This window comes from Pseudomonas sp. ANT_H4 (genome assembly GCF_008369295.1).
Lineage (GTDB): Bacteria > Pseudomonadota > Gammaproteobacteria > Pseudomonadales > Pseudomonadaceae > Aquipseudomonas.
The window spans coordinates 1-57,671 of the sequence record NZ_VOBG01000024.1 but is presented as its reverse complement, the minus strand read 5'-3'; the positions used below and the strand labels follow the sequence as shown (position 1 = coordinate 57,671).

Here is a 57,671-nt window from a genome sequence, read left to right as displayed (position 1 = left end):
CACAGGGCTACCGCGTGCGCCTCAATGGAACGCAGTCATGGGAGCATCGTGGCTATTTCGTCGAGCGTATGACCGAACTGCTTCAGCAGAATGTAGTTTTACTGCAAGAGCCCGCACGAGAAAAGCAGGTAATAAAGTTCACCTCAGAAGCCGCTGACCGCTGGCATAAACTTTTTAATGACATTGAGCAGGCAATTCGTCCAGGTGGCCAATTTGAAGGTGCGGGTGATCACGCGTCAAAGCTGGCCGACAACATCGCCAGAGTAGCCGCCTTGCTTCATTGCTTCGAGAAACTCGACGGAGATATCGCATTAAACACGCTGGATACCGCTATTGATTTTTGTCGTTCGAGTTCGAATGATTTTCTCAAACTTTTCATGCCTCCTCCGCAAGAGTGCTTGGATGCAGATGAGTTGGATAACTGGTTGGACCGTGTCCGGAACACCGGTGAACGTTTAGTCCGTAAAAACTATATTCGTCAGCACTGTCCGAATAAACTGCGTGAGAAGAATCGCTTAGATCGTGCTTTGGAGGTTCTTTGCAGAAATGGGCGCATTTCATTCTGTGACGTCGGGCGTTCTGCATGTGTGGATGTGATGCCATGGTTTCTGCACCACCAGCCACTACCAAATATGCCGCAATATAATAAGATTTAGTCTTGAATGTTCGTTGATGTTTTTGACTACTAACTTATTTTAAATGTAACGGTGTGTTTTGCGGAATTTTGTGGTCAATCCTGGCGTTATAGATTGTTTTTCAAATTGGTTAGTTATGTAGTCTTATTTAATTATAAAGAGAGATAGATTGTAAGGGCTGTTATTGAGTGAAAGGTTGGTGGGCTACAATACAGGATTATAGGTAGGGTTGCGAAAGTGGATATGGTTGTCTTGATAGTACTTAACTATCACTGTGTTTTCGGTAAATCTGTTGGAGGCACTGGGTTGCAATAGGTGTGACTTTATCTTGCTGTTGGTAGTAGCTGAGGTTAGGGTGATGTATTCGGATGACTTAGATGATTACTCTCCAGACTCATCTGGAGAGATTGTATACGAGGTGTTGACAGAGGAGCAAACCTTACTCGAAAAGCTAAAGCAGATTGAGCCAGTTGTAGTACAAGTGCTGAGTAGTAGAGAACAACTATTCTCTTCTGTTGTGCATAAGCGCAGTGGTCTTGCGTTCCAGGCAACACCTTTGGGTAAGCAGTTGTTGATGGCTTTAAAAAATGGGTCAGGGGAGTTTCATTGTTATTTTCCTCTGTGTGACCTGAATCCTTATGTGGCAATACTATTTGAGTGTGCTGAAAAATTCGATAGTCTGTTACTACTTTCATCTACCGCTAAGATTTCACCTTCGGAGGTTCCGAAGGAGGTGTCAGTTATGAACTGCTTGGTCGAAGACCTTAGGAAGGAGGCTGCCGGTAGTGAGTTTAAAAAAATAGTAAAGAAATTTGTTAACGCTGAAAATAAACGAGCTAGGAGTATTGAACAGTATATTGACGCTTTGTTTGCAAAGCATTCTAGGATGGTGGTTATCCGCTTGGATCTGTGGTACGAGACTGGGTTTTTTAGAGAGCGTAAAGATTTGAAGAAGTATCTGACTCAGGTAAGGGAGGACTGGGCCAAGCTACAGGGGGACTTGCACAAAGGTAGTCCGATAAAGGGAATGCTGGGGTTTGCTTGTAAGCTGGAGTACGGGCACCTCAAGGGGTTTCACTTCCATCTGTTAGTTTTTTATAACGGAGCAGATTATCGCGAGGACATCATTTTAGCCAAGTTGATTGGAGAACATTGGCGGCAGGAAATAACGAAAGGGAAAGGGCGATATTTCAATTGCAATAATAAGAAAGGGTCGTACCGGTTTCTAGGGATAGGGGTGATGAACTGGTTTGATAAAAATCTTGTTTCAAATTTGAAAGCTGTGGTTGTAATGTATCTGGTGAAGACTGATTATTGGTTGAGGTTTTCGTCAGGTTGTGGCAGGTCTTTCTTTAGAGGGAATATGCCAAAAGCTAAGGGCGTGAAGCGAGGGAGGCCAAGAAGTGTAGTCGTGTAGGGACAAGACTTAACTAGGTTGGACGTCCATTATCCTCAAGATATTTTCTACATGGCCCCGGTCTGGGGCTCTCATTTCTCTTTGTCGGGCCGAATTATTGTTGCTGCGGCATTAGCGAGCTTGACTGAAAATTTCCAATCATCCTTAAGTTCGTCCTTGATGGTATTTCTCTTTGGATATTTCTTATGTGCGCTTGATTGCTTTATTTGCCAGCACGTTTCGGCTTTTTCATTGATGAGTATTAGGGCTGTGGACGCATAGCGGTTGTATTTGAGCTTCACGAGCTCGCTGACTGTATCTCGATGTGGTGAGTGCTTGTAGAGGCTGTCAGGCAATATGACGTTCACGGCTTGATCTAATAAATCATCGCCTCCTTTCGGCCATTTATGAACAAACCATTTTCTGATTTCATCACGTAGTTTTGATTTCTCAACGTTGCTCAATTCACCTGATATGAAATGAGTGGACGCTTTGTTCAGTTGCGCCAACATTGTTGATATCCAGTCCTCTGTCTCGAGCTTTTCGAAAGAAGGTGGTTTGTTGTTCAATTCTTTCAAAATTGCTTGGAAATTTTCGGTGCTGATAAATATGTCGTCAAACCTAATGATGATTGATTTTTCCGGTGCGGGCGATGCTTGGTTGCTAGCGTTAGTTACGTTCTGTGGAATGCGTGTGAAAAAAGAACCAAGAAGGTAGGGAGTGACCTCTTTGGCCATCAAATACTGCTGTGCATAACTAATTGAGCTTAAGTGGATAACGCCCGCGTTCTTATTGAACCTAGCGACACCTAAAAATTCCTTTTTTCGAAGTGCTCCTGTTTGAAGGATTGAGTCGCAATCAGATGCTGTAAGGCACAGCAACTCTATCTCTGGGCTGATTATTACAGACTCGTCATTAGCTCGGGGGAAGCTGCATTTCGTTGGTCCGAGGAAATCGGCCGCTAGGCGCCTTGGTTTAGGCCAAGTCAGATGGACTTCTGTGTTGTCGGGGATCTCTATTAAGAAGATGCATTTCAGCTTCGAGGCAAGATCAACCAAGGTCTGTGGGGCAATGCCAAGTTCATCGACGACCTGTGCGGCAGAGTGAATTTTTCGGTTGTTATCGTTAATGGTTTTCATGCGAAAGGTCGGCTCGTTCTGTTCTATTACTTTCCGTAATTGGATGCTGCGAGGCATTTTTCTGCAGCTCACCACGGCCAATAGAGAAGTGATCTAGCCCAGCTCACGGGCGGTTCATTGGCTTATCCCCCGGTCTGGACGGCAAGCTCGCGCCACTCGTAGCCATTGTACTTTTCCCACACACACCCATTCTCGAAGTGCAGATACACCCTCCATTCCTCTGCATCAACCAGGATCTCGCCCCCAATACGCGCGTGACTACCGATCCGTGCACGCAGATGCGATTCAAGTTGCGAGAAAAAACCATCAGGTAGTTTCGAACTACCAGCCAGGTAGCATGAATTCCCGTTATTGTACAACGCGCAAGGTTGAACGCTCGACCAAAGCGTAGCGGTATCCTGCTGCGGATGGGCCGCGCTCCAATTATGTGCAAACTCATGGATAAGGCCGTGCCAATTCCCATCGGCATATTCCCCCTCGATCCCCCACATATCGATGGCTAAAAACAGGGATGGTTTTTTTGACCGTTTTGCAGTTGGGTAGAAAGAATTGTCCATATGTCTGTATCTCCTTAATGAGCCAAAGGGCCTGCAGCCCTCTCGATAGGTCTAGATGATGGCATTTGGCTTCTGCCTCGTAAACTGTCAACAAAGCGCACGTAACGGTTGCCATTTTCCGTGTCTGGCGCACCTTTTTCAGGTTTTATCATCTTTACCTGCTCCAAAACTTGACCTGTACATCCGCCCACTATTCCCATGTCGTATTTAGCGACATATCGTCTGCCAATACGCACATATGGCCTTTCCTGTAGGACGCCCTGTATCAAGATTTTGATTCAGACAGGCCATTGCCGTTGGTCATCGCTACGCGTCGTTTCGGCGCATCAACCAGCGTGCGCCCAACAGCGGGATTTGGGCAAGTTCAGGTTCTGAAGTCACAGATCACGACGCTGTTATCCCTGAAGTATTCGACTTACAGTACTGGCATTTTGGCATTCAGCGCCTTTGGCGCGGCATTTCTAAATTTGAAGGAGTGATTTCATGCAGGACGCTGACGTGTTGAAACCCGGCTTCATGATTATCCACAGTAACCGACTTGATGATTTGCGTGCCCTAGCCGTGAGCTGGATGCAACGTTATCCACTGGCTCCCCTGGAAAACGAGGTGGTGCTGGTACATAGCAACGGCATCGCGCAATGGCTCAAGCTGGCCTTAGCCGAAGACACTCAAGCGGGCGGTTGCGGAATTGCCGCTGCGCTGGATGTGCAGTTGCCGGCAAGCTTTTTGTGGCAAGCCTATCGTTCAGTGCTGGGCGCTGATTCCACACCCGAGAACTCTCCGCTCGACAAGACACCGCTGAATTGGCGTCTGATGCGGTTGCTGCCTGATCTGCTAGCCAAGCCAAACTTCCAAAGCCTGCAGCGTTTCCTGGAGCAGGACGATGACCTGCGCAAGCGTCATCAACTGGCGGAGCGTCTGGCCGATCTGTTCGATCAATACCAGGTCTACCGCGCCGACTGGTTGGAGGACTGGGCGGCCGGTCGTGATCAGCTCCGGCAGATCAATGGTGCGCCACGCCCTCTGAATACCGACAACCTCTGGCAGGCCGAACTATGGCGGGAGTTACTGGCTGACGTGGGCGAGGGGGCTCTCGAACAAAGCCGCGCGGGAGTGCACAAACGCTTTATTTCCCGTTCGCAGGTCGTTGGGCAAGCCCCTGTGGGATTACCGCGTAGGGTAGTGATATTCGGTATTTCGTCGATGCCCGCACAAGTCCTTGAAGCCTTGGCCATGCTCTCGCGCTTCAGCCAGGTCTTGCTCTGCGTCCACAACCCTTGTCGTCATCACTGGATCGATATCGTCGCGGACAAGGACTTGTTAGTTCACCAGTACAAGCGTCAGCAGCACAAGGTCTCCGGCTCTGTCTCGGGTACCGATCCGCTTCATCAGCAGAGTCAGCCTTTATTGGCGGCCTGGGGCAAGCAGGGGCGTGACTACATTAACCTGCTCGACAGCTACGATGACCCCTCCAGCTACAGGCACCTGTTTGACGATGTTAACGGTGGGCGAATCGATCTGTTCAGTGAAGAGGAAGCGCCCACTCTGCTGGCGCAGCTGCAAGACGATATTCTCGAGCTTCGTTCCCTCGGTGAATCCCGGGAGAATTGGGCACAGGTGCTGCCCGAAACCGATCGCTCCATCCGGTTCCATGTCGCCCACAGCGCTCAGCGTGAAGTGGAAATTCTCCATGATCAGCTCCTCGCGCGCTTCAGTGCCAACCCAGAGCTCAGCCCGCGTGACGTGATTATCATGGTGCCGGACATCAATGCCTATGCACCGCATATCGAAGCGGTCTTTGGCCAGATGCCGTACCAGGATCCACGCTATATTCCGTTCACGTTAGCCGACCAGGGGCAGCGCGGTCGCGAGCCATTGCTGATCGCCTTGGAGCATCTGCTCAAGCTGCCGCAAAGCCGTTTTGCCGTCAGCGATATTCTCGATTTGCTGGATGTCCCGGCGCTTCGGGCTCGTTTCGGGGTGGCCGAGGCTGATCTGCCGATTCTGCATCGCTGGATTGAAGGCTCCGGCATCCGCTGGGGATTGGACGGCGCTCAGCGCGAAAGTCTGGACATGCCCGCTGGGCTTGAACAGAACACCTGGCGTTTCGGCCTGCGGCGCATGCTGCTGGGCTATGCGGCTGGCAAAGGTCCTGCTCTCGATGGGATCGAACCCTATGACGAGGTCTCCGGTCTGGAGGCAGCACTGGCAGGGCCGCTGCTGACACTGCTCGATCATCTGGAAATTGCCCGGATCGACCTGCAACAGCCCGCCCCGCCCAAGCTCTGGGTCGAGCGGCTGCAATCGCTACTCAAGGTTTTCTTTCTGCCTGTGGATGAGGCGGACGAATTGCTCGTCAATCAGTTGTTGAGGTTGCTCGAGGACTGGTTGAAAACCTGTGATCAGGCTCAGTTCGATGAGCCAGTGCCGCTGAGTGTCGTCCACGAAACCTGGTTGGTGGGCATGGATCAAGGCGGCCTGTCCCAGCGCTTTCTGGCAGGTGCCGTGAATTTTTGCACGTTGATGCCTATGCGGGCGATCCCCTTCAAGGTGGTCTGCCTGTTGGGTATGAACGACGGTGATTACCCCCGCCAACAGTCGCATGTCGACTTCGACTTGATGCGTCACGATTATCGTCCCGGCGACCGCTCACGACGGGAGGATGATCGCTACCTGTTGCTAGAGGCTGTGTTGTCGGCCAGAGAGCAGCTGTACGTCAGCTGGGTGGGGCGCAATATTCGCGATAACAGCGAGCGGGTGCCATCGGTGCTGATCGGGCAGTTGCGTGATCATCTGTCTGCTGGCTGGAGGTTGAACGGCAACCCGGATGATTCGCGAGCGTTGAACAAAGCCTTAACGCTGGACCACCCGCTGCAGCCGTTCAGCCCTTCTTACTTCGCCCACTTACCTGGCCCTGACGGCCTATTTACCTATTCTCACGAGTGGCGCGAGGTTCATGCCGTCGCTGATGACGCTCAGGCGACGATCGAGCTTACGCCGTTGCAGCAGGACATTGCGCTGAGCCTGCGACAGTTGTCAGGTTTCCTGCGTGATCCGGTAGCGGCCTTCTTCCAGCAGCGCCTTAAAGTGCACTTCGATAGTGATGAACTGACGAGCCGTGACGAAGAACCGTTCGAGCTCGATGCGCTGGAAAACTGGCAGCATCAGGATGCATTGAGCCAGGCGCTTAAGCGTTGGGTGGAAGAAAAGTACCAGCCTGAGCAGACGATCACTGAACTGGATCATCACGTTCAACGCCTGCAGCGGGAGGGTAAGTTACCTCTGGCAGGATTCGGATCGCTGAGCGCGGCCAAACTGTCCGACCCGCTTCCAGACCTGCTCGCTCGTTACCACGCTAGGCTCCAGGAGTGGAGTCAGTTAGAGCCTGGGCAAGTCGAGATGAAGTGCGAGCCGACGGACACGTCTCCGGGGTTTACCGACTGGCTGGGTGGCATGCGCCGAAACGCTCAAGGACAGCTGGCGTATGTGCAACTGGATAGCAAAAAGCTGTGCACTGATGACAGTTATCGATGGCACAACCTTGTTCGACCGTGGGTACGGCACTTGGCTTTGCAGCTGGGCGCTGAGCCTTGCACCACGATTCTGGTCAGTCTCAACGGTGATGTTGTTTTTCCCGCGCTGGAAAAGTCCACAGCTCAAGAGCATTTGCAGACCTTACTGCAGCTGTGGGGCGAAGGTATGTGCCAACCCTTGCCGGTAGGTTGCAAGACCGCTTTCGCCTGGTTAACCAAAGCGAACGGTGACGAGGCTAAAGCCTTGGAAGAGGCTCGCGGAGCCTTCGAGGGCGGCTATATGAGCACTGGTGAGGTGGAGAGTTCCGCGGCCTTGCGTCGTGCTTATTCGGACTTCGATGCACTGTCCGCCGACGGGCGATTCACTGTTTTTGCCGAGCGGCTCTATGGCCCGCTGTTCAGACACCTTCCATCTTCTAACGCAGGGAGCGACCAATGACCCCGTTAAACCTTGAAGCCCTGACCTTCCCTCTGCATGGTAGCCGACTGATTGAAGCCAGTGCCGGTACCGGCAAGACGTTCACCATCGCTTTGTTATATGTGCGCCTGGTGCTGGGGCACGGTGGCGAGAGCGCATTCCAGCGCCCGCTCAATCCGCCGGAAATTCTGGTGGTGACCTTCACTGATGCCGCTACGCAAGAGCTGCGCGATCGTATTCGGTTGCGCCTCAGCGAGGCGGCGCACTGCTTCGGCGAACCGCTGAAAAAGCACGATTCATTGCTTGAACTATTGCGGGCTGACTATCCGGCGGATCAATGGCCGGAGTGCGCTCGTCGCTTGCAACTCGCCGGTGAGTGGATGGACGAAGCTGCTGTTTCGACCATCCATGGCTGGTGTTATCGGATGTTGCGTGAGCATGCGTTCGACAGCGGAAGCCTATTCACCCAGACCCTGGAAACCAATCAGAGCGAATTGTTGGCCGAGGTAGTGAGGGACTATTGGCGGCGACATTTCTACGGCTTATCGATCAGCGAGGCGAAGGTCATCGCGGAGTATTTCAAAGGGCCGAAGACGCTGGGTGAGGCGCTGTCATCCTTGCTGGCGCGGCGCGATGCGAACTTTATGCATGGTGGTAAAGATCTACCAGCTCCGGGAGCCTTGGGAGTTCTTCTCAAGGCCCCTGCCGACTGGAATGCTAGCGCTAGTACCCTGGAGCATGCGGCTCGCAGTGCCTGGCGCAAGGATCGGCAGGCGATCGAAACGCTGTTGCAGGGTATGCGAGGTAAGTTCAATGGGAACAGTTACCGTAAGGTCAAAGAAGATCCAGTGTTCAATGGCTGGCTGGCGGCTCTCGAGCACTGGAGCTTGGGGCAGGAGGCACCGAAAAATCTGAGCAAGTTCGGCCAGACCCGCTTCGTGCTGACAGGCGGAGCACAACCTTCTCAGCATGAAGCGTTTCAGGCAATCGACGCTCTGATCGACCACCAGGCGGCCAAGCAGAACATCCGTGCCCAATTGCTGCTGCACGCGTTGGCTGAAATCAGCGAGCGCTTCGATACCGAAAAACTACGCCGTGCCGAAATAGGATTCGATGACCTTCTCAACAGGCTTGACGCGGCTCTTCAGGGCCCTTCGGGTGAGCGTCTAGCGACGATCATTCGCGAGCAGTACCCGATTGCACTGATCGACGAATTCCAAGATACCGACCCAGTTCAGTACCGGATTTTTGAGACCGTCTACCGCATCTCTGAAAGTGCTGAAGACAGTGGATTGTTCATGATCGGTGATCCGAAACAGGCGATTTATGCGTTTCGTGGTGCGGACATCTACACCTATCTGCGCGCTCGCGAAGCGACCTCCGGACGTCATTACACTCTGGGTACCAACTACCGTTCCACCGAGGCGATGGTTACGGCAACCAACCGTTGCTTCGAGTTTGCTGAGGGGCATGAGCGCGCAGCTTTCCGCTTCGCAAAAAAGGGCCTATCGAATCCTGTGCCGTTTCATCGCGTAGATGCCAAAGGTCGAGAAGACTATCTGGAAGTCGGCGAACAACGGCAAACGGCATTGACGCTGTGGAGCCTGGCGGGTGAGGGCGATATGGTCAATGCCGACACCTATCGCCGCGGGATGGCCGACGCCGCTGCCTCGGCAATTCAAGCCTGGCTTGAGCCGAGCGGTCCGCAGCAGGCAGGATTGCGTCAGTCCGATGGTCGTTTCACGTCATTGCGCCCTGCCGATATTGCCATCCTGGTGCGCAACCGAACCGAAGCCGAAGTCATCCGCAAGTCGCTGGCCCAGCGTAATTTGGCCAGCGTATATCTATCTGATCGCGACTCGGTGTTCGACAGCGAGGAAGCGCGCGACCTGCTCTACGTTTTACGTGCTTGCGCGGAACCTTCGGTTGATCGCTTGCTGCGTGCCGCGTTGGCGACGCGCAGCATAGGCCTGGATTGGCAAGCCCTGGAGCAGCTCAATCACAATGAGCTGCACTGGGAAGAGCAAGTACAGAGTTTTCGTGAGTATCGCCAGCTTTGGCAACAACAAGGTGTGCTGCCGATGCTTCGCAGGCTGTTGGCGGACTTCAAGGTTCCAGCACGTCTGCTGCGGGAAACCGGTGGTGAGCGCAGCCTGACTAACTTGCTGCACTTGGCTGAATGGCTACAACGCAGCGCCACTGAGTTGGACGGTGAGAACGCACTTATCCGTCATTTGGCCGAGCAACTGCAAGCGTCCAATGAAGAAGAGATCCTGCGCCTTGAAAGCGATGCTGATCTTATCAAGGTCGTCACTGTGCACAAGTCCAAAGGCCTGGAGTACCCACTGGTGTTGCTGCCCTTCATCTGCAGTGCGACGGAACTCAGTGGTCGCAGCAAGTCGCCGCCGATGTTTCACGCTGAGGATGACGGCGAGCTGTGCATCGACCTGGGTAAATCCGATGTGGCCGAGGAGGCCTATGAAAAGGCGAACGACGAGCGTCTGAGTGAAGAAATGCGCTTGCTTTACGTCGCATTGACTCGGGCCCGATATGCCACCTGGCTGGGGATCGCCCCTTTGGGGCGGTCAAATGGTAAGAAGACTGATCTCTCCAAGGGAGGGCTCGGCTATCTGCTGTCCGGTGGAGATGAAATCACCGCCGCGCAATTGGATTCACTGTTGCAAGCCCTCAAAGGCACTTGCGAACACATCGTCTGCGAAGGCTCACCCGAAGTGACTATGGCGTGCTACCAACCGCCGCAAAAACCAGATCTCGGCCCAGCGCTGCAGCCTCTCCACAAACCGGCCTCAAACTGGTGGATCGCTAGTTACTCGGCCTTGTCCATTGCGGATGGCAACCAGTTGATGGGCGCGGAATCGGGGCCGTGGCTAGAACCCGCCACAGCAATCGAAGCTAATCTCAAGGAAGAGGGGCAGGCCATCAACGATTCAATCGATGTCTTACCGGCGGGCCCTGGTATTCACGGCTTTCCTCGTGGCGCCGGCCCCGGCACATTCCTTCATGGGCTGTTTGAATGGGCCGGCAAGGAAGGCTTCGCCAAGGTCTTGAACAAACCCGAAACGATCCAAAGCACCGTCGCTCGCCGCTGCAATTTGCGCGACTGGGAAATCTGGATCGAGCCGCTTTCAGGGTGGCTTACTTCCTACTTGCAGACACCACTGCGCTTTGACGGCAATACCGTTAGCCTCGCGGAATTGAGCACCTATCAGGTGGAGATGGAGTTCTGGTTTTCCAGCCAGTTGGTCAATGTCCGGCAACTCGACAAGTTGGTGTGCGAGTACACATTAAATGGTCAGCCGCGACCTGTACTGGCGCCGGGGCAACTGAACGGTATGTTCAAAGGCTTTATCGACCTGACTTTCGAACATCAGGGTCGCTACTACGTAGCTGACTACAAATCCAACTGGTTGGGCCGCAGCGATGAAAACTACAACCCCGACTCAATGGTCGAGACCATGCTTGGCAAACGTTACGACTTGCAGTCATGTCTCTATCTGCTGGCGCTGCACCGCCAACTCAAACTACGTTTGCGTGGCTATGACTACGACCGACATATGGGCGGTGCGGTTTACCTGTTCGTCCGCGGGCATCAGTCCGAGACCCAGGGCGTGCACTTCGAACGGCCTCCGCGCGAACTGATCGAGCAGATGGACCAACTTTTCATGGGCCAGCACACGGAGGTGGCAGTATGAGCGTGACCCTCAAACAACTCAGCGACAGCCAGCGCGGTACTGACGCACCTGCCATTAGTGTGGTGCAGGCCAGTAGCAGTGATCTGCTGCGACAATTGGAATCATGGGTCGGCCGCGGCTGGCTGCGAGCCCTGGACCGCTCATTCGCGGCCTTCGTGCTGGAGCAGGATCCACAGGCTCAACCCAGTGTTTTGCTGGCCGCCGCCATGACCAGCCATCAGCTGGGACGGGGACACTCCTGCCTCGATTTGGTAGCCACACTGCAAGCGCCGGATTTCGTTCTGTCGCTGCCGCCGGAGGGTGAGGAGGGCGGCCAGTTACCCTCGCAGTGGCTGAGCGGCATTGATGCCACCCATTGGCGTGCGGCCTTGGCGGGTAGCGCGTTGGTGGAAGATCGCGACACTTCGTTGCGTTATCCCGAGCGTCCTCTGGTGCTGGCCGGTCAGCGTCTGTACCTGCGCCGCTATTGGAACTACGAACAACATATCGCCAAAGCCCTTTGCCTTCGTTTAACTCAGGCGCCAATCACTCCTGACAACTTGTCCAAACGGCTCGACGAGTTGTTTCCACAGCCCTTCGAGATCAACGGCAAGCGTTTTACTGACTGGCAAAAACTGGCCTGTGCTCTGGCCGCCCGCGGTAATTTCAGTGTGATCACTGGCGGTCCCGGTACCGGCAAGACCACTTCGGTGGTACGTCTTTTGGGGCTGCTACAAACCCCGGCTGTTCATGCAGGCAAGCCCTTGCGTATCCGACTGGCCGCGCCTACAGGCAAGGCTGCTGCGCGTTTGTCAGAGTCGATCGGCAAGGCCGTTATCGAGCTGCAGGTGACCGATGACGTGCGTCAGGCGATTCCCATCGAAGTGTCTACGTTGCATCGCCTGCTGGGCAGCCGGCCCGACTCGCGTAACTTCATTCATCACCAGGACAATCTCCTGGCGCTGGACGTGCTGGTGGTCGATGAAGCCTCGATGATCGATCTGGAAATGATGGCGTGCCTGCTCGACGCACTACCGCTGCAAGCGCGGCTCATTATGCTCGGTGACAAAGACCAACTGGCCTCAGTGGATGCTGGCGCTGTCCTCGGCGATCTTTGCAGAGATGCTGAAGCCGGTCGTTATACCTCTGAAACCAGCACCTGGCTCAGCACCAACACCGGCGAGACAGTTGATGCCCCAGGATTGAAAGCTGAGGAGGCACCAGGCGATCCGCTCGCTCAGCAAACCGTCATGCTGCGCTATTCGCGGCGCTTCGATGCCAACCAAGGTATCGGCCGCCTGGCGCGACTGGTCAACGAAAAGAATGCGGGCGAAGCCCGAAAGCTGCTAGAGCAACCGCCCGAGCAACTCTTCAACCTCAAACTGCGTGGCGAGCAGGACAGTTCGTTAACGCGACTGATCGTAGAAGGTCATCCTGGCGGGGATAAAGCGCCACCGGGCTATCGCCACTATCTAGAACAGCTTCGCAGCCAGCGGCCTGTACCCGGGACCGCTTGGGACAGTGACGTGTGGGAACTCTGGGCCGGCAAGATTCTGGTCGCGTTCGACGAATTCCGTCTGCTCTGCGCGTTACGCCGTGGCCCATGGGGCGTCGAAGGATTGAATCAGCGGGTTGCAGGCGAGCTCAAGCTTCAAGGCCTGATCACCAACGACCATGGTTGGTATGAAGGTCGACCGGTGCTGGTCACCCGCAACGACTACAGCCTGGGATTGATGAACGGCGACATTGGTATCGCGCTCAGCCTGCCAACACCAGACGCCAGTGACCCCGGCAGTACTCACCTGCGAGTCGCGTTCCCGCGCAATGATGGCACTGGCGGAGTGCGCTTCGTATTACCTAGCCGTCTGGTTGAAGTCGAGACGGTCTACGCCATGACGGTACACAAATCCCAGGGCTCGGAGTTCAACCACACCGCCTTGGTGTTGCCTGATGCGCTTAACCCTGTGCTGACGAAGGAGTTGCTATACACCGGTATCACTCGCGCTAAAAAATGGTTCAGCCTGGTCGAGGCCAGTGCAGGCGTATTTGAAGGGGCGGTTAGCAGGAACGTGCAGCGCCTGAGTGGGCTGGCGCTGCACTTGAAGGCTGAGTTGGCCAAAGGGATCCAGTGATGACGAGCACGTCGGGACTACCTCGTGATCCCGCTCAAGTGCAAGCAATGCTACAGGCGCACCTTGAAGAGCATCGGCAGCTCCCGGAGAGTTCTCGGCTCCGGGATCTGGGGTCGGAAAAAGCGGTCGTGCAGGACTATTCGGGTCGGGTCGTCTACGAGCTATTGCAGAACGCCCTTGATCGTGCGACCGGGAACATTCTGATTCGTTGGGATCAGGAGCAACGGGTACTGGAGGTTGCCAACGATGGCAGGGCGGTCACGACGCAAGGTCTGGAGGGGCGGCGTTCCGACTTTCAGGCATTGCTGAGTATGCACTCAAGCAGCAAGTCGGCCGCGCAAAGCATCGGGAATAAAGGCGTCGGTTTTCGCTCAGTGTTCGGGGCGGGATGCCAGGTTGAGGTGTGGAGCCGTGCTGAAAACGGCGGCTGGTGGGGTATGTATTTGCAACATCCCGCTCGGTTCGATGCTGCCGTGGATGGCTGGATTAACCAGGATGCGGCCAGTTTTTACGTGCCGTTGATGCTGTCCGCCGAGCCGCAGTTCCATTTGGAGCATGTCACGCTGATCCGGTTGCAGGGCATCAGCAAGCCTGAGGTCATTGCCAGCATCGAGGAGTCCATCGCGGAGTTGTGTCGTGGACCGCTCGCCTTTCTGCAGCAACGAGCAGTACCTGGCTTGCGGATTACCCTGAGTGTCGCGGGGCAGGACATCACCCACGTCATTGGGGATAAAGACTACCTGGCAATGGCTCAGCGGCAGATGGCGTTTCCCGACGAGGTGCGCGTGAGCACTGGGTTGGATCTGGACGTCGCAGACTTACGGGTGCTGGCGCCCAATGACCCTAACCACTCTAGATATTGGTCCTACCTGCCCACCGAGCAGCCTGCTGGTTTTGGTGTTCAGATTCATGGTGATTTTTACCTCAGCAATTCTCGCCGTCACCTGACGCTGCGAAAGCTGGATGGCTCGCTCCCAGCGACTGATCCGGCTGGGTGGAATGCCACGTTGGTTCGACTGGCCGCTGAGTGCATTGTCGAGCTCTGGCAAACGCCACAGGTCTGTCTGGCCGAAACATTCTGGGAGTATGCCAATCCGCATGCTTGTACTTGCCCCCACTTGAAACGTGAAGTGGCTTCGCTGTTCTGGAAAGGAAATGGCGAGGTGTTTGAAGCGATGGTTCGTTTGAGCTTCCCATCGCAGCGGACATGGCCCGTCGGGCGTTATCGGCAGCTGTTCGAAGCGCTCGAAGCCTGGGCTGATTACGCCTACCGAAACTTGGGTCGCGGTCAGCTTTCAAAGCATCGTTTGTACTTGATAGAACGGATTCAAGCCAGCGGCGCCGGGGTCATTCCGATTGTCAGCGAAGAGTTGGCGGCGACGGTATCCGTCTCCCGGGCGCAACCTTTGGTTCCTGGCGCACAAGGGCAGCGGCGCGGCCATGATGCCGATCGCATCTACTACCGTAGTTCTGGCCGTGAAACCCAAAACGAATTGGCGCCAGCGATTATGCGCCAACGTACGTTTGTCACGACGTTCACCCCTGGACTGGATATGTCTCTGGCGCAGCAGGGTCTGATTGAGTTTGAGAGACCGGAGATAATCGCGCACCTGCGTCCTGGTGAGAGCGAAGACGACCATGTCGCGCTAATTAGCGCCGCCGTAGGCTTGGCCAGCCATGAAGGCACAGGCGGTGTCGGCTCCCTGCTGCGCCGTGCGAAAGAGCGCGGTGTCGGCGCGGCCTGGCGCTTTGTGGGCAAGGAAACTTCGGTCAACCCAGGGGAGAGTCTGGCCGGCCTTATGGTAAAAGTTTTGGACGGAAGTTGGCACGCAGCGAAAACTTGTGCACGAACCAACGGCCCATGGCCGCAACTAGATGAACGCTGGCTAGCCGAGGTAGTGAGTGACATAGAGTCATTGCCCTCGGTCGATGATGTCTGTCTGCTGCTAGGGATCGGGCCTATTCCTTTATCTGACCCTCAAACGGTCGTGCTACCCGATGAGTTGTCAGTCGAGACGATGACGGATCTCATCGCTTGCTGGCCATTGTTTTCCGGCTTCCTGGTACATGAAGAAGGGCGCCATCTATTGGCGGCCCTTGAGCGATGCCGTTGGCTGCAGTGCAGTGACAGTATCTTGATCCACGATGGCGTGACAGGTCATGGTCCGTATGCGCCGTTGGATTTATGGCGCCAACTGGCCAGTCGCGGTTTCACGACCAGGCTTTTGCCGCGACTGGAGGCGGATCGAGCCTGTGACGCGACCTGGTACATGCAGTTGGGGATTGCCAATGCGCTGGAAGCCAATAGCGCTGAGCGTGTGCGCGCCGCTTTTGAACGTTTGGAGGGCATTGAACCGCACACCCTTGACTCGATGGCGAACCGCGACTTATGCGAGTTGTATCGGAACCTGGTTGATCTGTCCTTCAAGCACGAAAACCTGACGCCACCTTTACTCTATCGGGTCATTGGCGAAGCGGGGCGTCAACAGGGCCTAGCATGGGGTTCTGCGGCGGCCGGTATCTGGCACGACACCGGCGAAAACCCTACAGCGTTGTTGTCGTTCAACGACATCAAGTTATGGGTTGTCAGAAAATTGAGCAAACAGAAGGCCACCGACTATGGTTTGAAAAACTTCACTCCGGTTACCACAAAAGTCAGCAAGCAGGGCGATAGCAATGACTATCTGGCCTCGATGCTTCGCAGCAGGTTGCACCTAGCCATACCGGATCTAATGGCGGCTGCCAGCGCGGCGTATAACGATTTCGATGCCAGCAAGGCATTGGAGAACTTTGCCAGGCTGATTATCACGCACCACGACGACGTATGGATCGAGTGGTCCTTTGATGGGAAGATCGGGTGTCTGGGCAAAGATTCGGTCGGTGATGTCTTTGAATACGTCGCTCCGGAGGGGGCGCACGAACTCTGGTTCGATGGTTCCCATCTACCCCTCATCGAATGCGCACACCCCCTGAGTCAGTTGTTATCAGAAAAGCGGGCTTTCGGAGCACTGTTCAAGGATGGACTGCACGCCTGGAGCAGTGCTTCGGGTTCGGTTGACGAAGATGGGCGCGTGTCGGGAGCGGTCCAGCGCTTCCGGCGTGAATACGGTATTTCCGACCAGGAAGTTGCCGAACTTAAACTGCGACTCGACGCCTTGGTGCTGACCGCCGAGGAGCGGTTACGGTGGGTCGCTTCCGTTCGTGAAGTATTGGAACGCATAGGGACGCTGCAGCACGACCCATTTCCTGGCATGGTGGTCAAGCCTCAGACTTTTTTGAGTGCCAGAAGTATTTCGGAGGATGACGTAACGGCGGCATTGGGCGGGATAACTAAACTCTGTCCCATTGTGGATTTTGCTGGCGCCAATGCGATAAAGCTGGATATGGCCGATCGCTTGTCAGCACTGGCTGCCGCGGCTGAGAAGCACCGCGAGCAATGGACAGAGGGGTTGCTGGAGCGATTGAGCGAACAGATCAAAATTGCGCGTCCAGATGAGGTCGAACATCTGAAAATGATGGATTTCGATCCCCAGGTAATCTTGCATCGTCGGTTGGATATTGAGCCCCAGGACCAGGCGCCCTCAGAGGATGCTCTGGCATTTGCGAGCGGGAAGTTGGTCCTGAGTGCGCTGCCCAAAGCTCTTGATAAGTTGGGCTTGAAATCGTTCAGTGCAACGAGCGTCAGTATGATTGCCCGCGATGGACCTCAGGATGAGGATCATTTCATTCGTGATGCCCGGCGCAAAGCGACAGGTGGATTACGGGCCGAGGAGGCCGTTCTGGACCATTGCGTACCTGAAGCCATGCGCTGGCTCAAAGAGGACCCGGAAGGCTTTCACCAGGCATTGGCGGTGTCTCTGCTCTTTCTTGGGGATGAAGGTCAGCGGCGCGCGACACAGATAACCCGCGAAGAGCAAATGCGCAGCTTGCTTCACGTCGCCGATTACGTCGGTAACGCCGGATTCGATGTGCTGGTTCCACGTGACAGACGCTTTCTGCAGGTCGAGGTCAAACGAGTCGCTCAATTGAAGAGCGGCAGGTTCTTCGTGTCTGACAATGAAAGACGGCGCGCGTTGGAATATCGCCAGAGAGACCTCGGTTGGCGACTTTGGCTGGTCTCAAGTGATGGAAAATCAAGGGATGTCACCGAGGTGATGGATACCTTTGATAAGCACAGCGACGCGTTGCAAACACTAGCGAACGATGGATTACGTCCAGGTGAATGGATGTTTGTGCTCAAGGAATGATACTGAGCCAGCCCACGACCCCGTGTGCTGGTTTTCTCAGCGCACCTGCACCGGACTGTTGGGACATTTATAGCCGGGGTATTGGGCTTCAGCCGTCACCTTAGCCATGGCCGAGGTGATGGCTTGCACTGTGATGGTGAAGTTGGCCGCTGGACCTGCGTTAGGCGTGACACGTTGCATGAAGGCTTTGTAGGTTTTCATCGTCAAGACTCCTTGGATTTGGTAAGAAAAGAGTCTTTACGCAACGTGCGACACGCTATGTCGTATTCTAATTATTTCAAATAAAGCGCCGTCATTTTTTGTGCGGTGGCTGCCATTTTCTCGCGCAGGATAGACGGTTCGACCACTTCAAGATTGTCACCTTGGCTGAGAAGCCAAAGTTCTAGGCCTTGGCTTAGGTGGGTGCTGCCTACCATCGTACGGCAGCCATTTTCATCGAGCAGTTGTTGATCTTCTGTGAGTGGGTTTTCCGCTAGTCGCTCATACATCTCTTGGCTTAAAAGCAGACGTAGCGGTACCGGTTCATCCGACGCAAGGCTGATCAGGCTACGCTGTGCGCTAACCGAGTTGATATCGTAGTTATCAGGGGCCGCTATTGTTTCTGGAATTGTTGTGACTGAAATGAACCGATGTAGTGGCAAGGCCACTGGCAGGGCGTCTATTTGATTCGCAAATACGCAGGAGAGGTAAATGTTGGAATCTTGATAGGACAATCCGAGCGGTAGAAGACGATAGGACTTAGCTTCGGGTGCGCCGCGCTTGAGGTATTGAGCTTCAACAGCGTAGTCATCAAGTAGCGCCTTTTGAAGGGTTTCGAGCACTTGAGGGTCTACTTTGCCTGGTCTTAAAGTGATGAAGCGGGTGTTGCTGATGACTTTCTTAGACCAGTCCTGAGACGGCCTGGCTTCACGCATCAAAGACCGGGCATATTCATGCAGTGCCGAAAGATTGGTGACTTGGGCCGCCATACCAAACCGACTGGCGTGGTCCATGATCATCACTAGGCTCATCGCATCGGTCGGTAGCAGGCTTAGGCGAGAAAGTGATCTGTCTGCCCACCAGATCCTAGCTTTGGCTTTAGGTGATTTAGGTTTACTTTTTACATGAGGGAAGCGTTTCTCCAACTCGCGTAGATGACGTTGTAGGGTGCGTAGGTCGACAGATATTCCTTGATTTTCGAGGCGTTCATGGATGGTTTTTGTGTCGATGGCGCTTTCCATGCGGGGTAGCAAACCTAGCAGCACTTCCTGACGAAAGAGTTGTTCCACTGCGATATCCCTGCCTTTCAATTATTTGGATTGCTATGCGACACGGGTTGTCGCGCCTGTCTGGAGAGTGGTCGGGCCAATAAGTTCGCCTATCAGGACATGAGCATGACTAAAGACGCCCTGGTGTTCAATCTGTTGGAGGGTATATTGCCCATGGTCAATAGCGTCCGGTTTTTCGAGCCGGACGACGTGCTGGCCCTTTAGGCCGGCATCGGTATTCCTTCACTACGAATTTTTGAGATCAGCCAAGCCAACGGTTTTTGCCTGGCGACTTACTATCAAATCAAGGCCGCCATTCCGCTTCGCGGCATGGTCGAACCTGGCAAGTTACGAGTCCACTATGAATCTCTGCGTGGTGATGCGATGGCTTCACACCCTGATGCTCTGAATGACCTGGGCTGGCTATGGCTCAATGGCAGTCCTCATCCATCGTACGCAGAATGACCGGCGCGATGTCGGGCTGCCCGTCGACGTTCGTAGCTAACAGGTCAGCGTTCAGCGACCATAGTTTGGTGCTGTGATTTACAGTGAATACCCCAAGATTTTCGAGAATCGCCGCCAACTTGCTGGTGTCGGGGATGTTGCCATGTCCGTTTGTAGCGTGGTGGTATGCGGTTCCGATCCCTTCGGCGCTATCACCGTTGCGTACGTTATCGGCCTTGTTGGCTAACGGGAAAGGCTGGATGCCGAACGTTTTCTGGAGGTTGCCCAAGGTTTTGTTTACGACCCCGATAGGGAAGTATGGACCTCCTTCAACGCTGAAACCTTCATCGGTGAGCTTGTAACGGAAGGGCTTGCGGCGAGTGGGTGTGCAGCAATCGATCCATGAGAGATCCTGCTCGAACTGTTGAGTTGATCCTTGGTCTTCCTCTGGATAATTCCAAAGATCATACCCGATCATAAATAAAGCGGCCTCCAGGCGGCGGAGTGGATCAACGTTGGTTCCGTCATTGGCTAGGAATGCGCTCGCAGCAGCGTTTGGATGGGCAACTACACTGCTGAGAATCCAGCTTGCTTTCATGTTCCATTCCGCATGGTGGGAACCAGCTTTCAGGCGGGGGAAACGAAACTTTCCTTCGGATGGGTTTCGGGATTTCACGAAATGCTTACCGGTTTCCTTCGCAGGTGCCCATGGGAAAGTCAAAGTTTCCGGAACAGTCTTCAGTTGTCGAGCTTTGCAGTACATCACTACGCCCCAGCCAAGCGCTGCTGCAACACGGCTGTCATAAATGACAAAGTCCTTGCAGACCAGCGAGTAGACCTTGGTCATGCCTGCGTTGAATCGGAGGTCTTTGGCCTGAAGGATGGGGACGTCGGTTACGCCAGCGTCGATGGCGTAACGGGTGGCTGATAGGGTAGCTGCCAGGCCGCGCACGTTCATATTGAGCCAGGTAACGTTATTGCTCTGTACACCGCCCCATATCATCACGTCGATAGCAGCTTGGCAGCACGCTCCATCGTTGACCGCTGAGGCGAGTGCCAACGCCTTCTGTAGTTCGGCCTTTAGGGCGCTGAGAGCTACATCGTTGCTCACTGCGGTTTTACCCGCCGGAACCTGCAGGCGCTTGATTGCAGGATGTTGCCATTGGTATACCGAGTAAGCGTCGGCAAGGTTGTCGCAATACCACAAGGTCTTACTCTGTCGATTCAGGTACTGATGACGAATCGTGGCGTTGTCCAGGTTGCCGCTGAGCCACTCGATGAAATCTTTTACGGTCGGATTAGTAAGGTAGTCATTGCGCGTCATGAGAGGCCCCGGTGATCGGTTTTTTGCGGTGAGGTTCCATTATCGCCAAGCTTGCGACAACTCCTGTCGTGACATTTTTCCTCTGAGTGAAAAGGCGCTGACCGTGCGATTGCTCCGGTTATTCGCTGAGCTGCCTGAGTTTGGCCCCAATCTATGCAACGGATTGGACTGTCATTCGCTTCGGTGTCGATCCCAGTTACGCTCCGTTCGAGTCGAAGGCTCCCGACGGTAATCTAGTGGGGCTCGACATCGATATCGGCAGCGCCATCTGTGCCCAGCTCAAGGTCAAATGCGTATCGATGGAAAGTCCCAGGGGCAGCCTCATCCTGGGGCTGAAAGCGAGGAAGTTCGACGGCATTCTTTCGTAGATGAGTGTGACGGAAAGGCTTGATGTGATTCCCGAGCGTGGACCGGCTGCGACATCCGGAACCTAAAGCGAGTTCAAGCAAGCATCCTCATTCATCCAATGCAGCAAACTCAAGAAGCATGACTTCGTGTCGATACGTCTCTCATCGGTAACGCCCTTGGCGCAACTGGCGCTGCCCTCTGTTGACCCTTAAAGGAACAACCTATGTCGTTAAACCGGACCCAGATAGAGGCCCTGGAGCACTCCATCCATACCTATAGCTTCCCTTTGGACTACTACGATCACGCATTGCCGAAACACCAGAACCCTCAGGTAGCGAGCAGTATTCAACAACTGGAGTCGATCATTCAGACCCAACTGCGGTCGACGGTGCCTACCGATATCGAGCAAGGCCTGGGCAACATCATTTATTGGGGAAACGCGACGGCCGGCTACAGAGATAGCCGATTCGCAAAATTTAACTCACTGATTGGCTCGTTTGCTCCTTACGCCTCGTTCAATGGCCTGGTTAGCACAGGTACCCCCTCGTTGGCTGCGCTCAAGCGACTCGGGTTTCCCAGCTACTCAAATATCTCTTTCGTGTCCAAGATTCTGATGTTCCTGAACCCGCAGGAGTATTGCGTGCTGGATTTGCAAATCAGTAAGCTGAAGAAACAGACGAGGCCAATCAGTAGGGCTTTGGATCGACTGACCCTATATCCGACAAGCATTCCAATTACCCAAGCCAACGAGCAGGTGTACGATCTGTGGCGCTCTGAGTGTCGTTGCATCAGTTTGACTTACTACGGTGGGACATACCGGGTGGCGGATGTGGAGCGTGGGTTTTTCCAGCTAATCAAGAACGACCTCGCCCAGGCCCACTCGATTTACGACGACTTCTGACGCGTTCGGCCCCTGAGTATTGCGCTGCAATGCGCAAGTTCAGGGAACGCGCTGCCTGGAATGGAGGTGTATCCCTGACTCCCTCAGTCATACAACCAGGGTTTCAACTCCTTCAGGTTCCCCACCACTATCTGTTGCGCCTCCGGCTTTGGGTCTAGATTCTTGGGATCGATCTGATACCGCTGCAACACATACTTCACTAACGCTTGGCGACTGGGAATCTCTAGCTGCCCATCCACCATACCGAAATCAGTCTGGATGATCGCCTTCTGCGCTGGCGTCAGGCGCTCGTCGGGCTTGATGATCACCGCCACCTCGGTGTTCCAGACATCATCTCCATCGATGCCATTTTCGGTTTCATCATCCCGCACGTCAGGCACACCGCGTAGTCGACTCAGAACAAAATCGCGGTATTCACGGTTTTTCTCGCAGTAGGCGCGAACGTGCCAGCGCATGCCGGTGTACACCAGGGTGTGCGGCGCGATCGTGCGACCCTCGGGGTCAGGGCTATTCAGCGACACGTAGTCTATGTCCAGGCGCAGGTGGTCGCGGCAGGCCTTGAGCAACGGCCGAAGGATCTCCGCCTTGATCGAGCGATCCGGCACTTCCAGCACCTTGGTGTGGGCATAAGCGAGGGCCAGGCCCTCAATGTGCGGCGCGCGCGCATTGTTTTGATACAGCAGGTGCAAATAGGCGCTGGCGCTGTCATCGATGAACAGTGGCTTGAACACCTTACTTGGCACATAGCCCTTTATCTGTTTGTCATATGTAAGGTTTTTAGGCGCATGTTCATTGATGTAGGTGTTGATGTCCTTCGACGCCTGCTGCCGACTGATGCCGAAGCTCTGCATCAGGTGTCCCGTGGTCAGCCGGCCTTCCCACCAGACAACGGTTTCTATCAAACGATAGCGAAGTGCCAGGTCCCAGCGAACCTGCTCGATGGATTGCTTGCGTTTCATGTCCCCTCCATGTGTGTGAATACTTTACCTGTATAAGTCTACATTCTAGACCTGTCGTTTAACACTACATATCGTGTTGCTGTCTTAGAGATTTCTCGAACTCACCAAGGAAGCGGACATGAACGCGTTGGACGTAGTTTCTACAGGTGCATTGATATTGCTGGGAGTGATCCTGCTGGTGCTGGTAATGCAGACCCTGAGGTTACGCGAAATCTGGCAGATGATGCTCGGCTGCCAAAAGACTGCACGCTGGGCGAGCATCTGGGAAATGGAGAATAAAGAGCTGCGTTCGGCCTTGCGAGCGGAGAAAGCACATGTCGAACAGCTCAAGGGAAAGGTGGTGATTTTGCAGGCACTGGTACCGGCTGCGTAAGGGGGAATGACATGAACAGACTCGAAAGAATCAAAGGTTGTCTGCTGGCTGGTGCTGTTGGCGATGCCTTGGGTGCCCCGGTGGAATTCCTTGAGTGGCCCGCCATCGAAGCGAAATTCGGTCGCCGCGGAATCGTTGATTTTACCCCGGCTTACGGCATCACTGGCGCAATCACCGACGACACGCAAATGATGTTGTTCACCGCCGAAGGTCTGCTGCGAGCTTATGTGCGAGGTAGCTCGGGACATACTTGCCACGTGCCCAGTGTTATTCATCACTCCCTGCTGCGCTGGCTGATGACCCAGGATTACCCTACTGCGATGCCTATCAGCAGAGACGGCTGGTTGATTGACGAACTCGCCCTTTGGTCCCGTCGTGCGCCCGGTACTACCTGCCTGAGCGCCCTCAAGGCTAGCACCCGACTCGGCATGCAGGCCGAGAATGACAGCAAAGGATGCGGCGCAGTCATGCGCGTCGCGCCCTGCGCCTTCTTCGCCAACACCTTTGAATACGCCGCCGAATCCGGCCGCCTGACTCACGGGCATCCTACGGGGTATATGGCGGCAGGACTGTTCGCCGACATCCTCCAGCGCATGGTCGATCGACAAGACAGCCTGGAACATGCGGTGACCGAAAGCCTGGCAAAGCATGGGCAGAAAGTGGGCATGGAAGAAACTCGCAGCATGCTCGAACGCGTGTTGTTCTTTTTCTACGAAGGCTATCGCCCTACACCGCAACGTATTGCCGATTTAGGCGCGGGATGGGTGGCAGAAGAAGCGTTGGCCATTGGGTTGTGGTGTGCACTCAGCGCCGACTCTTTAGAACAGGGCGTGATCAACGCAGTGAACCATAGCGGTGACAGTGACAGTACGGGTCTGATCGCCGGGCACCTGCTGGGCATCCAATATGGCCCGGCCGCGATACCGGCACGCTGGTATGAAAAGCTGGAATTGCGCGACGTCATCGAACAAATCGCCAAGGATATCGAAAGAGTGCCTCGGGATTTTTGTGGGTATGGCGGGGAGTTCGATCAGATGATCGAGCGTAAGTATCCCGGTTATTAATCGGGTGATGGCAATGAGGGTGAGCAAATATTCCGGAGGTCAGCGATGCCGATAAAACCTAGGCCTTTTACGTTTGTGTGCAGTGAATGTGGTTGGAAGAAGACAGTGGCGCCTCAGAGTGATGCTCTACGGCCGGGGGAGTGGTTTAAGCAGTGTCCGAAATGCGGGAGTGAGGCATTGACGATGCGAGCTGCGGGATGGCTGGAGAGGACGCTGGCGGAGCTGTTATCGCGGGCAAGGCGACTTTGACCAAAGGAAGGCTATACAGGGCTGATAGCGTAATGACATTATTTGGCCTGGCACGGGTGGTGTCTCCGCCGGTTTAGACCAATAAATGCATTCAAGGAATTTGGATCCAGGTCGATGCCTTACAGATCAGTTTTTTTTGAAAGAACTCAAGCCGTCCTGACCTCGGTCATGAAGGACGTTCCCCATTTTGCAGGACCGTCGGACGCAGGGGTTTCAAATCTGCTTCGAGTCCGGTCTGTCGTGAACAACACGGATTAAATGTTCATGTCCTCAAAGGAATATTTGTACGGCCGCATACGGCAACAGTTCAGGGAAGGGCTTGAATCTCCCGAGCCTGTAGATGAAAAAACCGCAGCCCATCAAGCTATTGCTGCTCGCTATACGCTCAATGACGTGGTCCTTGGTGCCTCGATTCGGCAGCAACTCGAGGAGGCGCTTGCGAAGATAAAGTACTTTCAGAAAATTTATGTTGAATGGGGCTTCGCAAGCGTCGATCCCGCGGGCAAAGGCGTGGTGCTGAATTTTTACGGCCCGCCGGGAACCGGTAAAACGCTCACTGCTGAAGCGCTGGCGGGTAGCCTGGGCAAACCGTTGATGTTCATCAGCATCTCCGACCTTGAAAGCAAGTTCATGGGCGATACCTCGAAAAACATTGTGCAAGTATTCAAAACCGCTCTTGCCGAAGGCGCAGTCTTGTTTTTCGATGAAGCCGATACCTTGCTGGGCAAACGGCTCTCTTCGGTTACCCAGGGCATTGATAACGAAGTCAATGCCATGCGCTCGACATTGCTCATTGAGCTTGAGAGGCATGAGGGGGTAGTCGTATTTGCCACCAACTTTGGCAAAAACTACGACGCGGCATTCGTTAGCAGAATCTCTCAACATATCAAGTTCGAGCTGCCCGGGGCTGAGGAACGTCGCTCTATCTGGTCAAAGATGCTGGTAGTAGGCATTCCGATCGAGGCGTCGCGCGACGAACTGCTTGAGGCACTTACTGACCTGTCGGACGGCTTTTCTGGCCGCGAAATTCGCAGCTGCATGCGTTTGGCACTGCCAAAACCCTTGCTGGAACAAGGTGAGCCCATTCTTTTACTTCGTCATTTGGAAGAAGCGATTGCTCAGATGCGCACCACGCTCGTGGAGTTGACGGCTGAACAACGTTCTAACGGAAATATTAAATTGGACGCAGCCAGAAAGATGCTGGGCGTCAATTAAGGAGCAGTTATGGGATGGTTCAGTTCGCTGGTCAACGGGATTTCTTCGGCCGTGTCGGCCGTCGTTTCAGTCGCGTCTACCGTGGTGAAAAAAGGCAAGGAAATGGCCGCCAAGGCCATAGGTTGGCTGGCCGACGAAGCCGAAACCTTTGTAGGTGATGTGCAGAAGGTCTGGCGCACTGTGCAGCCCTACATTAGTAAGGTTCGCGCTGGGCTTTTAGTCGCAGCCAAGGCGGTACCCTGGCCTTGGGCAAAGGCGCTGGCGTTGGGGTTGGAGCGGGCTTTGGCATTCGTTGAGCAGCTGGACAAGCATCCGATTGCCGAAAACCTGCAGAAAGCTGTTGAATGGATCATTCGCATGGCGCGCGAAATCAAGACGAAAATTCTTGATGACCTTGAAATTCAAACGGCCGAGCGGAATGCAGTAGACATCGCCGAGGCCATGTCGATTGTTCCTGAAGAAGAGAAGAAGGCTCTCAGGGCGAGCGAACTGGTTAACAACTATCTGTTGGTAAAAACCAGGGTCGCCCGTGCCGTCAGCCAAAGCACGGTGACTGACTTTGAACATTACCTGCGCATTCGCGCGGCGCAAAAGCTGTTGGCCGGATATGAGCAAATCATGGACAACCTACAGTCCATTGAGAATGTCGACCCCGATCTATTTTTCATCATTGAAGTGTCTGCTGGTCTGATTTCCGAGCAACCTCATTTGAGCGAATCACAAACCGAGCGTCTGGATCTGCTGACCATCAAGCTGTTCGGCAAGCCGCTTGTGCCGTTCGTGTTCGAAGAAATGATTATTGCCTGGGCTTTGGATGTCGACGCCATTGAACAGCAGTGGGCCGTTCTGAATAAAGAGCTGGCAAAAGACAAGGTCATGCGCCGGCGCCTGGAGCTGAGCCAGGATATCGAGCCGCTGACGGCGGAGGAGCAGGTCTTTCTTTCCAACCTGGTGATCAGCACCGACAAAGACAGTCAGACGTTACAGGCTCTTGATACTGCTGCGCGGGAGAAGCGCAACTATGTATACGCTTCTGAGGGCTTCCTGCAGTTGCTGGAAAAAGATGAGGCCACACTGATTGAGGAAGATCGCGAGTACCTGGCAGAGGAAGGCGGAGAAGTCGGCAAGCTGCTGATCGAGTGCGCTCAGAACGGACGTGCGTGGACGTCCCTGACGCCGGATGAGCGTGCACTCATCACTGACTTCGCGAACATCTTCAAGGCTGACTGCAAGGCGCGTGGTGCAGCGTTCAAGGAAGTCGAGGTGAGGGTGTGATCAAGGACATCGTCGAGTTTCTGACTCCCGGCCAGGAGCCCATCCAGATCACCTTTTTCTCGGTGATCGCACTGGGGGTGGCGCTGTCCATTCTGTCGGTGAGTTTCAAGGCCAATGCCAAATCCTGGCAGCGTAAATGGGAAGGTGAGGCGCTCGATTCCTCACCGACCGGTCTGGAGGTCGAGCACGGCTCTATCAGTGAGCTGAGCCAGGCGGTTGCGACACCGGCGGAAAAGCTCGCCAGCATGATGCCTGGCCTATTGTTGATCATCGGTCTGTTGGGAACGTTTCTAGGCCTTGGCCTCGCGCTGGACAAGGCATCCTCGATCCTGCAGAGCAGTGGTTCGTCTGTAGGTGCGATGGATGACTCCATGCAGAACCTGATGGCGATGATGCAAGGCTTGGGTACGAAGTTCAAAACGTCTACTTGGGGCATCATCGCGTTTATCTTGCTCAAAGTGTGGGAGTCCTGGAGTGGGTTTGAAGAGCGCCGGCTGACATGGTGCATCAACAAGATGAAAGGCGAGCTCGGTAAGGCCCGTGCCATGCGCATACAAGAGAAGCTTGCCAGCGAGGAAAAGCTTCAAGCATCGCTGACAGGGTCTTCCCAATTGATTGTCACCGCTCTGGAGGCACAGACCGAAGGGGTGAAGGTAGAAATGTCCCGCCAGAACATTCGGGCTCAGCAGTTGGCTGAAAGGCGCAATGCGGCTTGGCTGCAAAAATTCGAGATCGTCGCTGCTGGCTTTTCCGGACTAAACGCGAGTAACCGTGAGCTGGCGGAGCAGGCGGCTGCCCGCGATGTGCTGATTGCTAAAGGTCTGGAGCCTCTGACAAGTATCGTTAGCCTGGCGTCTGAGTCGAACAAGCTGCTGAGCGACTTCTCGCAAAGCAGTCTTGAAAACCAGATTGCGCTTAACGCGAGTAACCGTGAGCTGGCGGAGCAGGCGGCTGCCCGCGATGTGCTGATTGCTAAAGGTCTGGAGCCGCTGACAAGTATCTTTAGCTTGACGGCCGAGTCGAACAAGCTGCTGAGCGATTTCACGCAAAGCAGCCAAGAGAACCAGATTGCGCTGCAACACGCAGGCGCAACTATGGGCGTAGCAGCACAGGAGGTGGCTAGCGCTGCAACCAGCCTTAAGGCTGTAGTGGATAAACTAGGTCGCGAAATGACAGAGGTTCTGGAGGGCGTTAAAACCGACCTCAACGGCGTGATGACCGAGATGAATGACGATTTCACCCGCAATCTGTCAGGCATGGCGCTTCAGATGGAGGCCACGACGAACAATCTGGCGGACATTATGGTCTCGGTGAAGCAGGATCTGGGCGGAACCATTGAGGTCATGAGTAACGGTTTTAAAGAGAACATGGTTGGTATTGCCGGCGACTTGCGTCAGGCCACTGACAACATATCCACCTCGATCGGCGGAATGTCCGAGACTGTGAATGGAGCTATGGAGGAGGTTGCAAAAAATATAGATCAAGCTTCTGCCGTACAGAAGTCAACCAGTTTGCAATTCAACGGGATGAGCGATGCACTCAGTACCAACGTAACGGCAATGACAGGGAATATGGGGCTAATCGGCGATCGGATCGCCGAGGGCCTGGAGTCAGTAGCCACAAGTTCTCAGAAGATGGGCGGTCTGACGAAAAGTTTTGCAAAAGTTGCTCAATCGCTGGAAACGCTGCCTGCCACTTTGCAGCAGATTGCGGAAGGTGTTGGGAATAACTCCGTCAATGTCACCACCGGCCTTAATCAGGTGTTGGCGATCCTGACGCAGAGTGAGCGCTACTCTAACGCGGCCGAGGCCATTCTGAAGATGCCGGGTTCTATTGACGAGTTGTCCCGTCGGCTTCTTAAACCTCACGATGAATTTGCGGAAATGCAAAAATTGCTCACTCAACTAGTTGAGGTCGCCAACGGCATCAATGACAGTGTGCAGGCCTTCAAACCCGTTGAGGATTTGGAAGAGGCATGAAAGAGAAACCTAATGAGTGGATCTCGATCTCCGATCTCATGGCGGGGGTCATGGCTGTAGTCATGCTGCTGTTGGTGCTGTCGGTGTTGCAGAACAAATTCGCGGCGCTCAAGCGCGAACAAGAGAAAAGCCAGGGCGCGCAGGCCGAACAGCAACGCATGGTCGATATGCTGAAATCGATGCAGAGCACCATGGACGAGGAGGGCGAGTCCGGCCTGGTATCCTTTGACCTGGTCGGTTCGAAGATCACCTTACGTGACCGAATCTTTGCTCGTGGCAGCGCCTGTGTGACAGACGAGGCCCGACATGCACTGTCTCGGCTGGGGCCGAAAGTGGCGGAGTTCGTCAACGGCTCGGCTCAAGCTCAGGTGTTTGTGGAGGGGCATACGGATAACGTGCAAGTCACAAGGCCTGTGATCGATTTTGCGAAGTTCTGCACGGTCTATGATGACAACTTCACCCTCTCCGCCGCACGGGCCCGGGAGGCGCGCAAGTTGTTGATCGAAGTGTTGAATGAACAGCAAGCAAGACGGGTCATTGTGGCGGGGTTTGGTGACTCGCAGCCGTTGCCAGGCGTAGAGCCGGGGGATGAGAAAAACCGCAGGGTAGAGGTTCAGTTTCTTAATCGGCCGGTGCCCAGGACTTGATCCCTGGGGCGGCTTTTCCAATCGCTGGATGAGTCAGCTCTATTCTTTATTTCAGGATAGGGCGATCGCATCCCAAAACCACCGATGGTATTCAAGGTTGGCCGGATCAATCAGATGTGTCGGACTGACCTGAAGCCTGCCTTTAATGCCGCCGAATGAAAGATCGTCATTGATCACAAAACCGCCGTTATCGAACATGACATGGTGGTTTGGGCACAGGCACAACAGGTTACTTTGAATGTCCGGGCCATAGTGGGGGGCACCCAACGGGCGGATGTGTGCCGCTTCTGCGTAAGGGCCTGCGAATGTCTGTACGGACTCCCCGCAGACCTGACACCTGTATCCATACAGGCTTTTGACTTCCTGCGCGATGGTGGAGTCCCGAACCAGTCTTGAAACCGCGACCAGCCGCCGTTCGACAGGGCCCAGGCTCTCTTCAATGCTGATCGAAAAGAGTGAAAAGGCTGCTTCATAACGGACATGAAAGGAGCGCTCCGCGACTCGGACAAGTCTGATGGTTTCACCCTCAGCTATGCCGTAGTGTTTGAAGAATCGCATTGTCTCGCCCCGGGCGTATCTGAAGATCCTCTTGGTGCCGTCGATATCGGTGGACACCCATTCGTTCGTACCTTCGAATTGAACTGTCACCGGCCGCGCTGCTTCAGATTTGTTTCTCCCACCCCAGGTATCGGCGGGTGTAATAGCAGACGTTCGGGGGATATAGAAATGACCTCTGCGCAGATTTCCACCGGTTACGGGGATATCAATGTGCTCATTATTCATCTTCATGGCCTCCATGCTGCTTCCCAGGCACTGCAATCGAATCAGCTCAACTTCTTGGGTCATGCACTGATGGGCTCACCGGACTCACTACCCTCTACATGAAGCAAAAATACATCCCGGGCCACGCTACCCACATAACGAGTCAGCGCGTAATTGGCTGCAGTGCCGATCACGACACCAACCCCGAATGGAATGGCTTTGGACACTGCAGCTTTAGTGAAGTTGATGCCCTCCTGCTTGAAAAGCTGCTTGATGGTCTGAAGTGTGGCGCCTTTTAGGTATTCACTGACAACCCTAACAGCTGCCTTCGAAGCGACATTGGTGGCGCCGCTTGAAGCCATTTGCTCTAGCGATCCGCAGAGCGCAATGACGAAGGACATGTGTTTGGCGTCTTCGTTGGACATTTTGTTGTTGATCGCAATGCCAAGGCACATCGTCATATCGATTTGCAGTTTCATGCATAACGAAACGTCCGCTGCGCTGCCCCCGACCATCGCCACTGCCGTACCGATTCCTGGAATGACGCCCGCCAAGGACGTTGCGCCGCCGGATACCGCTGCCATTTTGGAGTAGCGTTCGATGATCTTGTCAATAACCAGCGTCTGGATGCGCTCATCGCTGGCATCCGGTTGTGCCTTGCTGACCTGGCTTTCATACTGAGCGACTAGTTCTCGGGCATCCTTGGGCGTAATGGCAATCGCCTCAACAAGTTTCATCAGTGCGGAGCCGTTGTCTTCTTTTTCTGCCGTCATGCGAAGCCTCTGTCCGTGATTAGTTGACCACTATAGCCATTGATAATGGCACTTGGCCCTCCGTGGGTAAGCTAGCGATAGCTTTTATAAATTTTCGAAGGTAGAACTACTCCGAGGAACGATATAATGACGCCATCCAAGTGCGAGCCGTTCCTGGCGGGTATTGCCGCCTCTCACGCTGAGTGCCTCATTTCAACTCATCCTGCGATGTCTCTGGGTTGCCTTTGCGTCAGAATGTGCGTTCCCTCTATGTTTCGCCCATGGCGAGATGCAGATCCAGCTTAGAAAAAGCAAAAAATGAGCTCTGCCATAGTGCCGTTCCACTTAAGTGGAACGGCACTATGGCAGAGCATAATCAAAGCTGGCTCAAGGAGCGGAGCCGTAGGCATATGCGGCCCAATCGGTCATGAGTGCGCGTCGTTTGTCGAACAAGTCACCTCGAAAATATGCCGCTTCGGCTTTGTCCTGACGCACATGCGCTAACGCTTGTTCGCACACCTCCCTAGGATAATTCGTCGACTCAGCGGCCCAATCTCGAAACGTTGAGCGGAATCCGTGCATAGTCAGGTCCTCTCGTTTCATTCGGCGAAGTGCCATCAGCATCGACATGTTGGATAGAGGTTTCCCCTCCCTTGCTCCAGGAAATACGTAGGAATCACTCCTTACCTGAGCCAAGCTCTTGAGTAGACTCAAAGCCGCATCGTTCAGTGGTACTCGGTGCTCCTTGGCGGCTTTCATTCTGTGAGGAGGTATTTTCCACACCTTTTTATCCAAATCGAACTCGGCCCACGTTGCCCCTAGAATCTCGTTGGTCCGGCAGGCTGTCAGGATGGTCAGCTGCATGGCTTTGTAGCTGAGGTCATCATGCTTCACGATTTCTTTCATAAAGGCTGGCATCTCGGCCCATGGCAGCGCCGGATGGTGAACGACAACCTTGACCTTAGAGCGCGGTGGAAGCAGCTTATCGAGATGTCCGCGCCATCTGGCTGGATTCTCTCCTTCACGCAGACCTCTTGCTTTCGCCGCATCGAGTACCATTTCGATGCGGTTACGCACACGAGAAGCTGTTTCTGATTTCGACTGCCATATAGGGGTGAGAACCTGTAGCACATGCTCGGTTGTCACGTCCTCGGTGTTCAAATTCTCCAGTATGGGGAAGGCGTAGGTGGTTAAGGTGTTTTCCCACTGCTGAGCATGCTTCGCATTTTTCCAGCCTGCACGGTGAGCTGCGATGTAATCGAGCGTCACCGACTTGAAGGTTATCTCTTTAGCCTTCTGAGCTTGTTCGGCTTTTTGCAGTGCAAGGCGAGTGGCGTCACGCTCCGTGAGTGGGTCGATTTTCTGCTGAAGCAGTTTCCTTTGGTCTACAGCCTTCGACCGTGCCTCCTTGAGCGTCACATCAGGAAAGCCCCCCAGACCCATCTCTCGGCGTTTGCCCGCAAGCTGAAACCGCAGTACCCAAGACTTCTTTCCGCTCGCTTTTACTACCAGGCGCAATCCTTCGCCGTCTTCGTATGTACCTGGCTCGGTTACGTTATCGACTTGTTTGGGATTCAGTTTTCCCATGAGCTTTCACCGTGCTGGAGTTCGTGGCGCCCGAGACAGTTCCCCCATTTGTTCCCCCACTTAGGCTGGGAAGGAATGGGGTGGTGTCGGACAGATATGGACGGGTACTAGGCTTAAAGCCTAATATTACCTGGGGTTAAAGGACTTGATTGGAAATTCTTGGATTCCGGTAAGGCGGACTATCTCTCCGCCATACATAGAAAAGCCCCGCAAATCAATAATTTGCGGGGCTTTTTCATTTCCGACTGTACTACTCAGTGGTACTACTTTTCTCCCGCGCTATCAGCTGGATTCCGGTATCTCGCTCAGAGCATGCTGCGCGGTAATCTCTCCGTCATCTCTAGGTATTTGATAGTTTTTATTGCCTCAGCATCGGAATTCTAGCTGCGATGGCGGATGCATTCGTATCGAGGGTATCAAACACACCCAAACCAATCCTGTCACGCAAGAACCTTCTCTGTTCTATGCTTGCCCAGTGTGTCCAATTCTTACGGATGGGAGGTGGGTATGACCAAAGAACAAAAGCAGCAGGAAGATTCGGATCACGAGCGCTCCAAACCAGGTCATGAGGAAGAACGGCCTCAGACTTGGAAGCATCCGGACGATGGCAAGGAGCTTTCCGAGCGGGACGAAGAGCGCCCGCTCAAGCCATGACCCAGGCGTCGGAGCCCCGCCTAGTAGCGGGGCTTTTTTTCAGCCTTGAATTGGGGTGCACAGCTCCACCAATGTTCCGTCCGGGCAACGCACATAAGACACCACCTGCCCCCAGGGTTTGGCGCTGGGCGGTGACAATTCAATAGCCCCCTCGGCCAGTGCCTTGGCGTGTGCGACGGTGACATTATCCGTGACAAAACCCAGCTCCATCCCCAGAGGCTGCCTTGATGCATGAGCCTCAATATGCCCACCGCTGAAATTCATCTCACCCAATTCATGCGCCGCGAAGGAAAGGGTGGTACTCCCCGTTTCCAACTCGCCATACGTGCCCGATTCATGCAGGAAACGGCGGGTAAATCCGAAGGCGTTTTCGAAAAACTGCAGCGAAGCGGATACATCGGGAACGTAGACGATGGTGTAGGCGAATTTCATGGGTGAGCGATCCTTGCGTACGTGGTTGAAATGAGCGGCCAGTTAATCATCAACGGGCCATGACGGTCACCACCACATGCAGCGGTGGTTGTGCACTGGGGCGGCGGGCCCGTGCCACCGGTTATTTCCTCTTGGGCGTATGCCTGGCCAACATTATCGGCGGCCCTGGCGGCGCTGCGTTTGCGGCAGGGGCGACTCGGTGCCGGGGGGCTGATCTGATGGCGGTGTTGTGGCTGACGTAGCCTCGCTGGGGCTCGACAACTGCTGCGGTACGGGGGTCAGCCAGACGAGAGCAGTAATGAGGTGGGAAATCCTGAAGCGAGAAACAAAAACGCCACGATGGCCGCCAGGCACACTCCGACAAACACCCGCAACAGGGTCCTGGCGGTCGGATGGGCAATGAATTTGATTAGCCAGATAAAGAACCCGGCCATCAGGACGGCCAAGGCAAGAATGACCAGCACGTTGGTGTTCTCGTAACCCGTGGAAGCTGATTTATAGTCCCAATGAAGGCGGTTGGATAGTCTGCGCATAGACGTAGGGCCCACTGTGTTTCTAAACTGCCCCTTGTTTTGGGCAGTGGGCAGGCGCCGATGAATCGTAATGAACTACGCAAGGCCGACATCAACCTGATGGTGGTCTTCGAAACGCTGATGCTTGAGCGCAATGTGACGCGGGTGGCGGAGAAGTTGTTTCTCGGCCAGCCGACCATCAGTTCTGCGCTCAATCGCCTGCGCACCCTGTTCAACGACCCACTGTTTATCCGCGTCGGCCATCGCATGGAGCCGACGGCGCGGGCCGAGGAAATTATCCGGTATTTGTCGCCTGCCCTGGACTCGTTGTCGGTGGCCTTGAGCCTGACCCATGATTTCGATCCGACCATCAGCACCATGACCTTTCGCATCGGCCTGTCCGATGACGTCGAGTTCGGCCTGTTGCCGCCGTTGCTGCGCACCCTGCGAGTGGAAGCGCCCCAGGTAGTGTTCGTGGTGCAGCATGTCGATTACTGGCGCATTCCGGACCTGCTGGCCTCCGGCGATATCACCGTCGGCATTACCCAGACCCGTGGCTTGCCGGCCAATGCCAAGCGCAAGTTGCTGCGCCATATCCGCCCCAGCGTATTGCGCGCCGATGCCTCGGATCGCCCGCTGACCCTCGATGAATACTGCGCGCGGCCCCATGTGCTGGTGTCCCACACCGCCAACGTCGCCGGATTTGCTGATGAATGGCTGGCGGAAATCGGCCGCAAGCGCCATGTGGTGTTGTCGGTGCCGCAATACAGCTCTCTGCCGGCGCTGTTGGCCGGCACCGACATGATCGCCAGCCTGCCGGACTACACCGCCCAGGCCATGGCCGCTTCGGGCAACCTTTTCTGCGAGCCGTTTCCGTTCGAAACGCCGACCCTGGACTTGTCCATGGTCTGGCTCAGCCATGTCGACACTGACCCGGCGGAACGCTGGATGCGCTCGCGGTTGGAAGCGTTCATGAGTGATCGGGAATTGTTGCCGCTGGCAAAGTCCTGAGTAAAACCGCTTTCATCCGGGGCACTTTGCGTCTCGTGCTATATCTATGACTCTTTTCCTACAATAACTCGGAGCCTTTCATGCCTCACCTGCATCTGGAATACACCGCCAACCTGCCGGAGCTGGACACTGACAAGGCCTTGTTGCGGCTCAATCACACCTTGGTGGCCTCGGGGCAGTTCGGTGCCGAGTTCGACATCAAGAGCCGTGCGGTGAAGGTCGAAAGCTTTCGTGTGGGTACTGCGATGAACCCACGCGGTTTTGTCGCGGTGAGGTTGGCCTTGCTCAGCGGGCGTTCGCCGCAGATCAAGAAGCAACTCTCGGAAAACCTGCTGGCGGTGTTGCAGGAGTTGGGGCCGTGGCCTGCCGATATTCAAGTTCAACTCAGTGTCGAACTGCTGGACATTGATCGCGAGTCCTACAGTAAGGTCGCTATAGGACAGTAGCTGCAAGCTATCGAAGTTCTTGCAGCTTTTAGCTTATAGCTTGTAGCTCTCCCGCACACACCTTCACCACTTGCTCGCGGAACCAGGCGTTGGCGCAGCCTTGCTCGCTTGACTTGTTCCATTGCATGTCCAGGGTGAAGCCCGGCAGGCCGTTGGGCGCTTCGCAGTGGCCAAATACCGGTTCCAGCGCCAGCAGCTTTTGCACTCGGCGGGGCAGGGTGACGATAAAGTCGGTGCCAGTAATCATCTTCAGCGCCGCACTGTAGCTATTGGCGCGGGCAATCACCTGGCGCTTGTGGGCCTGGCGTGCCAGCCAGCCGTCGATCATGTTGGTGGTAGAGGTCCAGGGCGTCGGAAACACATGACGGCGTGCGACGAAGGATTGCAGGCTGAACGCTGGTTCCCGTGGCGCCGCATGCTTGTCAAAGACACACACCAAGTCATCTTCCAGCAGCCTCTGCGTCTTCAAATCCTTGTGCGCGTGATGAAAGTGCGGCCCGAAGCAGATCACCAGGTCCAGTCGTCCGTCGCGCAAGGCCTCGGCGGGAATATCGGTTTCCAGCTTCTGCACATTAACGACCACCGGCAGGTCGGCCTTGTCGAAGTTCTTCAGCAGGCGAGGCAGGATCAACTGCTCAAAATACTCGGGGGCACAGACGTTGAACGTCGCGGCTTTTTGGGTCGGGTCGAACACCTGGCTGCCTGCGTGGCACAGGTTGATGCTTTCCAGAATCTTTTGCACATGAGCGTACATGGCACCAGCCTTGTAGGTCGGACGCATGCCCGCGCGGGTGTTGATAAACAACTCGTCCTCGAAGCTGGTACGCAGCTTCTTCAGGCTGTAGCTGACCGTGGACTGGCTGACAAAGAGGGTTTCGGACACGTCGGTGACGCTGCTTTGCTCATACACAGCGATAAATACCATCAAGTCTTGCATATCGAGCTTTCTAAGCAAGTTGCTGTTTAGCATCTGTTCCGTCCGGTAAGCCCTTGGCACTGGTACAGCGCACGACAAGGGCAAAATGTTAACGGAACGCTCGTACCAATAGGAAGGTCTGCAGGACTTTTCTATGTTAGGTGTGGGACAAATAATGTTTCGAACGCGACGCTCTAGCCCGCGCTATTGAATATGCCGCTGGTAATGCCGTGGATCGAAGCGCAACACGATCAGCAGCATCACGACCACGACGGCGGTGAGCGACCACCAGGCCCATTCGAAACTGCCCAGTTGATCGCGGATTATCCCGGCGATCAGCGGCGACAGACCCGCGAACAAGTAGCCGATGCCCTGCACGAAGGCCGTCAGGCCACCGGCGCGGCGCGGGTTGTCCAGGTGATCAAGGGACAGGATCAGGCTCATTGGAAACAAACCGCCAATTCCCAGGCCCAACAGACACGGCCACAGCAGGCTAAGGTGTTGCGGGGAAAGGATCAGGCCACAGAAACCGGCGATGATCAGCACCAGTAACACCGCCACCACGCTACGCTTGTCCCGGCGCCGGTTGGCGATGGCCGGTGTGATCAGGCCGGAAACCACTTCCATGGCAGTCAGAAAACCCAGCAGCAAACCGGCGTTCTGTTCGCTCCAGCCTTGCTCCACGTAGTACGGTGCCAGCCAGGCCAGAACGCAGGTGTAGGACGCGGTGCCAAGACCAAAAAAGATCGCCAGCAACCAGGCCCGGCGATTGCCGAAAAACGATTCCTGAGGGCCCGCAGCGGTTTGCGGCAGTGGCGGCAATGCCGAGCGTTGTGCGTACCAGAACACCAGCGCCAGCACCGCGAGCACGGCCCAGATTGCCAGGCCGATGCGCCAGCTGCCGGTCCGTACCTGGACAAACGGCGAGAACGACGCGGCGAGGGCGGCACCGCCCATGATTGCGGTGACGTAAAGGCCCATAAACAGCGAAACGTTATCGCTGAAACGGGATTTGATCATCGCCGGCATCAGCGCCTGAATCATCGCAATGCCCACCCCGGCGGCAATGGCGCTGACGATCAACTCGGCGGCGGAATCGAGAAACAGCCGCGGCGCAGTCGCCAGGCCAATCACCAGTAGCGACGCGACGATACTGCGGTGCTCACCAAAGCGCTTGGCCAGGCCCATGCCGAAAAACATCGCCAAGCCCATGGCCATCACTGGCAACATGGTCAGCAACGCAGCACTGCTGAAACTCAACGGCACATCGCCGCGAATTGATGACAGTAAGGGGCCGACCGCCGCCATCGACGGGCGCAGGTTGAGGGCGACCAGTACCACGCTGATCATCAGCCAGAGGGCGGTGGCGGGTTTTGCGTGAACGTTTTCCATGGGCGGGCCTTGAAATGACAAGGGCATTATTAGGCCGCGCACGGGGGAGGGGCGCAAATGAGAAAGTCGCTGGGGCTATTGAAAAAATGCGCCGACGCTCATACCAATACTGCCTTGGTCCAAATGCCTTGATCGATTTCAATCAACGTCGGCCCCTGGCGATCCATGGCGGCGCGCAATGCCTGGCGCAGCTCTTCAACACCCTTGATCGCCTGCGCCGCACACCCCAGCGCCTTGGCCACGCCGATAAAGTCCGGGGTGTAGATGTCCACTCCTACGGGTTCGATGGCGCGGTTGGCCATGTATTTCTTGATCTCTTCATAGCCCTGGTTATTCCACAGCAGCACGATGATTGGCGTGCGTGCTTCCACCGCGCTGGCCAGTTCTGCCAGGGTGAATTGCAGGCCGCCGTCGCCGATCAGGCACACCACTGGCGCAGTAGCGCCGCGCCCCAGCCACGCACCGATGGCCGCTGGCAAGGCATAGCCGAGGGTGCCGTAGCCAGTGGATGAGTTGAACCAGCGGCGTGGCTGGTCGAGGTTCAGGGTCAGGTTGCCGGTGTACACCGGTTGGGTGGAGTCGCCCACGATCACGGCGTCGGGCAACTCTTCCAGCACTGTATTGAGGAACAGGGTTTGCGCGCGAGTGGCAGCATCCCAAGTGGGCGCCAACTCAGCCCAAAGGCGGGCGACGCGATTTGTGCCCCAGTCAGTGTTGCGAGGGGCCATTGACTGAGCACTCAACTCGGCCAGCAACGCTTTGGTGGCGATCTGTGCGTCGGCCACCAGCGCCACTTGCGGCGGGTAGTTGCGCACGGTCTGGTCGGGGTCGATGTCGATGCGCAGCAAGGCGCCGGGAATCTCGAAGCCACCCGCGAAGGTGACGTCGTAGTCGGTTTCTGCCAGTTCCGTGCCGATGGCCAGCACCACATCAGCCTCGGCCACCAGGGCGCGGGTGGCGACCAGTGTTTGAGTCGAGCCGATCAGCAGCGGATGATTGGCCGCCAACATGCCTTTGGCGTTGATGGTCAGTGCCACTGGCGCGCCGAGGATTTCGGCCAGGCGGGTCAACGCGGGAGCGGCGTCAATGGCGCCTCCGCCAGCGAGGATCAACGGGCGTTTGGCGGTGGCCAGTAACTGGCTCATCTGCTTGATTGCCGTGGGCGCGGCACCGGCGCGGGACACGCTGACGGGTTCACTGCCCAGCAGGGCGTCGGCGTTTTCCACCAGAACGTCCAAGGGGATTTCGATATGCACCGGGCGCGGTCGCCCGGCCTGAAACAGCGCAAAAGCCCGCGCCAGTACGCCGGGTAATTCTGCTGCCGACATCAAGGTATGGGAGAACGCCGAGACGCCCGCGATCATCGCGCCCTGGTTCGGCAGTTCATGCAACTTGCCGCGCCCGCCGCCCAGCTGGTTGCGGGACTGCACGCTGGAAATCACCAGCATCGGGATCGAATCGGCGTAGGCCTGGCCCATGGCGGTGCTGATATTGGTCATGCCAGGGCCGGTGATGATGAAACATACGCCGGGTTTTCCGCTGGTGCGTGCGTAGTCGTCGGCCATGAAGCCGGCGCCCTGTTCGTGGCGTGGGGTGACGTGGCGGATGCCGGAGCGGGCCAGGCCACGGTACAACTCCACGGTATGTACGCCTGGGATGCCAAACACTTGTTCCACGCCGTAGCCTTCCAGAAGGTTGACCAATACTTCGCCGCACGTCGCCATATCGTCGCTCTTGTTATTGATTGAAGGCGGTATTGGAACGGCTGGGCTGTAGCGACAACAATCGATTAAAAGTCATACTAGCCATGTCCTCAGCTCATGGCTGTCATCCGATGAAACGCCTTCCGCCGCTGCCCGCATTGCACACGTTCTGGGTCACCGCCCAGTGCTGCAACTTCACCCGCGCGGCCGAGCAGTTGCACATCACCCAAGGCGCGGTGAGCCGGCAGATTGCCGGGTTGGAAAGCCATTTGGGTTACTCGCTGTTCCAGCGTCAGGCCCGAGGCTTGAGCCTGACCGAGGAGGGCCGTGAATGGGCGCTGCGGGTGCAACAGGTATTCGGCCTGATCTCGCAGGCGGTAGAGCAGATTGGCTCCCGTCGCGAGACCTTGCAGTTGAAAGCCTCCACCTGCGTGATGCGCTGGTTGCTGCCGCGCTTGATGCAGTGGCAACAGGAACGGCCGGACGTGCCGGTGGAACTGACCACTACCGTGGCCTACACCGTGGACTTTCGCCGCGAGCAGTTTGATGCGGCGGTGGTCTACGCCCCGATTGCCGAGCAGTCGGCCCAGGCCAGGCATTTGTTTGATGAGCAACTGACGCCAGTGTGCGCGCCGGCCTTGCTCGGCGGCCTGTGTACCCCGGCGGACTTGCAGCAGCAGGTGCTGTTGCACCCCACGCGGGATGGTCGGGATTGGGCGTTGTGGCTGAAGGCGGCCGGTACGCGGTTGAGTAACCTCAGCCAAGGGCATCATTTTGAAACGCTAGATCTGGCCATGACCGTGGCTTCCCAAGGTTCTGGCGTGGCCATTGGCGACAGCGCGCTGATCGGCGAAGACCTCAAGGCCGGGCGGCTGGTGACACCGTTTGAATTGAAGGTGCCGACGGGGATGGGTTATTACCTGGTGTATCCACCGGGGACCGAGCCTTCGGTGGAGCTTGAGGCGTTGATGAACTGGTTGGTCGGGCAGGCGCAGTAATCGGCACAATGAAGATCAAAATGTGCGAGCTGGCTTGCTCGCTATAGCCATAAGTATCTACACATTTCTTGAGGTTGCTGATGGCTGGGTTCTAGGGGGGTTATTGAGTACATATCCGTTGTTGCGGTAACGGCTGCTTAGGGTTATGCCCTTACGGCGTGTCACTTTCGAAAACCGGAATGCCGGCCCAGACGAAAGTAACCAAAGCGCTCCTGCCCTACCTATCGGCGCCTCGCTGTGGCTCGGCGTGCCCGAACGAAGGCATTGCTCCGTGGGTCGCCGCGATGGACTTACAAGTACCGCGGTCATCCAGAAAACCCATGTCATCGTTAACGACCATCGTCGGAACGCCGCTCGGAGCAAGCTCGCTCCTACAGTGGCAATAGATCCGCTCTTGCTTCTCACCACTCAGGTCGGCTACCAGGCCGCCGTGCTTTTGATTTTGATCTTAGGCGCCCCGTTAACCACGATGGCCCATCGCGGCGGCCCACGGAGCAATGCCGCAGAGAGGGCATGCCAAGCCACAGCGAGGCACCAAGTGGTGGGGCAAGAGCGCTTTGGTTACTTTGCCGCTTTTGCAAAGTGACACGCCGTAAGGGCGTAACCCCAAGCAGCCCCAACCAAAATAACGGATATGTACCCACCCAACCCAACCTATGCCCGCAACCCACTCCCACATAGCCCGCGCCAGCCTTAATACCCGACGGTAAACCGCTGGCGGGAATGCTTCGGTGTTTCCACTTCATCCACCAACGCAATGGCATAGTCAGCAAAGCTGATCCAGCTCCTACCTTCACTGCTCACCAGTAAATCATCCTGGCCCACGCGGAATTTGCCGGTGCGTTCGGTCTCAACGAACTCCGCCGACGGCGAAAGAAAAGTCCAGTCCAGTTCTTTCTCCTGACGCAGAGTGTCAAGAAACACACTGCCAGCGCTGGCCTCAGCCTTGTATTCCTCAGGGAAGCCAGCGCTGTCGATCACTCGCTGACCACCAGGCAGCAACAACGAACCCGCACCGCCCACTACCAACAGTCGTTGCACCCCGGCCTTTTTCACTGGGCCGATCACGGCGGTGGCAGGCAGCGTAGCGAAGTGCGCCGCGCTGATCACTACGTCGCTACCACTAATGGCCTTTTGCAGAGCTTCGGCGTCCAGGGCATCCACTTGTTTGATGGTCACTCCAGGACGTGTTTCGATCTTGTCGGTGTTACGGGCGATGGCCGTGACGCTGTGGCCACGACGCAGGGCTTCTTCCAACAGCTGGCTACCGGCGCGGCCGGTGGCACCAATGATTGCAATCTTGCTCATGACGTTCTCCAGTGTGGTAAGGGTTGGATCAATTCACCACTTCATTTCGCCTTTGGCGACTTTGGCGCTCAGCTCCAGGGAGCTTTCGTCGGCCAGGTTCGGGTAGCGCTTTTTCATTGCATTGATCAGTGCGGCAGAGTCCTTGGCCTTGGCGGTTTCTTGGTCGAAGGCCTTGATGTAGTCAGCCGTGAGCGCCACCGATTTCAGCGAAGGCGTGCCCAGGTAATGACCCGGCACCACGGTGTTCGGTTTCAGGCTTTCAATGCGTTGCAGGGTCGCCAGCCAGTCGGCGTGGGATTGCGCGCTTTGGGTATCGGCCATCCACAGGTGGATATTTTCCGAGACCACCACGCCACCGACCACGGCCTTGATCGATGGAATCCACACGAAGCTGCGGTCCGGTTGCGGGCCGTCCAGGCCGATCACTTCCAGGGTCTGCCCTTCGAGGGTCAGGCTATGGCCTTCAAGCACGTGCGGGATGATGGTTTTAGCGGGTTTGTCGGCGCCCATTTTCGGCCCCCAGAACGCAAGTTTTCCTGCAACCGTGGCCTTGATATGGTCCACCACCGGTTGCGGTGCCAGGACTTTGGCATGGGGGAATGCTGCGGTCAGGGTGTCGAGGCCGAAGTAGTAGTCCGGGTCGCCATGGCTGATGTAGATGGTGGTCAGTTGCTTGCCGCTGGCGCGGATTTTCTGCACCAGTTGCTCGGCCTGGCCCTTGCCGAATTGCGCGTTCACCAGGATGGCGTCTTTCTCACCGCTGACCAGCACCGAGCTGACCGGGAAGATTGCCGCCTCGCCTGGGTTATAGACGTCCAGGCTCAGGTCGGCGGCTGCGGCATGGGCGGCAAAGCCCAGGACGGCGCAAGCCAGTGCAAAGCGCTTGAGGGTCGAGAATCCAAACATGTGCAACTCCAGCAATCGGTAGGCGATGGGCAGAGCTTAGTTGCACTGAACACTACAAAAAATGCGATGCTGGGACATAGTTTGTTTCTAAAATCGGGCAAATCATGGATCGTCTTCAAGCAATGCGGGTGTTTGTCGCGGTGGTCGACCTGGGCAGCCAATCGGCCGCTGCCGATCATCTGGATCTGTCGCGTCCGGTGGTGTCGCGCTACCTGGCGGAGCTGGAGGACTGGGTCGGCGCGCGCCTGATGCACCGCACCACGCGCAAACTCAGCCTGACCGCCGCCGGCAGCGAAACCTTGCCTCGCTGCCGACAGATGCTGGAGCTGTGCAGCGACATGCAGGCCGCCGTCAGCGAGCCAGATGACGCGCCCCGTGGCCAGTTGCGGCTGAGTGTCAGCACTTCGTTCGGCCAGGCGCAATTGGCGGACGCCATGGCTGAATACGTCAAGCGCTACCCGCTGGTCAGTGTCGACCTGCAGATGCTCGACCGCACGGTGAACCTGGTGGATGAACGTATCGACCTGGCGATCCGCACCAGCAACGACCTGGACCCCAGCTTGATCGCCCGCAAGCTGACGGTATGTCGTTCGGTGATCTGCGCATCGCCCGCTTATCTGCTGGAACATGCCCAGCCACAACGGGTGGAAGACCTGGCGCGGCACAACTGCCTGACCCATTCCTACTTCGGCAAAAGTCTCTGGCACTTCGAGGAAGACGACGAGCCCGTCTCGGTGCAGGTGCAAGGCAATATCACCGCCAACGAGGCCAGCACTTTGCTAAAGGTGACACTCGCCGGAGCGGGAGTGGCGATGTTGCCCAGCTACCAGGCCGGCGATTACATCCGCAGTGGCGAACTGATCCGCCTGTTGCCTGACGCCGAGCCGCGGCAGATGAACATGTACGCGGTGTATGCCTCACGCAAACACATGCCGTCGGCGCTGCGCAGCCTGCTGGATTTCCTGGTGCTCAGGTTTGCGCAAGAGCCGGCGTGGGATGTCGGTCTTTAAGCGTCATAAAGGTGCTGAATACCGGCCGATACTGGCAACTCGTCTTGGCTGGCCTATGCTTAATACAGCACCTTCTTGATCTGCTCAGAGGTCAATGCCATGACGATCAAAACAAGAAAGTACCTGATGATTTTCACCCTGTGCGCCGGCGCTACACTGCTCTACGGCACTGCCGCGTATCGCGCCGAACAGACCCGCATGCAGCCGAGCATGGCTGCCAGTTGCAACCATGATCAATGCATTCCGTATACAGCGACGTTGAGTGCCCTCAGATAGTTGCCTGGGAATCGACCTTCAACTGCTCCCGAAACGCCTTGGGCGAAAACCCGACACGTCGGCGAAACAGCCGTGAGAAATTGGTCGGGTCGGAAAAGCCCAACACTTCCGACATTTCATTGATGGTCATGCTGGTGTAGGTCAGCAGGCGCTTGGCCTCCAGCAATTGGCGGTCATGCATGATCTGCAGTGCCGGTTGGCCCCCCAGTTCCCGGCAAGTGCCGTTGAGGTGCGACACCGAGATCCCCAGCTTGTGCGCCAGGTCCTCGATCTTCGGGTGTTCGCGGTAGTGCTGCTCCACCAGCTGGGTGAAGCGGCGAAAGTACTCGCGCCCCCGTGGCGCCCGTGGATGGCGGTGCCGGATGGCCTGACGGCTGACCCACACCAGCAGCACGCTGACCAGGGCGTGCATCATCATGTCCCGCGCCGGGAAGTCGTCGTTGTATTCGTCCTGCAGGCGGGCGAAGAGACTGTTGAGATAGTCATTATCCCTACCCGCCGGATAATTGCCCAAGGCGCTCAAGCCGTCTACCGTCGAGCCCAGTTGCCCCTGCAAATGCGCCACCAGCGGCGCCGCCAGCGTCACCACATAACCTTCGATGTCCTCGGAAAAACGAAAACCATGCACGCACAGCGGTGGCAGCACCTGCAGCGTCGACTCGGTCAGCGTACTGCGCTGGCCTTCGATCTCCAGTTGCGCCTGGCCCTTGTGCACATACAGCAACTGACACAGGTCCGCGTGCCGGTGGGGCTGGATCTCCCACTGGTACTCACGGCTGCGCCGGGAGATGGTTTCACAGTGCAACAAATCCGGCGTCGGCCACTGCTGGCTTTCTCCGTAGAGTTTGAACACCGGAATCACGGGGCTGGCAGTTTTGGTCATGTTTTAAATCCGATACTCAGGGTGGTGGTGCGGTAATCGCCCCGATTGGCAAAAAGCGCAGGGTTTGGCGCAGTTTTCACCTTCTCATGCCGGCCACTCAAGTGAAAAATGCCAGCAGCAGAACCAAAGACAACTCTTTCACCGAATACGTTCGCGTGAAGTTTGCGGGCCATAAAAATAATGAAAACGCTGAAAACCCAAGTCGCCATTATCGGCGCAGGTCCCTCCGGGCTGTTGCTCGGCCAGTTGCTGCACAACGCAGGCATTGAGACCCTTATTCTAGAGCGCCAGACGCCCGGCTATGTGCAAGGTCGTATCCGTGCCGGGGTGCTGGAGCAAGGCATGGTCGATCTATTGCGTCAGGCTGGCGTCAGCCAACGCATGGACGCTGAAGGCCTGGTCCATGACGGTTTTGAGTTGGCGCTGAACGGCCAGTTGAAACATATCGACCTCAAGGCCCTGACCGGCGGCAAGACGGTGATGATCTACGGCCAGACCGAAGTCACCCGCGACCTGATGGCCGCACGTAAAGCCGCAGGCGCCATCACGCTGTATGAAGCCAGTAATGTGCAGCCGCACGCTTTGAAAAGCGAACAGCCCTGGCTGACCTTTGACTATGAGGGCGAAACGTTTCGCCTGGACTGCGACTACATTGCCGGCTGCGATGGATTCCATGGGGTGGCACGCCAGACGATCCCGGCCGACGCCCTGAAGATTTTCGAGCGGGTCTACCCGTTTGGCTGGCTGGGCATTCTCGCCGATACCCCGCCGATTCATGATGAACTGGTGTACGCCAAACACGAGCGTGGCTTCGCCCTGTGCAGCATGCGCTCGGCCACCCGCAGCCGCTATTACCTGCAAGTACCCGCAGAGGAGCCGATTGAAGACTGGTCCGATCAGCGCTTTTGGGATGAGTTGAAAACCCGTCTGCCCCAGGACCTGGCTGCGCAGTTGGTGACCGGGCCGTCCATCGAAAAGAGCATCGCGCCGCTGCGCAGTTTCGTGGTCGAACCGATGCAGTACGGCCGCCTGTTCCTGTTGGGGGACGCCGCTCACATCGTGCCGCCCACCGGCGCCAAGGGCTTGAACCTGGCGGCCAGCGATGTCAGCACCTTGTTCAATATTCTGCTCAAGGTTTACCGCGAGGGCAGGGTGGACCTGCTGGAGAAATACTCGGCCATCTGCTTGCGGCGGATCTGGAAGGCCGAACGGTTTTCCTGGTGGATGACCTCGATGCTGCACCACTTCCCGGAGGCGGACGGATTCAGCCAGCGCATCGCCCAAAGTGAACTGGAGTACTTTGTTGACTCCGAAGCGGGACGCAAAACCATCGCAGAAAATTACGTCGGACTTCCTTGTGAGGCTATCGAATAGCGACCTATCGAGTACACTGACGAGCATTCCCGCGGGCCCTTTTCCTCGTGGGCCTTGCCTGCAGGCTCTGCCGTGACCAACCTCAATCAGTGCGCTCAATCCGCTCAACCCAAGCCAGTCATTGCCATCCGCAGTGTCCTGGTCGCCCTGATGCTGGCGATTTTTCTTGGGGCCCTGGACCAGACCATCGTCGCCGTGTCGATGCCGGCCATTTCCGCGCAGTTCAACGACGTTAACCTGCTGGCCTGGGTGATCTCCGGCTATATGGTGGCGATGACGGTGGCGGTGCCCATCTACGGCAAGCTCGGCGACCTGTATGGGCGGCGGCCAATGATGTTGATTGGCATGGGCCTGTTCACCATAGCTTCGCTGTTTTGTGGCATGGCGCAAAGCATGGAGCAACTGGTGCTGGCGCGCATCCTTCAGGGCATCGGCGCGGGCGGGATGATTTCGGTGAGCCAGGCGATCATTGGCGACATTATCCCGCCCCGTGAGCGCGGCCGTTATCAGGGGTATTTCAGCAGCATGTACGCGGTGGCCAGTGTGGCCGGGCCGGTGCTGGGCGGTTATATGACCGAGTACCTGTCCTGGCGCTGGGTGTTCCTGATCAACCTGCCCCTGGGCGCTGGCGCCTGGTGGGTGGCCCATCGCACCCTGGTGGGGCTGCCGGTGCCGCAGCGCAAGCCGATCATCGATTACTTCGGCACTGTGCTGATGATCGTTGGCCTCACGGCGTTGCTGCTGGGTATCACCCAAATCGGCCAGGGCTATCACTGGCGCGATGATGAAGTCCTGGGCCTGCTGGTTTGCGCGCTGGTGGCATTGACGGTGTTTGTCTGGCACGAGCGCCGGGCGCGGGAGCCGCTGCTGCCCATGCACCTGTTCGCCAACCGCAGCGCGGTGTTGTGCTGGTGCACGATTTTCTTCACCAGCTTCCAGGCGATCTCGCTGATCGTGCTGATGCCCCTGCGCTACCAGACGGTCACCGGCGCCGGTGCCGACAGCGCCGCGTTGCACCTGCTGCCGCTGGCTATAGGGCTGCCGATGGGCGCCTATTTTGCCGGGCGGATGACCTCGGTGACTGGCCGCTATAAACCGATGATCCTTGGCGGTGCGCTGCTGGCGCCCATTGCGATCCTCGGCATGGCCTTCAGCGCGCCCCAGGCGCTGGTGTTGAGCAGCCTGTTCATGTTGCTCAGTGGGATCGCCTCCGGCATGCAGTTCCCTACGTCCTTAGTGGGCACGCAAAACTCGGTGGAGCAACAGGACATCGGCGTCGCCACCAGCACCACTAACCTGTTTCGCTCACTGGGCGGCGCAGTGGGGGTGGCGTGCATGTCGGCGTTGCTGCTGGCGCTGTTGCAGGACTCCAGTTTCGCCCACTTGGCCAGCGGTGCGCTGATGGCTGAAGGCAGCTCCGGGAATGTGTTGCTCGACGGCCTCAACGCCGCACCTGGCCCGGCGCAGGATGCCCTGCGCGGGGAGTTGTTGAAGACATTCCGGCATTTGCTGATGGTCAGCGCGGCGGTATCGCTGCTGGGGTTGGCGGCGGCAATTGCCATGCCCGATCGCTTGTTGCGCGGGCGGGAAGACAAGGCCAGCTAGGCCCTCAAGGGCTGTAGTAACCCACAGCCACCAGGAAATGCCCGGTCTTGCGCAGGTAGGCATGCTTGTTCTCAATCTTGCCAGTCACTGGGTTTTTCCAGCGGTACTGGTATTCACCTTGGCCCTGTTCGGCCATCAACTTGAGGATCGGCTCGCCCACCGGCTTGCCGTCCGGGTCCTTGATCTTGGCAAAGTCGGTGTTGATCAAGCGCAGGTTGGTGCCGTGGGCTACGTAGCGCCCGGTGTTGAGGTCAACCACAAACACATACAGGTCATCCTGCAGAAACCCGCCCTGAAGTGAGTTGATGGCTTTTAGTGTGCCCTGTTCATCCTTGTCCAGGTCCCTCACCGCCTTGTCCCGCAGTGCCTTGGCTTGCTCGGGCGACGCCCGTGGCAGGTAATAACCTACTGCCAGGATGCGCTGGCCGATGCGCTGGTAGAACACATGTTTGCGTTCGACCTTGCCGTCGTTCCAGTTCTGCCAACGGTAGTCGGCTTGCTGGATGCCATTGCCTTCGGGCACCTTCAGCGCTTTCTTGAAGGACTCACGCAGGTCTGGCCCCAGCACTTCGGAGACATCGCGGCCGATCAGCGCGGACGACGGGCCGCCACTGGCCAGCAGCACGCCCTTGGTGTCGACCACGAACACATAACGGTCCTTATCGATAAACTCGCCCTGCCGACTGAATGCTGCGAACGCTTTGTCTCCATTGTCGTGGTAGTACGCCAGGGCTTTTTCCAGCAGGGCCTTGGCCGCTTGGGCGTCCTGCTCCTGGGTGGTCGCGGCGTGGACCTGGCTGAAACACAACAGTAGCAGCCAAGTAATGCTCAATACTCCCTTCATTGCCCATCCCTCGTTCTTGTTGGTGCTGCAAGCTTAGACGGCTGCAGCCAATGCAGGAACATTCACAGGGCACACGCAAACATGCAAGAGCCGGCAAGCGGACTCCTGCGCAGAACAGGTCATGGGGTCAGAACGGCTTGGTCGGCAAGTACTTGCCATCCAGCGTAATCACTGCACGGGAACCACCGTCCGGATCGTCGACCTTCTTGATGTCCAGCTTGAAGTTGATGGCGCTGATGATGCCGTCGCCAAACTGCTCGTGAACCAGGGCCTTGAGGGTCGAGCCATAAACCTGAAGCATTTCATAAAAGCGGTACACCGCCGGGTCGCTGGGAATGCCACCGGGGATGCTGCCACGCAAGGGTACGCTTTGCAGCAGGCGGCTGGCGTCCTGGTCCAGGCCGAGTTTTTCGCAAACTACGTCAGCGGCGTCCTTGGGCAGCGGGTGCTGGCCGAGCAGGGCGGCAGTGACGAAGGCCAGGCTCAGGCCGGTACCTTCGGTAAGGTCCTGCCAGGACAGGTTTTTGCGGGCCTTGATATCGATGATGGTGTCGGCCAGGGCCAGGCGTGGAGCTTGAGCAAATTGGGATTGCAGCATGATGATTTCCTCGTGGGTGAAAACAGGGTTCAGGCACCGTGCTGCGCAGTGGTTGAGACTGCGCGGGTCTGCGGGTGGTCGATCAGGGAAATAAAGCGGTTGGTAGCGCCATCCAGGGCGGCGATGCTGCCGCTTTCGATGTCATAGACCCAGCCGTGCAGGTTCAGTCGGCCCTGCTCCAGCGCCAGGGCCACCGAAGGGTGAGTCTTGAGATTGGCCAGTTGTGCGACCACGTTTTCCCGTACCAGTGAATCCAGCCGCGCCGCGTCCGTGGCATGGGTACGGGAGGCATTGATGACCTTGGCCGACTCGGCGTGACGCAACCAATTGGCCACGGCGGGCAGGTGGTCCAGGCATTTGCAGGTAGAAGTGGCGGTCATCGCGCCGCAGTCGGAATGACCGCAAATGACAATGTCGCTCACGCCCAGCACGGCCACTGCAACTTCACCCGAGCCGCCGAAGCCTTGCATGTGTCGCAGCCGACCTTGTCCCAGCAGATCAAACAACTGGAAGACACCTTGGGCGCGCCACTGCTGGACCGCGCAGGTCGCAGCGTGCGGCTGACCGATGCCGGGGAGGCTTACGTGCGCTTTGCCAGGCTGGCGTTGCAGGATTTGCAGGCGGGTACGCGGGCGATGCATGACGTGCAGGACTTGAGCCGAAGCAGCTTGCGCCTGGCAATGACTCCGACCTTTACCGCTTACCTGACGGGCCCACTGCTGGCGCGGTTTAACAGCCTGTATCCAGCGATTACCTTGACGATCGAGGAGATGACTCAGGACCGTATCGAGGCGGCATTGGCGCAGGATTTGTTGGACATCGGCATCGGGTTTACCGGCGAGCATTTACCGGATATCGAGTGCCAGGGGCTGTTTGTCGAAGAGTTGAGCCTCGTGGCCAGTGCCGCCCATCCGACCTTGAGCCGAAAACAGTGGCTCAAGCTTGCTGACTTCAAACAGCAGCCGCTGGTGATGCTGAACTCAGACTTCGCCACCCGCCGTTACATTGACGACTATTGCCGAGGGCTGGACGTAAAACCGCAGATCACCATGGAAGCCAATTCCATCAGCGCCATCATCGAAATTGTACGCAGCACTCAACTGGCGACCATTCTGCCCAGTGCGGTTACCCGTGCTCAGGCGGGCTTGCACGCCGTTCAGATTCGCCCGCCCTTGCCCCAGCGCACGGCCGCCTTGCTCAGCCGCAAGGGCGCCTACCGCAGCGCCGCGTGCATGGCCTTCGTTGAGTTGATCAAGGCGCCGCCAGCCATTGGTTGACGATGCCTTCGTAGATGCCAGTGACGGTGCTCAGGTGCAGCCACTGGTCTACGTAGCTCTTCCAGGCCACATCGTCGCGAGGCAGTAAAAAGGCTTTCTCGCTGTATTGCATATAGCGTTCGGGGTTGACGGCACACAGTCCCGGCTTGAGCTTTTGCTGGAACCGCGCCTCGCTGGCGTCAGTGATCATCACGTCGGCCTTGTTGGCCAGCAGTTCTTCGAAAATCGTTACGTTGTCCGGGAACAGCGTCAGTTGCGCCTTGCCCAGATGGGCGCGGGCGAAGACTTCGTTGGTGCCGCCCGCCGGCTCGATCACCCGCACCTGCGCCTGGTTGATCTGCTCGACGGTCTGGTAACGCTGCACATCGGCGCAGCGCACCAGCGGGATCTTGCCGTCGACCCCCAGTGGCTGGCTGAAAAAGGCTTTTTTCTGCCGCTCCAGGGACACGGAAATACCGCCGACGGCGATGTCGCAGCGCTGGGCCAGGAAGTCCGGCATCAGGGTTTTCCAGGTGGTCGGCACCCACTTGATCTGCACGTTGAGGCTCTTGGCCAGTGACTGCGCCATGGCGATGTCGATGCCTTCGTAGCTGCCGTCCTGGCGCAAATAGGTGTAGGGCTTGTAGTCACCGGTGGTGCAGACGGTCAGTTGGCCGCGCTGGATAACCTCGTCCAGGCGCGATGACGGTTGGGTGTCGGCCAAGGCAGGTGTCGCCAGGCTCGCCATGATGCACAGTGCTGGAAGGGCTTTCATGCAGTCGAGTCCTTGGGGGCATGATCAGGGGCGGCTATTATTTCCACCTGCCGGGGCGACTGGCAAGGCGTCCTGAATGTTTAGTAACGCCGCAACTAAACTCCGTCAAGACTGAATTTAACCACCTGACCTGCCATGTGACGCTGCTGGGTATCTCTTTACTGTGATCCTCATATGGATGGTTCGCCCGACACTCACCCCGAGACTTCGCCTGGCACAACAGTGTCAAGTTGCTCGGCCCGTCGGGGAATCACCGCCGATGCACTCCCTTCTGAACTGGCCTTCTGGGCGCTATGGCACTGCCGCCATGCGCGCCCACCGGATATTTCTCCCCTGCGTTGATTGCTCCCATGGATGCCGCGAGACAGTGCGCATCTGACCGGCAGCGCCTGTGCGCTTGCCTGACGCTAACCTATGAGAAATCCCATGAGTGTTGCCCCCACCGCCTTTGCCTCCCTGCACGAAGCCCAATCCTTCCTGGAATTGAACCCGGATATCGAGATGTTCGAACTGTTCATCCTCGACAACAACGGCGTACCGCGTGGCAAGTTGCTGCACCGCGATGAGTTGCTGGCGGTCTACCAAAGCGGTCGCCCACTGCCCAGCACCATCCTCGGCCTGACCATCAATGGCGACGATGTGGAAAACTCCGGGCTGGTCTGGGAAGTGGGGGATATCGATTGCCGCGCCTACCCGGTCAGCGGCAGTTTGCAGCGCATGCCATGGCGGTTGATTCCGACGGCGGCGGTGCAGGTCAGCATGCACCCCGAGGAAGGCATGCCGGCCACCGTGGCTGATCCGCGGCACTTGCTGGCCAAGGTCATCGATGGGCTCAAGGCTGACGGTTACTACCCGGTGATGGCGGCGGAGCTGGAGTTCTACTTGCTCGACCAGAAGCCCGACAGCAACGGTCGCCCGCAACCGGCGCGGGATGTCGACGGCGGCCGTCCGCGCTCGACCCAGGTTTACGGTTTGCGTGAGCTGGAGCAGATCGAACCGTTTCTTGCTGACTTGTACAGTGCCTGCAAACTGCAGGGGATTCCTGCGCGCACGGCGATTTCCGAATATGCGCCGGGGCAGGTGGAAATTACCCTGGAGCACCGCAGCGATGCCTTGCAGGCCATGGACGAGGCTGTGCGCTACAAGCGCCTGGTCAAGGGTGTGGCTCACAAACACGCGATGACGGCTTGCTTCATGGCCAAACCCTTCGATGATCTGGCAGGTACCGGCATGCACATGCACGTCAGCCTGGCGGACGCGCAGGGCAACAATCTGTTCGCCAGCGAAGCGCCCGATGGCACGCCGCTGCTGCGCCAGGCGGTAGGCGGCATGCTCAGCACCTTGCTCGATTCATTACTGATGTTCTGCCCCAACGCCAACTCCTACCGGCGTTTCCAGACCAACAGCTACGCCCCGCTGGCGGCGACCTGGGGCGTCGACAACCGCACCGTAAGCCTGCGGGTGCCCGGCGGCCCGGCGTTTTCCCGGCATATCGAACACCGGATCTGCGGCGCCGACGCCAACCCGTACCTGGCGGCAGCGGCCATCCTGGCTGGCATTCATCGCGGTATCCGCGAGCAGCGCGATCCCGGCGTTCCGGTAGAAGGCAACGGCTATGCCCAGGCCAAGGAGTTGCTGCCCACTGACTGGCTGACCACCTTGCGCGCCCTTGAAGGTTCAGCCTGGGCTCGGGAAGCCTTTGGCAGCGAGTTTCTGGGCGTGTACCTGGCCGTCAAACGTGCCGAATATCGACAGTTTATGGGCGAGGTGGGCGAGCAGGACTGGCGCTGGTACCTGCATCAAGCCTGATCGAGTCAGTGATGGGCGGTGAATCCTTCGACCTTTTTTTCACGAGGCGCTGGTTAAGCTGTGAATCCAAGGTCGTTTGACACCGATTCATCCACAAGAGCCCGCTGATGTCGTCGCACACCCCTTCGTCCATCGAGACTGAATTCGCCGAGCGCTGCGGCCGTGAGCATGCCCAGGTCTGTGGAGACACGCGCCCACCGGGTCTGCTGCGGCGTTTGTGGTTGTGGCGTGATGAGCGCCTGGTGCGCCAGGCTTTGAAAGTGGCGGGGGAGCCGGGCCTGGTGCTGGACCTGGCCTGCGGCTCGGGGCGTTTCTGGCCGGTGTTGGCCGAACACGGCAACCGGGTGATCCTCGCGTCGGACAACTCCCAGGCCATGCTCGACCACGCCCAGACCCACCATGGTGCGGTACTTCTGCGGCGGGTGAAGACCTTCCAGGGCTCGGCGTTCAATATCGGTCTGTCGGCCAACGCCGTGGACTGCATTTTTTGCCTGGAGTTGTTTCGTCATGTGCCCGGTGCCGAGGCCAGGCTGGCGCTGTTGCGCGAATTTCACCGGGTCAGTCGCGACACGGTGATCGTCTCGGTCAACAGCGATAGCCGCCACCGTGCAGCGCAGGGGCCATCACCAGGGCTATCGCAGGAGGTCGGGCTACCGCCGGTCATCCATCGGGCCGAGGTGGAAGCCGAGTTCAAACAGGCCGGTTTCAAGATCCTCAACCAGCAAGAGTTCATGCCCGGCTCAGCCCTGTGGCGGGTTTACGTGCTGCGTAAAAGAGGATAACCCTTAGCTGTCGGACTATTCTTCGGCACCTGTCAGAGTTTTCATGACGGCGGGTACACTGCGAATGCTCGCAAATCCCTTTAGCGATATATACTGCGCGCCATTCTTCAAGGGAGAGCCGTGTGGCCATCGATATTCACTGGATCTGCGACAACGATAGCCTCGGCCAGCATTGCGCCGAATGGCAGCAGTTGCCATTCGTCGCCCTCGACACCGAATTCATGCGGGTCGACACTTTTTATCCCATCGCCGGGCTGATCCAGATTGGTGATGGCGTACGCGCTTATCTGATCGACCCCCTGACCATCGATAACTGGCAACCCTTGGCCTCCTTGCTGGAAAACCCTGCGGTGATCAAGGTGGTGCATGCCTGCAGCGAAGACCTGGAAGTGCTGCTGCGTTTGACCGGCAGCCTGCCGGCGCCATTGTTCGACACCCAACTGGCAGCCGCCTACCTGAACCTGGGCTTTTCCATGGGTTACTCGCGTCTGGTGCAAGCCGTGCTCGATATCGACCTGCCCAAGGGCGAGACCCGCTCCGACTGGCTGCAGCGGCCACTGTCCGAGACACAAATCAGCTACGCCGCCGAAGACGCCGTGCACCTGGCGCAGGTCTACATACGCCTGCGCCCACGGCTGTCTGACGAGAGGTACGCCTGGGTTGTGGACGATGGCGCCGAACTGGTCGCCAACCTGCGCCGTGAAGTCGACCCGTTCGAGGTGTACCGCGACGCCAAGCTGGCCTGGAAACTTTCCCGCGCCCAGCTCGTTGTGTTGCGTGAACTGTGCGCCTGGCGTGAGCAGCAAGCCCGCGCCCGTGACCTGCCGCGTAACCGCATCATTCGCGAACACTCGTTATGGCCCCTGGCCAAATCCCAGCCGGATAACCTCAGCGCCTTGGGTAAAATCGAAGACATGCACCCGCGCACCGTGCGCCATGACGGCGAGTTTTTGCTGGACCTGATCAAGTGCGCCGGTAGCGTATCCATGGACCAATGGCCACCGGCCGTTGCCGAGCCGTTGCCGGTTGACGCCGCTGTGTTGATCAAGCAACTGCGCGCCCTCGGCCAGACGTTCGCCGAACGCCTGGACATGGCGCCGGAACTGATGCTGCGCAAGAAAACCCTCGAAGCGCTGGTCAAGAGTGGCTACCCCGAGGGCCCTTACCAATTGCCTGACTCGCTGCGTGGCTGGCGCCGCGAGCTGATGGGCCAGGCGCTGCTGGACAGCCTGGCCACTGCCGGAGAACAGCCTTGAAACGTATTTGCTCCATCTATCGCAGCCTCAAACGCAACGAAATGTACCTCTATGTGCTGAAAAGCGATGCCCTGGAGCGTGTCCCGGAAAGCCTGCTGGCGGCGTTCGGCAAGCCCCATCACGCCTTTGACCTGGTGTTGAGCCCCGAGCGCAAGCTGTCTCGCGAGGACATCGTCGCGGTTCTGGAAAACCTCGACAAGCAGGGCTATCACCTGCAAATGCCGCCGGCCGAGGACGAGTACATCGAACACTTGCCCGAAGAGCTGCTGCGCCGCAATGACCCGCTGTGATGGGTAAGTGCCCTGTATGGGGCACGTTCATAAATGAAATCGAATTATCTGGCAGTGGCCCCGAGGAATGCAGCGAACTGCGCCTGTGGCCCCGCCTGCACTGTTTTTGAAAGGTTTGAACCATGCGCGTTCTGATTGCTGAACACGATCACCCGCTGTACGCCCGACTGTTGCGCGAAGCGGCGCCGGACCTGGAAGTGATGACCAGCGGCGACTCGGCCGAACTGTCGAGCCTGGCCGCCGATTGCCCGGTATGGCTCGGCCAGCCGGACCTGCTGGCGACCCTGCTGCGCCAGGGCAATCATCCTGCATGGCTGCAATCGACCTGGGCCGGCGTCACGCCGCTGCTGGCCGAAGGCTTGCCACGGGACTATCGCTTGACCCGCGCCGTAGGGATTTTTGGCCAGGTGATGGCCGAGTACGTGCTGACTTACATGTTGGGTCACGAGCGCGAAGTGCTGGCACGGCTGGTTAGCCAGGTCGAGCGCAAATGGGACAACCGCATGGGCCAGAGCCTGGCTGGGCGCAAGGTGCTGATTGTCGGCACCGGCGATATCGGCCGCAGCGTGGCGCAGTTTCTCTTGCCGTTTGGCGTGGAGCTGTATGGCATCGCCAGCGAAGCACGGGAGCAGGCGCCGTTTATCGAAGTGGCCGGGCTGGATCAACTAAACCGGCTGGTGGGGGAGGTGGACTACGTGGTCAACCTGCTGCCTAACACCGCGAACACCCACGACCTGTACGACGCGGCGCTGTTCAAGCAGTTCAAGCCTACCGGGGTATTTATCAACGTCGGCCGTGGTGTTGCCGTGGTGGATGCCGATCTGGTGGAAGCCCTGAAAGAAGGGCATTTGGCTGGTGCGGTGATCGACGTTTGCCGTCAAGAGCCGTTGCCCCAGCGCCATCCGTTCTGGACCGCCTGGGGCTTGTTGTTGACCGGCCATAGCTCGGCGCCGACTTCGCCGAAGATGATGGTGGAGTTGTTTGTCGAGAACCTGCGCAAGTATCAGGCTCAAGAAGTGTTGCGTGGGGAAGTGAGTTTCGAGCGCGGTTACTAAACACACCACATGGACCCCTGTGGGAGCCGGGCTTGCCTGCGATGGCTACACATCTCTTGAGGTTGCTGATGGCTGGGGGCAGGCCCCAGGGGGCGATGAGTACATATCCGTTGCTGCGGTAACGGCTGCTGGCGGTTTCGCTCTTACAGCGACTCACTTTCGAAAAGCGCGAAAGTAAGCAAAGCGCTCCTGCCCTACCTATCGGCGCCTCGCCTAGGCTCGGCGTGCCCTCACTCCGGCATTGCTCCGTGGGTCGCCGCGATGGGCCATCCCTGGCCCAGCGCGGCTAAACCGGCATCCTTGCCGGTTTACCCACTGCGCAACACCTGCGTTCGGCCTCTGGTTTTATGGGCAGGCAGATCAAGAGCCATTCGTTTTTCTGTAGGAGCGAGGGGGACGCCTAGTTCTTGCTCGCGAAGAACCTGAGGGCACCGCGGTGATTCAGGAAGCCAGCGTCATCGTTAACGACCATCGCGAGCAAACTCGCTCCTACAGTAGTGGGCAGTAGATCCGCTCTTGCTTTTCACCACTCAGGTCGGCTACCAGGCCGCCGTGCTTTTGCTTTTGATTTTGATCTAAGGCGCCCCGTTAACCACGATGGCTGAACGCAGGTATTGATCCGTGGGTAAACCGGCAGGACGCCGGTTTAGCCGCGCTGGGCCAAGGATGGCCCATCGCGGCGGCCCACGGAGCAATGCCGGAGTG

General features: G+C 57.0%; 48 protein-coding genes and 2 pseudogenes (1 of these 50 running past the window's edge). 29 read left to right on the top strand and 21 right to left on the bottom strand.

Translation table 11 applies throughout. The annotated features are described in order from the left end of the window. On the top strand, positions 1 to 656 hold the 3' portion of the coding sequence (locus FQ182_RS23725; protein ID WP_149414080.1) for a YfjI family protein. The gene continues 823 nt to the left of window position 1, outside the view; 656 of the gene's 1,479 nt are visible here — the last part of the coding sequence; the start codon falls outside the window, past its left edge; the stop codon is at positions 654 to 656. A gap of 337 nt (positions 657 to 993) precedes the next feature. Next, a complete protein-coding gene (locus FQ182_RS23720) occupies positions 994 to 2,052 on the top strand; it encodes an inovirus-type Gp2 protein (protein WP_149414081.1) in 1,059 nt (352 codons plus the stop codon). Positions 2,053 to 2,123: 71 nt separating this feature from the next. Here FQ182_RS23720 and FQ182_RS23715 read toward each other — a convergent pair whose 3' ends face one another. Both FQ182_RS23715 and FQ182_RS23710 read right to left on the bottom strand, forming a co-directional pair. Beyond that, positions 2,124 to 3,170 (bottom strand): hypothetical protein, encoded by a 1,047-nt coding sequence (locus FQ182_RS23715; protein WP_149414082.1) that lies wholly within the window; start codon positions 3,168 to 3,170, stop codon positions 2,124 to 2,126. 122 nt (positions 3,171 to 3,292) lie between these two features. Continuing rightward, positions 3,293 to 3,727: a hypothetical protein gene (locus tag FQ182_RS23710; protein ID WP_149414083.1), complete on the bottom strand. Its 435-nt coding sequence runs from the start codon at positions 3,725 to 3,727 to the stop codon at positions 3,293 to 3,295. A 483-nt stretch (positions 3,728 to 4,210) separates the two neighbouring features. Between FQ182_RS23710 and recC the strand changes: the two genes are divergently transcribed. From recC to FQ182_RS23690, 4 genes are read left to right on the top strand one after another with little or no spacing between them, the layout of a single operon-like run. Continuing rightward, the gene (gene recC, locus FQ182_RS23705) at positions 4,211 to 7,699 is read left to right on the top strand and encodes an exodeoxyribonuclease V subunit gamma (protein ID WP_149414084.1); all 3,489 of its coding nucleotides are present in this window, start codon (positions 4,211 to 4,213) and stop codon (positions 7,697 to 7,699) included. Continuing rightward, positions 7,696 to 11,391, top strand: coding sequence for an exodeoxyribonuclease V subunit beta (gene recB, locus FQ182_RS23700; RefSeq protein WP_149414085.1), 3,696 nt, complete (start codon positions 7,696 to 7,698; stop codon positions 11,389 to 11,391). Before recC ends, recB begins: the two co-directional genes overlap by 4 nt. Further along, positions 11,388 to 13,502 (top strand): exodeoxyribonuclease V subunit alpha, encoded by a 2,115-nt coding sequence (gene recD / locus FQ182_RS23695; RefSeq protein ID WP_149414086.1) that lies wholly within the window; start codon positions 11,388 to 11,390, stop codon positions 13,500 to 13,502. Before recB ends, recD begins: the two co-directional genes overlap by 4 nt. Next, on the top strand, positions 13,502 to 17,749 hold the full coding sequence (locus FQ182_RS23690; protein WP_149414087.1) for a sacsin N-terminal ATP-binding-like domain-containing protein: 4,248 nt from the start codon (positions 13,502 to 13,504) through the stop codon (positions 17,747 to 17,749). Before recD ends, FQ182_RS23690 begins: the two co-directional genes overlap by 1 nt. Before the next feature lie 36 nt (positions 17,750 to 17,785). Here FQ182_RS23690 and FQ182_RS29890 read toward each other — a convergent pair whose 3' ends face one another. From FQ182_RS29890 to FQ182_RS29885, 3 genes are all read right to left on the bottom strand, one after another. Next, a complete protein-coding gene (locus tag FQ182_RS29890) occupies positions 17,786 to 17,950 on the bottom strand; it encodes a hypothetical protein (protein ID WP_178114515.1) in 165 nt (54 codons plus the stop codon). Positions 17,951 to 18,021: 71 nt separating this feature from the next. Next, on the bottom strand, positions 18,022 to 19,017 hold the full coding sequence (locus tag FQ182_RS23685; RefSeq protein ID WP_149414088.1) for a YafY family protein: 996 nt from the start codon (positions 19,015 to 19,017) through the stop codon (positions 18,022 to 18,024). A gap of 409 nt (positions 19,018 to 19,426) precedes the next feature. Further along, positions 19,427 to 20,764: a hypothetical protein gene (locus FQ182_RS29885; protein ID WP_178114514.1), complete on the bottom strand. Its 1,338-nt coding sequence runs from the start codon at positions 20,762 to 20,764 to the stop codon at positions 19,427 to 19,429. 125 nt (positions 20,765 to 20,889) lie between these two features. Here FQ182_RS29885 and FQ182_RS23675 point away from each other — a divergent pair. Together FQ182_RS23675 and FQ182_RS23670 are read left to right on the top strand one after the other, a co-directional pair. Beyond that, positions 20,890 to 21,129, top strand: a pseudogene (locus tag FQ182_RS23675) (transporter substrate-binding domain-containing protein); the annotation flags it as partial. 206 nt (positions 21,130 to 21,335) lie between these two features. Beyond that, positions 21,336 to 22,013, top strand: a complete 678-nt coding sequence (locus FQ182_RS23670) for a hypothetical protein (RefSeq protein ID WP_149414089.1) — start codon at positions 21,336 to 21,338, stop codon at positions 22,011 to 22,013. 83 nt (positions 22,014 to 22,096) lie between these two features. Here FQ182_RS23670 and FQ182_RS23665 read toward each other — a convergent pair whose 3' ends face one another. Continuing rightward, positions 22,097 to 22,972, bottom strand: a complete 876-nt coding sequence (locus FQ182_RS23665; protein ID WP_149414090.1) for a WYL domain-containing protein — start codon at positions 22,970 to 22,972, stop codon at positions 22,097 to 22,099. Between the two features lie 118 nt (positions 22,973 to 23,090). Here FQ182_RS23665 and FQ182_RS23660 point away from each other — a divergent pair, with 118 nt between their 5' ends. The 6 genes from FQ182_RS23660 (at position 23,091) to FQ182_RS23630 (ending at position 29,774) form a co-directional block, all read left to right on the top strand. Then, positions 23,091 to 23,345 carry a hypothetical protein gene (locus tag FQ182_RS23660; protein WP_149414091.1) on the top strand — a complete coding sequence of 85 codons (255 nt, stop codon included), beginning with the start codon at positions 23,091 to 23,093 and terminating at the stop codon, positions 23,343 to 23,345. A gap of 11 nt (positions 23,346 to 23,356) precedes the next feature. Next, positions 23,357 to 24,409, top strand: a complete 1,053-nt coding sequence (locus FQ182_RS23655; RefSeq protein ID WP_149414092.1) for an ADP-ribosylglycohydrolase family protein — start codon at positions 23,357 to 23,359, stop codon at positions 24,407 to 24,409. 513 nt (positions 24,410 to 24,922) lie between these two features. Then, positions 24,923 to 25,873: an ATP-binding protein gene (locus FQ182_RS23645; RefSeq protein ID WP_149414094.1), complete on the top strand. Its 951-nt coding sequence runs from the start codon at positions 24,923 to 24,925 to the stop codon at positions 25,871 to 25,873. 9 nt (positions 25,874 to 25,882) lie between these two features. After that, positions 25,883 to 27,148 carry a hypothetical protein gene (locus tag FQ182_RS23640; protein ID WP_149414095.1) on the top strand — a complete coding sequence of 422 codons (1,266 nt, stop codon included), beginning with the start codon at positions 25,883 to 25,885 and terminating at the stop codon, positions 27,146 to 27,148. Beyond that, positions 27,145 to 29,127, top strand: coding sequence for a hypothetical protein (locus tag FQ182_RS23635; protein ID WP_149494041.1), 1,983 nt, complete (start codon positions 27,145 to 27,147; stop codon positions 29,125 to 29,127). Before FQ182_RS23640 ends, FQ182_RS23635 begins: the two co-directional genes overlap by 4 nt. After that, the gene (locus FQ182_RS23630) at positions 29,124 to 29,774 is read left to right on the top strand and encodes an OmpA family protein (protein ID WP_149414097.1); all 651 of its coding nucleotides are present in this window, start codon (positions 29,124 to 29,126) and stop codon (positions 29,772 to 29,774) included. Before FQ182_RS23635 ends, FQ182_RS23630 begins: the two co-directional genes overlap by 4 nt. A gap of 51 nt (positions 29,775 to 29,825) precedes the next feature. Here the strand turns inward: FQ182_RS23630 and FQ182_RS23625 are convergent, their stop codons facing one another. The 3 genes from FQ182_RS23625 to FQ182_RS23615 form a co-directional block, all read right to left on the bottom strand. After that, the gene (locus FQ182_RS23625; protein ID WP_149414098.1) at positions 29,826 to 30,620 is read right to left on the bottom strand and encodes an HNH endonuclease; all 795 of its coding nucleotides are present in this window, start codon (positions 30,618 to 30,620) and stop codon (positions 29,826 to 29,828) included. Continuing rightward, positions 30,617 to 31,309, bottom strand: coding sequence for a hypothetical protein (locus FQ182_RS23620; protein ID WP_149414099.1), 693 nt, complete (start codon positions 31,307 to 31,309; stop codon positions 30,617 to 30,619). Before FQ182_RS23620 ends, FQ182_RS23625 begins: the two co-directional genes overlap by 4 nt. Before the next feature lie 366 nt (positions 31,310 to 31,675). After that, complete coding sequence (locus tag FQ182_RS23615) at positions 31,676 to 32,875, bottom strand: site-specific integrase (protein WP_149414100.1); 1,200 nt, start codon at positions 32,873 to 32,875, stop codon at positions 31,676 to 31,678. A 507-nt stretch (positions 32,876 to 33,382) separates the two neighbouring features. On the opposite strand from FQ182_RS23615, the gene FQ182_RS29880 reads away from it, so the two are divergent. Further along, the gene (locus FQ182_RS29880; RefSeq protein ID WP_178114513.1) at positions 33,383 to 33,529 is read left to right on the top strand and encodes a hypothetical protein; all 147 of its coding nucleotides are present in this window, start codon (positions 33,383 to 33,385) and stop codon (positions 33,527 to 33,529) included. Between the two features lie 39 nt (positions 33,530 to 33,568). Here FQ182_RS29880 and FQ182_RS23610 read toward each other — a convergent pair whose 3' ends face one another. Next, positions 33,569 to 33,961: a VOC family protein gene (locus FQ182_RS23610; protein WP_149414101.1), complete on the bottom strand. Its 393-nt coding sequence runs from the start codon at positions 33,959 to 33,961 to the stop codon at positions 33,569 to 33,571. A gap of 59 nt (positions 33,962 to 34,020) precedes the next feature. On the opposite strand from FQ182_RS23610, the gene FQ182_RS23605 reads away from it, so the two are divergent. Beyond that, on the top strand, positions 34,021 to 34,203 hold the full coding sequence (locus FQ182_RS23605) for a hypothetical protein (protein WP_149414102.1): 183 nt from the start codon (positions 34,021 to 34,023) through the stop codon (positions 34,201 to 34,203). Between the two features lie 36 nt (positions 34,204 to 34,239). Here the strand turns inward: FQ182_RS23605 and FQ182_RS23600 are convergent, their stop codons facing one another. Then, a complete protein-coding gene (locus tag FQ182_RS23600; RefSeq protein WP_256666329.1) occupies positions 34,240 to 34,494 on the bottom strand; it encodes an LPXTG cell wall anchor domain-containing protein in 255 nt (84 codons plus the stop codon). Between the two features lie 60 nt (positions 34,495 to 34,554). On the opposite strand from FQ182_RS23600, the gene FQ182_RS23595 reads away from it, so the two are divergent. Continuing rightward, complete coding sequence (locus FQ182_RS23595; protein ID WP_149414103.1) at positions 34,555 to 35,484, top strand: LysR family transcriptional regulator; 930 nt, start codon at positions 34,555 to 34,557, stop codon at positions 35,482 to 35,484. An 80-nt stretch (positions 35,485 to 35,564) separates the two neighbouring features. Next, the gene (locus tag FQ182_RS23590) at positions 35,565 to 35,930 is read left to right on the top strand and encodes a 5-carboxymethyl-2-hydroxymuconate Delta-isomerase (RefSeq protein ID WP_149414104.1); all 366 of its coding nucleotides are present in this window, start codon (positions 35,565 to 35,567) and stop codon (positions 35,928 to 35,930) included. A 28-nt stretch (positions 35,931 to 35,958) separates the two neighbouring features. On the opposite strand, the gene FQ182_RS23585 is transcribed toward FQ182_RS23590, so the two are convergent. The 3 genes from FQ182_RS23585 to FQ182_RS23575 form a co-directional block, all read right to left on the bottom strand. Further along, complete coding sequence (locus FQ182_RS23585) at positions 35,959 to 36,900, bottom strand: LysR family transcriptional regulator (protein WP_149414105.1); 942 nt, start codon at positions 36,898 to 36,900, stop codon at positions 35,959 to 35,961. A gap of 150 nt (positions 36,901 to 37,050) precedes the next feature. Continuing rightward, a complete protein-coding gene (locus FQ182_RS23580; protein ID WP_149414106.1) occupies positions 37,051 to 38,238 on the bottom strand; it encodes a cyanate transporter in 1,188 nt (395 codons plus the stop codon). Positions 38,239 to 38,336: 98 nt separating this feature from the next. Next, the gene (locus FQ182_RS23575) at positions 38,337 to 39,962 is read right to left on the bottom strand and encodes a 5-guanidino-2-oxopentanoate decarboxylase (RefSeq protein ID WP_149414107.1); all 1,626 of its coding nucleotides are present in this window, start codon (positions 39,960 to 39,962) and stop codon (positions 38,337 to 38,339) included. Positions 39,963 to 40,072: 110 nt separating this feature from the next. Here FQ182_RS23575 and FQ182_RS23570 point away from each other — a divergent pair, with 110 nt between their 5' ends. Continuing rightward, complete coding sequence (locus FQ182_RS23570; protein ID WP_149414108.1) at positions 40,073 to 40,939, top strand: LysR substrate-binding domain-containing protein; 867 nt, start codon at positions 40,073 to 40,075, stop codon at positions 40,937 to 40,939. A gap of 693 nt (positions 40,940 to 41,632) precedes the next feature. On the opposite strand, the gene FQ182_RS23560 is transcribed toward FQ182_RS23570, so the two are convergent. Next, a complete protein-coding gene (locus FQ182_RS23560; protein WP_149414109.1) occupies positions 41,633 to 42,247 on the bottom strand; it encodes an NAD(P)-dependent oxidoreductase in 615 nt (204 codons plus the stop codon). Positions 42,248 to 42,280: 33 nt separating this feature from the next. After that, a complete protein-coding gene (locus FQ182_RS23555; RefSeq protein WP_149414110.1) occupies positions 42,281 to 43,153 on the bottom strand; it encodes an MBL fold metallo-hydrolase in 873 nt (290 codons plus the stop codon). A gap of 104 nt (positions 43,154 to 43,257) precedes the next feature. Between FQ182_RS23555 and FQ182_RS23550 the strand changes: the two genes are divergently transcribed. Further along, a complete protein-coding gene (locus FQ182_RS23550) occupies positions 43,258 to 44,163 on the top strand; it encodes a LysR family transcriptional regulator (protein ID WP_149414111.1) in 906 nt (301 codons plus the stop codon). 99 nt (positions 44,164 to 44,262) lie between these two features. Further along, positions 44,263 to 44,439 (top strand): hypothetical protein, encoded by a 177-nt coding sequence (locus FQ182_RS29875; protein ID WP_178114512.1) that lies wholly within the window; start codon positions 44,263 to 44,265, stop codon positions 44,437 to 44,439. Here FQ182_RS29875 and FQ182_RS23545 read toward each other — a convergent pair. Further along, the gene (locus tag FQ182_RS23545) at positions 44,432 to 45,322 is read right to left on the bottom strand and encodes a helix-turn-helix domain-containing protein (protein ID WP_149414112.1); all 891 of its coding nucleotides are present in this window, start codon (positions 45,320 to 45,322) and stop codon (positions 44,432 to 44,434) included. The genes FQ182_RS29875 and FQ182_RS23545 overlap by 8 nt on opposite strands. 189 nt (positions 45,323 to 45,511) lie before the next feature. On the opposite strand from FQ182_RS23545, the gene pobA reads away from it, so the two are divergent. Both pobA and FQ182_RS23535 read left to right on the top strand, forming a co-directional pair. After that, positions 45,512 to 46,696, top strand: coding sequence for a 4-hydroxybenzoate 3-monooxygenase (gene pobA / locus FQ182_RS23540; RefSeq protein ID WP_178114517.1), 1,185 nt, complete (start codon positions 45,512 to 45,514; stop codon positions 46,694 to 46,696). Between the two features lie 72 nt (positions 46,697 to 46,768). Beyond that, a complete protein-coding gene (locus FQ182_RS23535; protein ID WP_371923910.1) occupies positions 46,769 to 48,301 on the top strand; it encodes an MDR family MFS transporter in 1,533 nt (510 codons plus the stop codon). A gap of 4 nt (positions 48,302 to 48,305) precedes the next feature. On the opposite strand, the gene FQ182_RS23530 is transcribed toward FQ182_RS23535, so the two are convergent. The 3 genes and pseudogenes from FQ182_RS23530 to FQ182_RS23520 form a co-directional block, all read right to left on the bottom strand. Further along, entirely contained in the window at positions 48,306 to 49,145 is an 840-nt protein-coding gene (locus FQ182_RS23530) for a cache domain-containing protein (protein WP_149414115.1), read from the bottom strand. A gap of 127 nt (positions 49,146 to 49,272) precedes the next feature. Further along, positions 49,273 to 49,743: a cyanase gene (gene cynS / locus FQ182_RS23525; RefSeq protein WP_149414116.1), complete on the bottom strand. Its 471-nt coding sequence runs from the start codon at positions 49,741 to 49,743 to the stop codon at positions 49,273 to 49,275. A gap of 29 nt (positions 49,744 to 49,772) precedes the next feature. Continuing rightward, positions 49,773 to 50,189, bottom strand: a pseudogene (locus FQ182_RS23520) (carbonic anhydrase); the annotation flags it as partial. Here FQ182_RS23520 and cynR point away from each other — a divergent pair. Beyond that, entirely contained in the window at positions 50,139 to 51,020 is an 882-nt protein-coding gene (gene cynR, locus FQ182_RS23515) for a transcriptional regulator CynR (RefSeq protein WP_149414117.1), read from the top strand. The pseudogene FQ182_RS23520 and the gene cynR overlap by 51 nt on opposite strands. On the opposite strand, the gene FQ182_RS23510 is transcribed toward cynR, so the two are convergent. Beyond that, positions 50,995 to 51,774 carry a transporter substrate-binding domain-containing protein gene (locus FQ182_RS23510; protein ID WP_149414118.1) on the bottom strand — a complete coding sequence of 260 codons (780 nt, stop codon included), beginning with the start codon at positions 51,772 to 51,774 and terminating at the stop codon, positions 50,995 to 50,997. The two genes, cynR and FQ182_RS23510, sit on opposite strands and share 26 nt — an antisense overlap. A 426-nt stretch (positions 51,775 to 52,200) precedes the next feature. Here FQ182_RS23510 and FQ182_RS23505 point away from each other — a divergent pair, with 426 nt between their 5' ends. The 5 genes from FQ182_RS23505 (at position 52,201) to FQ182_RS23485 (ending at position 56,966) form a co-directional block, all read left to right on the top strand. Beyond that, complete coding sequence (locus FQ182_RS23505; RefSeq protein WP_149414119.1) at positions 52,201 to 53,583, top strand: glutamine synthetase family protein; 1,383 nt, start codon at positions 52,201 to 52,203, stop codon at positions 53,581 to 53,583. A 107-nt stretch (positions 53,584 to 53,690) separates the two neighbouring features. Beyond that, a complete protein-coding gene (locus FQ182_RS23500; RefSeq protein ID WP_149414120.1) occupies positions 53,691 to 54,365 on the top strand; it encodes a class I SAM-dependent methyltransferase in 675 nt (224 codons plus the stop codon). Positions 54,366 to 54,487: 122 nt separating this feature from the next. Further along, positions 54,488 to 55,621, top strand: coding sequence for a ribonuclease D (rnd, locus tag FQ182_RS23495; RefSeq protein ID WP_149414121.1), 1,134 nt, complete (start codon positions 54,488 to 54,490; stop codon positions 55,619 to 55,621). Further along, positions 55,618 to 55,911 (top strand): YcgL domain-containing protein, encoded by a 294-nt coding sequence (locus FQ182_RS23490; RefSeq protein ID WP_149414122.1) that lies wholly within the window; start codon positions 55,618 to 55,620, stop codon positions 55,909 to 55,911. Before rnd ends, FQ182_RS23490 begins: the two co-directional genes overlap by 4 nt. A gap of 122 nt (positions 55,912 to 56,033) precedes the next feature. Then, a complete protein-coding gene (locus FQ182_RS23485) occupies positions 56,034 to 56,966 on the top strand; it encodes a D-2-hydroxyacid dehydrogenase (RefSeq protein WP_149414123.1) in 933 nt (310 codons plus the stop codon). Positions 56,967 to 57,671: the final 705 nt, after the last annotated feature.

Bases quoted from the DNA above. Each gene is read 5' to 3' on its own strand.
- FQ182_RS23600 (WP_256666329.1), bottom strand. From the start codon at position 34,494: ATGCGCAGACTATCCAACCGCCTTCATTGGGACTATAAATCAGCTTCC.
- cynR (WP_149414117.1), top strand. From the start codon at position 50,139: ATGACCGCAAATGACAATGTCGCTCACGCCCAGCACGGCCACTGCAAC.
- recC (WP_149414084.1), top strand. From the start codon at position 4,211: ATGCAGGACGCTGACGTGTTGAAACCCGGCTTCATGATTATCCACAGT.
- FQ182_RS23570 (WP_149414108.1), top strand. From the start codon at position 40,073: ATGAAACGCCTTCCGCCGCTGCCCGCATTGCACACGTTCTGGGTCACC.
- FQ182_RS23690 (WP_149414087.1), top strand. From the start codon at position 13,502: ATGACGAGCACGTCGGGACTACCTCGTGATCCCGCTCAAGTGCAAGCA.
- FQ182_RS23655 (WP_149414092.1), top strand. From the start codon at position 23,357: ATGAACAGACTCGAAAGAATCAAAGGTTGTCTGCTGGCTGGTGCTGTT.
- FQ182_RS23485 (WP_149414123.1), top strand. From the start codon at position 56,034: ATGCGCGTTCTGATTGCTGAACACGATCACCCGCTGTACGCCCGACTG.
- FQ182_RS29885 (WP_178114514.1), bottom strand. From the start codon at position 20,764: ATGACGCGCAATGACTACCTTACTAATCCGACCGTAAAAGATTTCATC.
- recD (WP_149414086.1), top strand. From the start codon at position 11,388: ATGAGCGTGACCCTCAAACAACTCAGCGACAGCCAGCGCGGTACTGAC.
- FQ182_RS29875 (WP_178114512.1), top strand. From the start codon at position 44,263: ATGACGATCAAAACAAGAAAGTACCTGATGATTTTCACCCTGTGCGCC.
- FQ182_RS23585 (WP_149414105.1), bottom strand. From the start codon at position 36,900: ATGCTAAACAGCAACTTGCTTAGAAAGCTCGATATGCAAGACTTGATG.
- FQ182_RS23500 (WP_149414120.1), top strand. From the start codon at position 53,691: ATGTCGTCGCACACCCCTTCGTCCATCGAGACTGAATTCGCCGAGCGC.
- FQ182_RS23710 (WP_149414083.1), bottom strand. From the start codon at position 3,727: ATGGACAATTCTTTCTACCCAACTGCAAAACGGTCAAAAAAACCATCC.
- FQ182_RS23580 (WP_149414106.1), bottom strand. From the start codon at position 38,238: ATGGAAAACGTTCACGCAAAACCCGCCACCGCCCTCTGGCTGATGATC.
- FQ182_RS23625 (WP_149414098.1), bottom strand. From the start codon at position 30,620: ATGACCCAAGAAGTTGAGCTGATTCGATTGCAGTGCCTGGGAAGCAGC.
- FQ182_RS23510 (WP_149414118.1), bottom strand. From the start codon at position 51,774: ATGAAAGCCCTTCCAGCACTGTGCATCATGGCGAGCCTGGCGACACCT.
- FQ182_RS23660 (WP_149414091.1), top strand. From the start codon at position 23,091: ATGAACGCGTTGGACGTAGTTTCTACAGGTGCATTGATATTGCTGGGA.
- FQ182_RS29880 (WP_178114513.1), top strand. From the start codon at position 33,383: ATGACCAAAGAACAAAAGCAGCAGGAAGATTCGGATCACGAGCGCTCC.
- FQ182_RS23575 (WP_149414107.1), bottom strand. From the start codon at position 39,962: ATGGCGACGTGCGGCGAAGTATTGGTCAACCTTCTGGAAGGCTACGGC.
- FQ182_RS23640 (WP_149414095.1), top strand. From the start codon at position 25,883: ATGGGATGGTTCAGTTCGCTGGTCAACGGGATTTCTTCGGCCGTGTCG.
- FQ182_RS23605 (WP_149414102.1), top strand. From the start codon at position 34,021: ATGACGGTCACCACCACATGCAGCGGTGGTTGTGCACTGGGGCGGCGG.
- FQ182_RS23595 (WP_149414103.1), top strand. From the start codon at position 34,555: ATGAATCGTAATGAACTACGCAAGGCCGACATCAACCTGATGGTGGTC.
- recB (WP_149414085.1), top strand. From the start codon at position 7,696: ATGACCCCGTTAAACCTTGAAGCCCTGACCTTCCCTCTGCATGGTAGC.
- FQ182_RS23630 (WP_149414097.1), top strand. From the start codon at position 29,124: ATGAAAGAGAAACCTAATGAGTGGATCTCGATCTCCGATCTCATGGCG.
- FQ182_RS23545 (WP_149414112.1), bottom strand. From the start codon at position 45,322: ATGACCAAAACTGCCAGCCCCGTGATTCCGGTGTTCAAACTCTACGGA.
- FQ182_RS23665 (WP_149414090.1), bottom strand. From the start codon at position 22,972: ATGAAACGCAAGCAATCCATCGAGCAGGTTCGCTGGGACCTGGCACTT.
- FQ182_RS23720 (WP_149414081.1), top strand. From the start codon at position 994: ATGTATTCGGATGACTTAGATGATTACTCTCCAGACTCATCTGGAGAG.
- FQ182_RS23620 (WP_149414099.1), bottom strand. From the start codon at position 31,309: ATGACGGCAGAAAAAGAAGACAACGGCTCCGCACTGATGAAACTTGTT.
- FQ182_RS23560 (WP_149414109.1), bottom strand. From the start codon at position 42,247: ATGAGCAAGATTGCAATCATTGGTGCCACCGGCCGCGCCGGTAGCCAG.
- FQ182_RS23615 (WP_149414100.1), bottom strand. From the start codon at position 32,875: ATGGGAAAACTGAATCCCAAACAAGTCGATAACGTAACCGAGCCAGGT.
- FQ182_RS29890 (WP_178114515.1), bottom strand. From the start codon at position 17,950: ATGAAAACCTACAAAGCCTTCATGCAACGTGTCACGCCTAACGCAGGT.
- FQ182_RS23505 (WP_149414119.1), top strand. From the start codon at position 52,201: ATGAGTGTTGCCCCCACCGCCTTTGCCTCCCTGCACGAAGCCCAATCC.
- FQ182_RS23550 (WP_149414111.1), top strand. From the start codon at position 43,258: ATGGATCGTCTTCAAGCAATGCGGGTGTTTGTCGCGGTGGTCGACCTG.
- cynS (WP_149414116.1), bottom strand. From the start codon at position 49,743: ATGCTGCAATCCCAATTTGCTCAAGCTCCACGCCTGGCCCTGGCCGAC.
- FQ182_RS23610 (WP_149414101.1), bottom strand. From the start codon at position 33,961: ATGAAATTCGCCTACACCATCGTCTACGTTCCCGATGTATCCGCTTCG.
- FQ182_RS23530 (WP_149414115.1), bottom strand. From the start codon at position 49,145: ATGAAGGGAGTATTGAGCATTACTTGGCTGCTACTGTTGTGTTTCAGC.
- FQ182_RS23590 (WP_149414104.1), top strand. From the start codon at position 35,565: ATGCCTCACCTGCATCTGGAATACACCGCCAACCTGCCGGAGCTGGAC.
- FQ182_RS23670 (WP_149414089.1), top strand. From the start codon at position 21,336: ATGTCGTTAAACCGGACCCAGATAGAGGCCCTGGAGCACTCCATCCAT.
- FQ182_RS23645 (WP_149414094.1), top strand. From the start codon at position 24,923: ATGTCCTCAAAGGAATATTTGTACGGCCGCATACGGCAACAGTTCAGG.
- FQ182_RS23555 (WP_149414110.1), bottom strand. From the start codon at position 43,153: ATGTTTGGATTCTCGACCCTCAAGCGCTTTGCACTGGCTTGCGCCGTC.
- FQ182_RS23715 (WP_149414082.1), bottom strand. From the start codon at position 3,170: ATGAAAACCATTAACGATAACAACCGAAAAATTCACTCTGCCGCACAG.